The 52,153-nt window shown below is 44.5% G+C and carries 46 protein-coding genes, 2 pseudogenes and 1 riboswitch; of the genes and pseudogenes, 41 read left to right on the top strand and 7 right to left on the bottom strand.

Annotation, left to right across the window (positions count from 1 at the left end; all coding sequences use genetic code 11):
- Window positions 1-143: 143 nt before the first annotated feature.
- From DXC01_RS14695 to DXC01_RS14675, 5 genes are all read left to right on the top strand, one after another.
- Window positions 144-644, top strand: a complete 501-nt coding sequence (locus DXC01_RS14695; RefSeq protein WP_022214191.1) for a nitroreductase family protein — start codon at window positions 144-146, stop codon at window positions 642-644.
- Window positions 645-678: 34 nt separating this feature from the next.
- Window positions 679-1,200 (top strand): cysteine hydrolase family protein, encoded by a 522-nt coding sequence (locus tag DXC01_RS14690; protein WP_118699176.1) that lies wholly within the window; start codon window positions 679-681, stop codon window positions 1,198-1,200.
- A 55-nt stretch (window positions 1,201-1,255) separates the two neighbouring features.
- On the top strand, window positions 1,256-1,987 hold the full coding sequence (locus tag DXC01_RS14685) for a class I SAM-dependent methyltransferase (protein WP_118699175.1): 732 nt from the start codon (window positions 1,256-1,258) through the stop codon (window positions 1,985-1,987).
- A gap of 109 nt (window positions 1,988-2,096) precedes the next feature.
- Window positions 2,097-2,903, top strand: a complete 807-nt coding sequence (locus tag DXC01_RS14680) for an alpha/beta hydrolase (protein WP_118253560.1) — start codon at window positions 2,097-2,099, stop codon at window positions 2,901-2,903.
- Window positions 2,904-3,024: 121 nt separating this feature from the next.
- Window positions 3,025-3,816: an Ig-like domain-containing protein gene (locus DXC01_RS14675; RefSeq protein WP_118699174.1), complete on the top strand. Its 792-nt coding sequence runs from the start codon at window positions 3,025-3,027 to the stop codon at window positions 3,814-3,816.
- A 137-nt stretch (window positions 3,817-3,953) separates the two neighbouring features.
- Here DXC01_RS14675 and DXC01_RS14670 read toward each other — a convergent pair whose 3' ends face one another.
- Entirely contained in the window at window positions 3,954-4,955 is a 1,002-nt protein-coding gene (locus tag DXC01_RS14670; RefSeq protein ID WP_243111631.1) for a transposase, read from the bottom strand.
- A 143-nt stretch (window positions 4,956-5,098) separates the two neighbouring features.
- Between DXC01_RS14670 and DXC01_RS14665 the strand changes: the two genes are divergently transcribed.
- From DXC01_RS14665 to phnX, 3 genes and pseudogenes are all read left to right on the top strand, one after another.
- Window positions 5,099-5,965: an SIR2 family NAD-dependent protein deacylase gene (locus tag DXC01_RS14665; protein WP_022213844.1), complete on the top strand. Its 867-nt coding sequence runs from the start codon at window positions 5,099-5,101 to the stop codon at window positions 5,963-5,965.
- Between the two features lie 28 nt (window positions 5,966-5,993).
- Window positions 5,994-7,083, top strand: a pseudogene (locus tag DXC01_RS14660) (2-aminoethylphosphonate--pyruvate transaminase).
- Window positions 7,084-7,104: 21 nt separating this feature from the next.
- Window positions 7,105-7,707, top strand: coding sequence for a phosphonoacetaldehyde hydrolase (gene phnX, locus DXC01_RS14655; RefSeq protein WP_118699173.1), 603 nt, complete (start codon window positions 7,105-7,107; stop codon window positions 7,705-7,707).
- Window positions 7,708-8,330: 623 nt separating this feature from the next.
- Here phnX and DXC01_RS14650 read toward each other — a convergent pair.
- Window positions 8,331-10,121 carry a flavin reductase gene (locus DXC01_RS14650; RefSeq protein WP_022213847.1) on the bottom strand — a complete coding sequence of 597 codons (1,791 nt, stop codon included), beginning with the start codon at window positions 10,119-10,121 and terminating at the stop codon, window positions 8,331-8,333.
- A 179-nt stretch (window positions 10,122-10,300) separates the two neighbouring features.
- Here DXC01_RS14650 and DXC01_RS14645 point away from each other — a divergent pair, with 179 nt between their 5' ends.
- The gene (locus DXC01_RS14645) at window positions 10,301-10,936 is read left to right on the top strand and encodes a Crp/Fnr family transcriptional regulator (RefSeq protein ID WP_118699172.1); all 636 of its coding nucleotides are present in this window, start codon (window positions 10,301-10,303) and stop codon (window positions 10,934-10,936) included.
- Between the two features lie 57 nt (window positions 10,937-10,993).
- Complete coding sequence (locus DXC01_RS14640; RefSeq protein WP_243111630.1) at window positions 10,994-11,278, top strand: transporter substrate-binding domain-containing protein; 285 nt, start codon at window positions 10,994-10,996, stop codon at window positions 11,276-11,278.
- 62 nt (window positions 11,279-11,340) lie between these two features.
- Here the strand turns inward: DXC01_RS14640 and DXC01_RS14635 are convergent, their stop codons facing one another.
- On the bottom strand, window positions 11,341-12,528 hold the full coding sequence (locus tag DXC01_RS14635) for a M20 family metallopeptidase (protein WP_118699170.1): 1,188 nt from the start codon (window positions 12,526-12,528) through the stop codon (window positions 11,341-11,343).
- A gap of 2 nt (window positions 12,529-12,530) precedes the next feature.
- Window positions 12,531-13,205, bottom strand: a complete 675-nt coding sequence (locus DXC01_RS14630) for a Crp/Fnr family transcriptional regulator (RefSeq protein WP_118699169.1) — start codon at window positions 13,203-13,205, stop codon at window positions 12,531-12,533.
- Window positions 13,206-13,442: 237 nt separating this feature from the next.
- Here DXC01_RS14630 and DXC01_RS14625 point away from each other — a divergent pair, with 237 nt between their 5' ends.
- From DXC01_RS14625 to DXC01_RS20335, 4 genes and pseudogenes are all read left to right on the top strand, one after another.
- Window positions 13,443-14,057, top strand: coding sequence for an ATP-binding protein (locus DXC01_RS14625; RefSeq protein WP_022213857.1), 615 nt, complete (start codon window positions 13,443-13,445; stop codon window positions 14,055-14,057).
- Window positions 14,058-14,091: 34 nt separating this feature from the next.
- Window positions 14,092-14,286: pseudogene (locus tag DXC01_RS14620) on the top strand (cupin domain-containing protein); the annotation flags it as partial.
- A 242-nt stretch (window positions 14,287-14,528) separates the two neighbouring features.
- A complete protein-coding gene (locus tag DXC01_RS14615) occupies window positions 14,529-15,320 on the top strand; it encodes a ParA family protein (protein ID WP_118699167.1) in 792 nt (263 codons plus the stop codon).
- Window positions 15,307-15,684, top strand: coding sequence for a hypothetical protein (locus DXC01_RS20335; protein ID WP_022213860.1), 378 nt, complete (start codon window positions 15,307-15,309; stop codon window positions 15,682-15,684). The genes DXC01_RS14615 and DXC01_RS20335 overlap by 14 nt, the downstream gene beginning before the upstream one ends.
- A gap of 107 nt (window positions 15,685-15,791) precedes the next feature.
- Here DXC01_RS20335 and DXC01_RS14605 read toward each other — a convergent pair whose 3' ends face one another.
- Complete coding sequence (locus DXC01_RS14605) at window positions 15,792-16,283, bottom strand: DUF2798 domain-containing protein (RefSeq protein ID WP_022213861.1); 492 nt, start codon at window positions 16,281-16,283, stop codon at window positions 15,792-15,794.
- Window positions 16,284-16,610: 327 nt separating this feature from the next.
- Between DXC01_RS14605 and DXC01_RS14600 the strand changes: the two genes are divergently transcribed.
- On the top strand, window positions 16,611-18,083 hold the full coding sequence (locus DXC01_RS14600; protein ID WP_022213862.1) for an Ig-like domain-containing protein: 1,473 nt from the start codon (window positions 16,611-16,613) through the stop codon (window positions 18,081-18,083).
- Between the two features lie 246 nt (window positions 18,084-18,329).
- Here the strand turns inward: DXC01_RS14600 and DXC01_RS14595 are convergent, their stop codons facing one another.
- On the bottom strand, window positions 18,330-19,793 hold the full coding sequence (locus DXC01_RS14595; RefSeq protein WP_118699165.1) for a helix-turn-helix domain-containing protein: 1,464 nt from the start codon (window positions 19,791-19,793) through the stop codon (window positions 18,330-18,332).
- 53 nt (window positions 19,794-19,846) lie between these two features.
- Entirely contained in the window at window positions 19,847-20,125 is a 279-nt protein-coding gene (locus tag DXC01_RS14590; RefSeq protein WP_022213864.1) for a type II toxin-antitoxin system HicB family antitoxin, read from the bottom strand.
- A gap of 125 nt (window positions 20,126-20,250) precedes the next feature.
- On the opposite strand from DXC01_RS14590, the gene DXC01_RS14585 reads away from it, so the two are divergent.
- The 26 genes from DXC01_RS14585 (at window position 20,251) to DXC01_RS14455 (ending at window position 52,018) form a co-directional block, all read left to right on the top strand.
- Window positions 20,251-21,081, top strand: a complete 831-nt coding sequence (locus DXC01_RS14585; RefSeq protein WP_022213865.1) for a Cof-type HAD-IIB family hydrolase — start codon at window positions 20,251-20,253, stop codon at window positions 21,079-21,081.
- A gap of 384 nt (window positions 21,082-21,465) precedes the next feature.
- Complete coding sequence (gene trpE, locus DXC01_RS14575; RefSeq protein WP_118699162.1) at window positions 21,466-22,950, top strand: anthranilate synthase component I; 1,485 nt, start codon at window positions 21,466-21,468, stop codon at window positions 22,948-22,950.
- Window positions 22,947-23,522 (top strand): anthranilate synthase component II, encoded by a 576-nt coding sequence (locus tag DXC01_RS14570; protein ID WP_118699161.1) that lies wholly within the window; start codon window positions 22,947-22,949, stop codon window positions 23,520-23,522. Before trpE ends, DXC01_RS14570 begins: the two co-directional genes overlap by 4 nt.
- Window positions 23,523-23,539: 17 nt before the next feature.
- Complete coding sequence (gene trpD, locus DXC01_RS14565) at window positions 23,540-24,550, top strand: anthranilate phosphoribosyltransferase (protein ID WP_118699160.1); 1,011 nt, start codon at window positions 23,540-23,542, stop codon at window positions 24,548-24,550.
- 30 nt (window positions 24,551-24,580) lie between these two features.
- Window positions 24,581-25,417: an indole-3-glycerol phosphate synthase TrpC gene (gene trpC / locus DXC01_RS14560; RefSeq protein WP_118253607.1), complete on the top strand. Its 837-nt coding sequence runs from the start codon at window positions 24,581-24,583 to the stop codon at window positions 25,415-25,417.
- Window positions 25,418-25,437: 20 nt separating this feature from the next.
- The gene (locus DXC01_RS14555; RefSeq protein WP_118253619.1) at window positions 25,438-26,076 is read left to right on the top strand and encodes a phosphoribosylanthranilate isomerase; all 639 of its coding nucleotides are present in this window, start codon (window positions 25,438-25,440) and stop codon (window positions 26,074-26,076) included.
- 47 nt (window positions 26,077-26,123) lie between these two features.
- Window positions 26,124-27,308 (top strand): tryptophan synthase subunit beta, encoded by a 1,185-nt coding sequence (trpB, locus tag DXC01_RS14550; RefSeq protein WP_118253610.1) that lies wholly within the window; start codon window positions 26,124-26,126, stop codon window positions 27,306-27,308.
- Window positions 27,301-28,074: a tryptophan synthase subunit alpha gene (gene trpA, locus DXC01_RS14545; RefSeq protein ID WP_118699159.1), complete on the top strand. Its 774-nt coding sequence runs from the start codon at window positions 27,301-27,303 to the stop codon at window positions 28,072-28,074. Before trpB ends, trpA begins: the two co-directional genes overlap by 8 nt.
- Before the next feature lie 253 nt (window positions 28,075-28,327).
- Window positions 28,328-30,010 carry an AAA family ATPase gene (locus tag DXC01_RS14540; protein ID WP_118699158.1) on the top strand — a complete coding sequence of 561 codons (1,683 nt, stop codon included), beginning with the start codon at window positions 28,328-28,330 and terminating at the stop codon, window positions 30,008-30,010.
- Window positions 30,011-30,037: 27 nt separating this feature from the next.
- Window positions 30,038-30,856 (top strand): AraC family transcriptional regulator, encoded by an 819-nt coding sequence (locus DXC01_RS14535; protein WP_022213875.1) that lies wholly within the window; start codon window positions 30,038-30,040, stop codon window positions 30,854-30,856.
- Window positions 30,857-31,046: 190 nt separating this feature from the next.
- Window positions 31,047-31,664, top strand: a complete 618-nt coding sequence (locus DXC01_RS14530) for a DUF4867 family protein (RefSeq protein ID WP_022213876.1) — start codon at window positions 31,047-31,049, stop codon at window positions 31,662-31,664.
- Between the two features lie 64 nt (window positions 31,665-31,728).
- Window positions 31,729-33,210, top strand: coding sequence for an L-fucose/L-arabinose isomerase family protein (locus DXC01_RS14525; protein ID WP_022213877.1), 1,482 nt, complete (start codon window positions 31,729-31,731; stop codon window positions 33,208-33,210).
- A 160-nt stretch (window positions 33,211-33,370) separates the two neighbouring features.
- Entirely contained in the window at window positions 33,371-34,828 is a 1,458-nt protein-coding gene (gene xylB, locus DXC01_RS14520; RefSeq protein WP_022213878.1) for a xylulokinase, read from the top strand.
- A 267-nt stretch (window positions 34,829-35,095) separates the two neighbouring features.
- Window positions 35,096-35,177: riboswitch (ZMP/ZTP riboswitch) on the top strand.
- Window positions 35,178-35,298: 121 nt separating this feature from the next.
- Window positions 35,299-36,984, top strand: coding sequence for a formate--tetrahydrofolate ligase (locus tag DXC01_RS14515; protein ID WP_118699157.1), 1,686 nt, complete (start codon window positions 35,299-35,301; stop codon window positions 36,982-36,984).
- A gap of 1,069 nt (window positions 36,985-38,053) precedes the next feature.
- Window positions 38,054-39,844, top strand: a complete 1,791-nt coding sequence (locus tag DXC01_RS14510; protein ID WP_118699156.1) for an aminopeptidase P family protein — start codon at window positions 38,054-38,056, stop codon at window positions 39,842-39,844.
- Window positions 39,814-40,401: a TetR/AcrR family transcriptional regulator C-terminal domain-containing protein gene (locus tag DXC01_RS14505; RefSeq protein ID WP_022213895.1), complete on the top strand. Its 588-nt coding sequence runs from the start codon at window positions 39,814-39,816 to the stop codon at window positions 40,399-40,401. The genes DXC01_RS14510 and DXC01_RS14505 overlap by 31 nt, the downstream gene beginning before the upstream one ends.
- A gap of 227 nt (window positions 40,402-40,628) precedes the next feature.
- On the top strand, window positions 40,629-41,774 hold the full coding sequence (gene fucO / locus DXC01_RS14500; protein ID WP_022213896.1) for a lactaldehyde reductase: 1,146 nt from the start codon (window positions 40,629-40,631) through the stop codon (window positions 41,772-41,774).
- Window positions 41,775-42,164: 390 nt separating this feature from the next.
- On the top strand, window positions 42,165-42,683 hold the full coding sequence (locus DXC01_RS14495) for an RNA polymerase sigma factor (RefSeq protein WP_118699177.1): 519 nt from the start codon (window positions 42,165-42,167) through the stop codon (window positions 42,681-42,683).
- A complete protein-coding gene (locus DXC01_RS14490; protein WP_118699155.1) occupies window positions 42,683-44,191 on the top strand; it encodes a DUF4179 domain-containing protein in 1,509 nt (502 codons plus the stop codon). The genes DXC01_RS14495 and DXC01_RS14490 overlap by 1 nt, the downstream gene beginning before the upstream one ends.
- A gap of 346 nt (window positions 44,192-44,537) precedes the next feature.
- Window positions 44,538-44,966 (top strand): hypothetical protein, encoded by a 429-nt coding sequence (locus DXC01_RS14485; RefSeq protein ID WP_147399636.1) that lies wholly within the window; start codon window positions 44,538-44,540, stop codon window positions 44,964-44,966.
- Window positions 44,864-46,450 (top strand): AAA family ATPase, encoded by a 1,587-nt coding sequence (locus tag DXC01_RS14480; protein WP_118699153.1) that lies wholly within the window; start codon window positions 44,864-44,866, stop codon window positions 46,448-46,450. Before DXC01_RS14485 ends, DXC01_RS14480 begins: the two co-directional genes overlap by 103 nt.
- Before the next feature lie 118 nt (window positions 46,451-46,568).
- Window positions 46,569-47,363: a pyrroline-5-carboxylate reductase gene (gene proC, locus DXC01_RS14475; RefSeq protein WP_118699152.1), complete on the top strand. Its 795-nt coding sequence runs from the start codon at window positions 46,569-46,571 to the stop codon at window positions 47,361-47,363.
- Between the two features lie 254 nt (window positions 47,364-47,617).
- Complete coding sequence (locus tag DXC01_RS14470) at window positions 47,618-48,535, top strand: hypothetical protein (RefSeq protein WP_118699151.1); 918 nt, start codon at window positions 47,618-47,620, stop codon at window positions 48,533-48,535.
- Between the two features lie 80 nt (window positions 48,536-48,615).
- Window positions 48,616-49,005, top strand: a complete 390-nt coding sequence (locus DXC01_RS14465) for a BlaI/MecI/CopY family transcriptional regulator (protein ID WP_118699150.1) — start codon at window positions 48,616-48,618, stop codon at window positions 49,003-49,005.
- A gap of 6 nt (window positions 49,006-49,011) precedes the next feature.
- A complete protein-coding gene (locus DXC01_RS14460; RefSeq protein ID WP_118699149.1) occupies window positions 49,012-50,811 on the top strand; it encodes a M56 family metallopeptidase in 1,800 nt (599 codons plus the stop codon).
- Between the two features lie 7 nt (window positions 50,812-50,818).
- Window positions 50,819-52,018, top strand: a complete 1,200-nt coding sequence (locus DXC01_RS14455) for an SPOR domain-containing protein (RefSeq protein ID WP_118699148.1) — start codon at window positions 50,819-50,821, stop codon at window positions 52,016-52,018.
- Window positions 52,019-52,153 lie beyond the last annotated feature (135 nt).

Here is a 52,153-nt window from a genome sequence, read left to right as displayed (position 1 = left end):
GTTTTAAAAGAAAAATGGTGCTGGGCATAACACCCAACACCAAGTTTGTCTACAGTCTGAGACACAGCATTAAGCTGTGTCTTATTTTTTTGCCCTGTGGTATAATGAGTCTATCTTAAATAATGAGCAAGGGAGCGTAAATTATGAACAGTATTTTTCACAGGATCAGTGTAAGAAAATATGAAGACAGACCAGTAGAAAAGGAAAAGATCATGGAGATTCTGAGAGCGGGAATGCAGGCACCGAGTGCTTGTAATCAGCAGCCATGGGAATTTTATGTGGTTACGGATAAAGAAAAGATCCAGAAACTGTCTAAAGTAACACCATATACCGGCTGTGCAGCAGGAGCGCCTGTAGTTATCGTCCCTGTGTATCATACAGAAGGGCTTATAGCACCATCTTTTGTACAGATCGACATGGCGATCGCGCAGCAGAATATCTGGCTGGAAACAGATGCCCAGGGGCTTGGAGGCGTATGGTTTGGCATTGCACCGGTGGAAGACCGCATGGAAGAAGTACACAGACTGCTGGATCTTCCAGAAAATGTAAAAGTATTTTCCATGTTTGCACTGGGCTATCCGGCAGAAACAAGACCTCAGCAGAATCGATTTGCGCCGGAAAGAATACACTTCATCGAACAATAAAAAATAGCACGGATAAAAGAGAAGGAGGAAATTCATGCAGGATATTTTAGTTGTAGTAGACATGCAGAATGATTTTATCGATGGCGCTCTTGGAACAAAAGAGGCTGTCACAATCGTTCCCAAAGTAGAAGAGAAGATTCGAAATTTCAAAGGAACAGTTCTTTTTACACGAGATACCCATGAAACATGGTACCTGGATACCCAGGAAGGAAAGAAGCTTCCGATACCACACTGCATCCGGGATACAGAAGGCTGGCAGATCAGAAGAGAATTGGACGATTTGCGAAAAACAGAACCGATTGATAAGGAAACCTTTGGCTCTACAGATCTGGCAGCTGATCTGGTGGCAATGAACATTGATGATGAGATAGGAAGTATTACATTTGTTGGTCTCTGCACAGATATCTGCGTGATCTCCAATGCACTTCTGGCGAAAGCAGCTCTTCCGGAAGTGCCGATCACAGTAGATGCTTCATGCTGTGCAGGAGTGACCCCGGAAAGCCACGAGAATGCACTGAAGGCTATGGAAATATGCCAGATAGATATTGTCAGATAAAACTACCAGATTAGAATTATGAGTTTTCATAACAGATAGAAAGAGAACAACCAACATGAACGACAAAATAGTAATATGTATACAAAAAGGCGGGCAGAGGGATCAGGCGGAGTCTTTTGCTCGGCGGACGGGGAGTGTGATCGCGGATAAGCCGGGGAAGGAACTGACAGTACTGTTTGATTCGAAGGGTGTTTCCCTGACAGGATATGGACTGACTTATCAGGGGGATTTTGAGAATATGCTCCACCGCGTCACGAATGGACGGCTTCAGCACGAAATGCTGGTCCGCGCCGCCAAATCGGAGAAAGAAGGGCGCAGGGCTATCGATGCAACTGCCGGTATGGGAGAGGATGCTTTTCTTCTGGCAGCGCAGGGATATGAAGTGACTTTGTATGAGCAGAATCCTGTAGTTGCCATACTTCTGAAGGACGCACTGCGTCGTGCGAAGAAACATCCAGTGTTAAAGGATATCGCCGCCCGGATGAAACTTGTCGAGGGCGACAGCGTAGAATGCATGTCCAAACTGTTGGACCCGGTAGACGTGATCTATCTCGATCCCATGTTCCCGGCAAGACAGAAATCCAGCCTTATCAACAAGAAACTCCAGCTTATCCAGAAACTGGAACCGCCGTGCTCCGAAGAAACAGACCTCTTCGATGCCGCAATCAAAGCCGCCCCGGACAAGATCATCGTCAAACGCCCTCTGAAGAGTGAATTCCTCGCCGGAAGGAAACCTTCCTATACCCTCAACGGCAAAGCCATCCGCTACGACTGCTATACCCTGTAAACGGTGACGTAAAGCTACAAAAATTATTACCAAACTTCCAATAACCAGTAGCTTTTATCAGACAAAACCGCTATACTGGATTTATAAAAAAAACAGGGAGGTTTTTGCTATGCAGGAAGTATTTGTTGAATCTTTTGACGCAACAAAATTATTCTTCAACAGGGAACTGGTCGAGGATGCCAGAGCTGCGATCGTCATTGTTCACGGTCTTTGCGAGCACCAGGGACGTTATGATTACTTTGCGGAGAAACTTCATCAGGCAGGGATCAGCACGTATCGCTTCGACCACAGAGGCCATGGCAGATCCGAGGGCGAGAGAACCTATTACAGCGATTTTAACGAAATCCTCGACGACACCAATGTATTCGTAGACCTTGCCATCAAAGAAAATCCGGATATCCCGGTATTTCTCCTCGGTCACAGCATGGGCGGCTACACCGTTTCTCTCTACGGAGCCAAATATCCGGACAAAAAACTCCGCGGTATCATCACCAGCGGTGCACTGGTTAAGGACAACGGCAAACTGATCACATCCGTAGACCGAAATCTGGATCCACATACGAAACTGCCGAATGAACTGGGCTCAGGGGTGTGCTCAGTCAGGGAAGTCGTAGACTGGTACGGCAAAGATCCATACAACACCAGCACTTTTACAACAGGACTCTGCTACAGCATCTGCGACGGTCTGGACTGGTTTGCTGACAAGATGAAAGACTTTGCATATCCGGTTCTTATGATGCACGGCGAAAAAGACGGCCTGGTAAGTGTTCAGGATACCATGGATTTCTTCGCAACAGCAGCATCCAAAGACCGCCAGATGAAGATCTACGGAGGACTTTTCCACGAGATCCTCAACGAATACTGCCGTGACGAAGTCATTGCAGATGTAATCGCATGGATGGATCACAGGATCTGAACAGATAAAAGAGAATTCTCGTTACAGAGAGAACAGTAATGAATTCTCTTCCTGAACATAAAGTAATTTTACAGCTTTGTGTATCATATAATGAAGGTATCATATTAAGAGGAGGGTACGCATGAAAAAGACCTTAAAAAGAATATTGGTATGTCTGATGTGCATAGTGATGTTCCAGACTGCGTTTATACCGACAAAAATTCAGGCAGCAGCAGTGAAACTGAACAAGACATCAGTTACCCTTGCTACAGGAAAGAACTACACATTAAAGTTACAGGGAACAAAGCAGAAACCAACATGGAAGAGCAGCAACACTCGCATTGCATCTGTGTCTTCAGGTGGAAAAGTTACCGCACGGAGGACAGGAGAGGCAACGATCACAGCGAAAGTTGGAAAGAAAAATTATAAATGCAACGTAACAGTCACTCCAGATTACAATCAGATCTATTACAAATATCTGGCATCTCATCATAAAGATATCAGATGGTATTATATTCTGAATGTGGATAAGACAGGTGCACCGGAGATGATTACCACTTCTTCAGGAGGTGGAACAACAAGCTACAATGTTTATACAATTTCCGGCAGCAAGGTAGTTCTGGCTGGAAGCTATGGTGCGAAAGGAATCAGTATGTCTCCACCTACAATTTCCTACGTATCCAAATATAAATGTCTGTATGCAGATGGCTGGACAAACTTCATAGGTGGAACATGGGCAAATATGTATGGAATGTCCGCTAAGAAGCTGGTATTAAAATATCATGCAAGAGAAGCGCACAGCAGAGGAGATTCCTATTACTATGGCAGGACAGACAGCAGTGCAAAGAGAGTATCCAAAGCTGCATATATAAGATACTATAATACGTATTTTAAAAACCACAAAACCTATAAAATGAAGGCAAATAATAAGTAACCACAAAACAAAATACAAATTTCATTTATACTTCAGGTATTCCGATCTGCCAAAGCAGAAGAATACCTGAAGTATTTTTTGTAAAAATTTAAATTTTTTGTAAATGATTTCACATCCTGTTTCATAAACCATTTCACTTAAGCAACTGCTAAAAATCGACAATTCCAATAAGAGAGAGTTATACTTATTCTTAGGATTTCCTGTGTAGATAAATCTACATTTGTACTGATGAATGCACGTAGTGCTTTGGGATTGCCAAATGCTTTTTCAGGATAACTTAAAAGAACTACCGCATTTTCTATGCCGTTGAGGTTTCCCTTATATCGGTACACATAATATTTTCGTTTATTGACTGTCACAAGGTCAAATCCATTATGTGTGGTGGACAATTCGGCAGCCAGTTCACTGAGTTTCTTTTTCATTTCTGATGGATACAGCAGACGGTTTGTTTTCAAAGCACCAATGGTATGGAACCCTTTTTGTGCAAAGGTATTGATTATTTTTTCAGAAACATACCAGCAGTCACAAAGGAAATAAGACATTACTGGTGGAACAGGCAGTTCCTTTGCGATGTTTTGGACAATGTCAATTTTAGAAATTGATTTATTGTACATTACAAAAGCATAATTCAGGACAATGCCATTGCAGGAAAGCATGACAGCAACTGCCTGATGTCCATAATCCTGTTTTTTCTTTAAATGGGACTGGTGAAAGTACGCATCTTCAATTGGATGTAATGCCCGTGACAAAGGCTTAGTCTTTGAAGCTATCGTATCATCCACAATGCAGAAAACAGGATTTCCGGTACGTGCAGCTTCTGAATAAATAATCTCAATGACAGGCTGTTTTAATGCATCTGAAAGTAATGAATCATCCCATTTCCCGGAATTAAGGAAATGAGCAATCGTAGTTCTGTGGCAGAAGCTGTTTTTAGCAAAATCCGTGGTTTTTCCATGGTATCCTGAGATAAAAATGCTGATCAGGATACTCATAAGATGATTTATGACCCGGTTCGAATAGAATTTGCATAAATTTAATTTCTTAAACTGGTTGTATATGAATGACGAATGATGTATAGTATTTGCGAGAGGCACCTTCTTTCTTGTGAATGTTGCAAATGTTTGTTTCGTCACTTTCATTATACAACATAATTAGATTTAAGGTGTCTTTCTTTTATGCAAAATCACGAACTTGCTCATTTATAGAATATAGAAAAAATAAAAACAGTCTGATGATACAGGCTGTTTTTTTACGAAATAAATAGATAAGAGAGGTGTCTGCGATGTTTTCAAAGACCAGGAACAGAATGACAGAGGAACATTATGAGAAGGAGATCGGGCGACTTCGGACAGCGCTTGAGGAGGCTGATGCAGTTGTGATCGGTGCCGGTGCGGGACTATCGACATCGGCAGGATTTACGTATGCAGGAGAAAGATTCCGGGCACATTTCTCAGATTTTGCGGCGAAATATGATTTCTCGGATATGTATTCCGGCGGTTTTTATCCGTATGAGACGCTGGAAGAATACTGGGCGTACTGGAGCCGTTATATCTATATCAACCGTTACATGGATGCACCGAAACCGGTGTATGAGAAGCTGCTGGAACTGGTGCGGGACAAGGACTATTTTGTGCTGACAACGAATGTAGATCACTGTTTCCAGAAGGCAGGATTTGATAAGAAACGACTGTTTTATACACAGGGGGACTATGGACTTTTTCAGTGCAGCGAGCCGTGCTGTCAGGAAACTTATGATAATGAAGAGCTCGTCTGTGAGATGGTACAGCAGCAGAAAGATATGAGGGTTCCAACAGAACTCGTCCCACACTGCCCGTACTGTGGAAAGCCGATGACGATGAATCTTCGGGCTGACAATACCTTTGTGCAGGACGAAGGCTGGCATCAGGCAGCAGAGCGGTACTCCAATTTCCTTCGTACACGCGACGGATTAAAGACACTTTATCTGGAATTAGGGGTCGGGTATAACACACCAGGGATCATCAAGTATAGTTTCTGGCAGATGACGCTTAAGAACCATCAGAACACCTACGCCTGCCTGAACTACGGCCAGGCCGAATGCCCAAACGAGATCCGAAGCCAGGCGATCTGCATCAATTCTGATATAGGAGAAGTGCTGGAGAGGATTTAAAAATAACTGAAAAGAGGAAAAAACCATCATGAAAAATTATAAATTACTGACACCTGGACCACTGACAACTACCGATACGGTAAAGAAATGCTGTTTGACCACTGCACCTGGGATGATGATTACAAAGTATCACTCAGGAGATCAGAAAAAAACTGCTGGAACTTGCATATGTATCTGAGGATGAATACACTGCCATTCTGATGCAGGGAAGTGGTACTTTTGGTGTGGAATCTGTACTTACCAGCGTGATCGGAGCAGACGAGAAACTCCTGATCTGTGCAAAGGGAGCATACGGAGAACGTATGGAGGATATCGTAAAACATGCCGGGATCGACTATACGATCTACCATGAAAAATACGACAGAGTGCCGGATGCAGGCAAGGTAAATGAGATCCTGAAGAACGATCCTGCCATCACACATGTATCCATGGTCCACAGTGAGACAACCTCTGGAATCCTGAATGATATTGAGTCTGTCGCAAAAGTAGTCAAAGAAAATGGACGTACTATGATCGTAGATGCAATGAGCAGTTTCGGTGGTGTGGATATCCCGGTCGGAGAATGGGGAATCGACTTTATCATCAGCAGTGCAAACAAATGCATCCAGGGCGTACCGGGATTTTCCTTCATCATTGCAAACAAACAGAAACTGATCGAATCCAAAGGCAAAGCAAGAAGCCTTTCTCTTGACCTCTATGACCAGTGGGAGACTATGAACAAGGATGGCAAATGGAGATTTACTTCTCCGACACATGTAGTTCTTGCATTTTATCAGGCATTAAAGGAGATGGAAGCAGAGGGAGGAATCCCTGCAAGACATCAGAGATATGTGGAAAATAACCGTCTTCTGATCGAGAAAATGAAGGAACTTGGCATCCGTCCATACATCGACGAGGAGCATCAGGGACCGATCATCACAACCTTCTTTTATCCGGAAAATGCAAGCTTTTCCTTTGCAGATATGTATCAGTATATCAAAGAACGCGGCTATGCGATCTACTCTGGAAAAGTAACAGAGGCAGACACTTTCCGGATCGGAAACATCGGAGAAATCTACAAAGAAGACATCCTGAAAGTTTCAGAACTTATCAAAGAGTTTCTGGAACAGAACAGATAAAAATAAGTGAGGAAAAGCAAAATGAGTACATATAAAGCAGTAATTTTTGACTGGGCAGGCACAACTGTAGACTATGGATGCTTTGCACCGGTGCAGGCATTTGTAGAAGTGTTCTGTCATTTCGGAATCGAGCCGACCATGGAAGAAGTAAGAAAACCGATGGGAATGCTGAAGCGTGACCATATCCGCACCATGCTCCAGATGAAGAGGATTTTCGGTCTTTGGAAAGAAAAATACGGAGCTGACTGGACAGAAGATGACGTAGAAAAACTTTACTCTCTGTTTGAGGAGAAACTTCTGGGAATCCTCGATCAGTTTGCAGAAGTAAAGCCATATGTTCTGGAAACGATAGAGGAACTGAGAAAGAAAGATATCAAGATCGGTTCCACAACCGGTTATACCGACAAGATGATGGCGATCGTGACCGCCAAAGCAAAGGAAAACGGATACGAGCCGGATGCATGGTTCAGCCCGGATTCCACAGGAAATGTGGGACGTCCGTACTCATATATGATCTTCAAAAATATGGAAGCATTAAAGATCCAGTCCGTGAAAGAAAAATTCATCGATGCAGGCGCGGATGAAGTGATCCTGAATATGAAGGAACTGACGAAATTATTGTGAGATTTTCCTATCCTATAAAACATCTTCCGGGATATTGTCAGCGGAACTCCATTCCGGAAGCAGTTTCTGTCAGTACATGGTGGCGAATGGAATGTTTGGCCTGACAGAAATGAAAGATCAGCTGAAATGCAAAACGGCTGTTTCCATGGTTATGGCAGGAGTGGGAGTCATAGAATTGATGATCATAAATCTATTTTTATAATAATGCCTTCATACTTATTTTCGAATATTCATTCACATAAAGGGGTTGTTGCTGCAAAGATGAGAGATCATTTTTGCGGCAGCAGCCCCGATTTCAAGAGTTTTATTGGCTTGATATGAACTTACTATAATTTGAACCAACCAGTTTAGAGTAATTTTATTGACTTGTTATGTATTTGCTATAGTTTAAGCCAATTAATTCCGAGATTTTGGTGGACTTTATTTGTACTTATCTGTTTGCTAGTCATTTATAGCCTGAAATTTGGATGGTCTAATTTGCCATTACTTTTTCCAAGGTCATTAAAGGATAGCAAAATAAAGCAAAACCGCCGCCAGGCAGATGTTCCTATCTGTTTCTGGCAGCGGTTTTATTTATGGATTGAATGGTTTAGCAGATCACAATGATCTGAATTGGAGGTTTTTTACTGGATCGGCTCGAAATCTACAGCGCCGTGTTTGCACAGCGGGCAGATGATGTCTTCCGGGAGTTCGTCGCCTTCGTAGATGTAGCCGCAGACTTTGCAGACAAAGCCTTTCTTTCCTTCGGTCTGCGGTTTTGGTTTGACGTTGTTCTGGTAGTAGGTGTAGGTCATAGTCTCCTGGTCGCTCATGACACGGGCTTCGGTGACACTGCAGATGAACATGCCATGGGTTCCGAGGTCAACATATTGCTCTACCTTGAGGGACATGAATGCGTTGATGTATTTGTCCAGGAATACAAGTCCGTTGCCGGAACGGTTGACTTTCTGGCCTGCGAATTTGTCAGCAGTTCTGCCGGACTGGAAACCGAATCTTTCAAAAACAGAGAACGGTGCTTCGACGGACAGACAGTTTACATTCAGGACACCAGTCTGCTGGATCACATGGTGAGAGTAGTTGGCTTTGTTGATGTTGACTGCTACACGGTACGGGTTATCGGTCAGCTGGGTAACAGTGTTTACGATCAGTCCGTTGTCACGTTTTCCATCGTTGGAAGTCACAACATAGAGACCGTATCCGATACGGAAAAGTGCAGACATATCATTTTTGTTTGCGAGAGTATCGTTCTTGGCGATATATTCTTTGCAGAGTTCATCGGTCATTGCCTCGATCTCTTTTCTGTTTTCTTCTTTTACAGCGGACCAGATGTGGACGTTGTTCTTTAACCAGTCGATCTTTTTGCACGGAGCCATCATTTCTTTCATGACTTTGGCTGCCAGAGGAGCCCAGGAGCCGTTTTCGATGATTCCTACCGTGCGGTTCTGGAAATTATGCTCTACCAGTCTGGTGATAAAGTCATTCATGAACGGATAGATGCTCGCATTGTAAGTGGTGGTTGCAAGGACCAGTTTGGAATAACGGAAAGCGTCGCTGAGAGCCTGGGACATATCGTCTCTTGCAAGGTCATAGACGAGAACCCGCGGACATCCTTTGGATTTGAGTTTTTCTGCAAGGAGATATACAGCGTCTCTGGTGTGACCATATACGGAAGTATAGGCGATCACGATTCCGTCTGTCTCCGGTGTGTAGGAGGACCAGGTGTCATAGAGTCCGATATAATGGCCAAGATCTTCAGTGAGTACAGGACCATGAAGCGGACAGATCTTCTGGATATCAAGTGTTGCGGCAACTTTGAGAAGCGCCTGAACCTGTTTTCCGTATTTTCCTACGATACCGATGAAGTAACGTCTTGCTTCGTCATCCCATGGCTCCTCTACATCGAGCGCACCGAATTTGCCGAAACCGTCTGCGGAAAACAGAACTTTTTCTGTGCTGTCATAAGTCACCATAACTTCCGGCCAGTGTACCATCGGAGCAAAGACAAAAGTAAGCTGATGGAATCCAAGAGAAAGTGTACCGCCGTTTTCTACTTCGATCTTGCGTCCCTCGAGGTCGAGATCAAAGAAGTTCTGGATCATGTTGAATGCTTTTTTGTTGGAAACAACTGTGGTGTCCGGATAAACTTTGAGGAAGTTTGCCACGTTTGCTGCATGGTCCGGTTCCATATGCTGAACGATCAGGTAATCCGGTCTGCGTCCGTCGAGGATCTGCTGGATATTGTCGAGCCATTCATGTGTGAAGTTGGCATCTACGGTATCCATAACCGCGATCTTGTCATCCAGGATCACGTAAGAGTTGTAGGACATTCCGTTCGGAACCTTATACTGTCCTTCAAAAAGGTCAACCTGATGGTCATTTACACCTGCGTATCTGATAGTATCTGTGATCTTCATATTTCGTACCCTCCAATTTGTTATGAGTTTTATGTAAAACGTTTTTTGTATCCTTGACTTTGTTAAAAGTATAACAGAATACAGAAGAGAATTCTGTTGCAAAAGTCACAAAAATGCTCTTAATTGAGAAAAATTATGTTATAATAATGGAAAAACAATGGAAAGAGATGAGGGGAAAAATGGAGCACATCACACTTTTTACAGATATTCTGCCCGAAGAACAGGAAAGAATGCGTGTCTGTTTTCATGCAAGGGAAATGACGTTCCGAAACGGAGAAACCATCATGGAATATTCAAACTCCATGAAAAAGATCGGTCTGATCCTCTATGGCAGGGCGATACTTTACTGCTGTGACACCGAGGGAAATGAGTACATGATCGATGAACTCAATAAAGATGCCGTTTTTGGTGAGCCGTTTCTGCTTCCGACGGATTCACAGCATTATTATGTCCGTGCGGCGCAGGAGACCAGGATCATGTTTATCGACTACGAGCATGTGATCAGACGCTGCGACCAGGCATGCCACCATCACAGCCAGATGGTCAGCAATCTGTTGCAGCTTACTGCAATCCAGTCCCGACAGCAGAATGAGCGGATCTACATGCTTTCCAGATCCAGTACACGTAAGAAACTGATAACCTATCTCAATACACTTTCCGCAGAAAAACACAGCAAAGACCTCACACTTCCTATGTCCTATACCGCACTGGCACAGTATTTAAGTGTCGACCGCAGTGCCATGACGAGAGAACTTAAGAACCTCGAAGCCGAGGGGATCATAGAGAAAAACGGAAAGCAGATCCATATGATTTGACACAGGCAGAAGAGGAAGAGTATACTGAAAACAGTATATTAAATGAGTAGGAAAGAAATGAAAAAATTTATTAAAAAACTGTGCCCGCTGTTTCTTGGACCTGTCCTGCTGACCGGGATTGCACAGAGTATTCTGGCGTCGGATGAGCGTACAGATCTCATGATAGGCTGTGATGAATATAAGCCATATAATTACTTTGATGAAAATGGCAATCTGGTAGGAATTGATGCGGATCTTGCACAGGAAGCTTGTCATCGGATGGGGTATGAGCCCGTTTATGAATATAACCTATTTCCGATGCCAGAGTCATCGATTATTTTAGATTCTGGGCATCGGATCTAGCACGCAGCATATTTTCCGATGCGAAAAAGATAGTCTGGCATGTCTGCGGATCATGTAGACACTTATTTTGATTTTTCTTCCAGAAAATCATACGCGAACTGTGCGTACATTGCGGCTCCGCGTTTGAGGACGGATTCATCCACAGTGTAGTGGTCGTTGTGGTTTTTTGCGGTGAAACCAAGTTCTTTATTCTGGCTTCCGACGAGACCGAAAACGGCGGGAACTTTCTCCATAAAGTAGGCGAAATCTTCGCTGATCATCATCTTCGGAAAGGGTTTCAGAGCGTCCGGACCGTACATTTTGGTGGCGGCGTTTCTTGCGATCTGGACGAGATCTTCGTGTTCATTGATGAGCGGAGCTGGAAAATATTCAAAGGTAAGAGTGGCCTTTGCTCCCATAGAATCGGCTGTGTTTTCGACGATCTTGCGGAGCAGAGGCTCTGTTTTTTTACGCATTTCCGGGGAGTGGGTGCGGGTGGTTCCCTCCATAATAACTTTGTCAGCGAGGATGTTAAAACGCTGGCCGCCGGTGATCTTGCCGACGGTGACGACAAGCGGATTCAGTGGGTCGTTCATGCGGGAGACGATAGCCTGGATCTCTGTGATGATATGAGCCGCAGTCAGGATCGCATCAACCCCCTGATGTGGAGTAGAGCCGTGAGCAGAAATCCCTTCTACTTCAATGCGGAAATTATCGCAGCTTGCCATGCGCGGACCAGTCTCAAAATTCATATAAGGCGCATCGAGATCGCCCCAGATATGTGTCCCGTAAATGGCATCTACATCGTCCAGAAAACCGTGTTTTACATAGTATTCTGCACCGTGACAGGACTCTTCAGCAGCCTGAAAAATGATCTTTACATTGCCTTTTAAGTGCTTTTTCCGGGACGTCAGCATGCGGATTCCGCCAAGGAGCATTGCGATATGGCAGTCATGTCCGCAGGCATGCATGACACCTGGATTCTGGCTGCAGAAAGACAGGCCTGTGTGTTCTTCGATGGGAAGGGCATCGATATCTGCACGGAGCGCGACCGTCTTACTGTCAGGTGTACTTTTTCCACCCTCGATCATTGCCCAGAGACCGTTGTAATCCGGGTAAAAATGTGGTATAAGACCCATTTCTTCCAGGCGTTTTCCAATCGCCTGAGTCGTATTTTTTTCTTCAAAAGAAAGCTCTGGATGTGCATGAAAATAGCGGCGCTGTTCAATGATCCAGGTCTCATTTTGTTCTGCCATATCTTTAAAATTCATAGTCAAAATCCTTTCGTAAAAGTATGATGCAAGGTAAAAATATTCTTATGATAATCAATCAGGCCATCGCTTTTCATCCTGCTAAGTTCCTTGGAAAGAGCACTCCGGTCGAGGCTCAGATAGTCGGCAAGCTGCTGACGATTGAGTGGGATTTCGATGCGGTTACTGCCCTGAAGTTCTGCCTGATAGGAGAGATAAGAGAGCAGTCTTCCACGGATCTTTTTGGATGAGGTGTGCAGGATACGGCGGGAGAGAGTGAGGTTTTTGCGGGCACTGATGATGACAAGATTCTGGATCAGGCGTGTGTAATTTCCCTTTCCGCTGGAGGCAAGACGGAAGATTTCCGGGACATTTACAAACAAAATTTCCGTATCTTCCGTGGCGATCACGTCCACCATCATCGGCTCTCCAGGCACACAGGCATAAGCCTCGGCAAAAACTTCTCCGGGTTTGACCAGCCCCAGGATACTGGTATTTCCCCAGATATCATTATTCTCGATCTGGGCAGTACCAGACAGCACGATCCCAATATTCGACACCGGTTTCCCGGCAGTATAAACCGCCGAATCCCGAACAAACCTCCGGGTAGAAGCCCGAAGCCTACGTAAGAGCTCCTCTGTTTCGGAAGGCGTATATCCGCGAAATAAAGAAGTCTGGGAGATGAGAGAGAAATCCATAAACAGTCACTCCTGAAATTTATTTGTTTTAATTGTAAGCATATTCTGGCAACAGGTCAAGGAATGATTCTGCAAAACATTTTAATCCATGAGTTCAGCAGAAAAGTTGTAGATATTTTTAATTCCGTTGTCATAACCACGGAATTTTCCTCCTCATTCCAGTATCCTGTACTCAACAGGTGAGAACACCTGCGATACCGAGTCAGAGATACAGACAAAATGAGGAGGAATTTTTTTATGATCAGAAGGATCATTCAGATAGATGAAGAAAAATGCAACGGATGCGGAGCGTGTGCGGCGGCTTGCCATGAGAGCGCGATTGGCATGGTTGACGGAAAGGCGAAGCTCCTTCGCGATGACTACTGTGACGGCTTGGGCGACTGCCTCCCGGCATGTCCGACCGGCGCGATCACATTTGTGGAGAGAGAAGCAGCGGCGTATGACGAAGCAGCCGTTCTCGCGAACCAGAAAAAAGCTACAAAATCACAATCCCAGCTCCAGCAGTGGCCGGTACAGATCAAACTTGTTCCGACAAATGCACCGTATTTCGACGGCGCGAAACTCCTGATCGCGGCAGACTGCACCGCTTACGCCTACGCAAACTTCCACGAAGATTTTATCAAAGGCAGGATCGTCCTGGTAGGCTGTCCGAAGCTGGATGCCGCAGACTACAGTGAAAAACTTGAAGAGATCATCCGAAACAACAATATCGCCAGCGTAACCATTGTCCGCATGGAAGTTCCATGCTGCGGTGGTCTGGAAATGGCAGCCAAAAAAGCCCTCCAGAACAGTGGCAAATTCATCCCATGGCAGGTAACCACCATCTCCGTGGATGGAAAGATCCTCGACTGATTTTTTATTCATAAAAATAAGAAGGAACATTGGACAAATCGGCACACACGATTCCACAGGTGATGCCATGGTAACTGTCCTCGAAGGAGTCGGCGAATTCACCGTAGACGGTGTAAAATACCAGTGCAAAGCAGGCGAAGCAATCGTAATGCCAGCCAAGATCCCACACGCAGTATATGCAGTAGAGGCATTCAAAATGCTCCTGACCGTAGTTTTTCCACAGAAATAAGATTCACAACTTACCGGCAGACCGCAAATCTGCCGGCTTTTTTTCTGCAAAGGCTTGTTCATGAGAGCTGATAGAACATTATCCCGACTACCGCGTGACAAAAACGGTCTGACATGCACAAATGTTGGATAAAAGGTATAAATAGTGACAAACTCATTGAAAATTTTGAAGAAATTTCGTATAATATGACATAGATAAATTTACAAAAATACCCAAAACGATAAACAGGGGAGGAAAATCCCATGGCAAAGACAATAACTATCTGTTTTACCAACAACAAAGGCGGCAGCGGCAAATCCACGACCTGCTCAAACCTCGGCGCAGCCATGTCACGCGCCGGAAAGAAAGTTCTGCTGGTTGACGGTGACATGCAGCTGAATCTTTCACTGGCAGTTTTTCCAGAGGACTGGGTTCTGGAGCACGCCCAGGGAGAGAAGAATCTCTACCATGCAATTGGTAAACAGGAAGACCTGACAGACTACATCGTACACACACCGTACGAAAGTCTTGATCTGATTCCGTCATCTACGCTGATGAGTTCCATCGAGTACGAACTTTTTACCAAATGGCAGCGAGAATTTATCCTGAAGAAATGTATCCAGAAAATCAAGGATTCAGGCGTTTACGATTATATTCTCATCGATGCACCGCCAACCCTCGGCGGATGGGTCATGAACATTCTGTGTGCATCTGATAAGGTAATCATTCCTGTAGAGGCAAGCCCATGGGGAATGTTCGGACTTGCAAATATGTTTGAATTTCTGGGCGAAGTTAAGCAGATCGCACCAGATCTCGAAGTTGCGGGTATCGTAGTGACCAAAGTCGACACTCGCAAGAATTATTTTAAACAAACCATGGAAACTTTGCATCAGCTGGACAATATTCATGTATTTGACAACCTGATCCGCGTTGACAGTACCATTGAATGGTCTCAGGACAACAGCATTCCGGTTGTAGAATACAAGAAATCCAGCAGAAGCGCGAAGGAATATACAGAATTAGCCAGGGAGGTAATGGATTATGTCAGTAGGTAAGGACAGCATTCTGCGCGCTGCAAACGCAGAAGCCAAAAACACAGAAACAAAAGCAGAACCAGTAAAACCAGCAGAAGAAGCAAAAGCTCCGGCAGAAGTCAAAGAAGCACCAAAGGCAGAAGCTAAAGAACCGGCAGCCAAAAAAACTCCTGCCAGAAAACCGAGAGCAACAAAGGCAAAAGCCACAACAGCCAAGAAAGCAGCACCAAAGAAAACCACAACCCGCAAAAAATCCGTAAAAACTTCCGTTCTCACACCAGAGAATTCAGAAGAACTTCAGAAAGCTTTTGTCAAGGACAAAACACCGGAAGAAGTACAGGGTTCTGTTCAGGTAAATGAAGAACTTCCGGTTTATCTTCTGTAATCTCATGTGAAGATATCGAAAAGGGCTAAATAGCTAAATAAAACGAAATCAGGTTTCCACACGACAGATAACATCGTGCGAAAACCTGATTTTTTATTGGAATTTTATTACATTTCAGATGCAGTCTGGTGCGCACCTTCTTTCTCAGGGAAAATATGTCTGAAGATGAAGCGTACAAGCGGCCCTACATAAATGAGCTGCAGGAAAAATGCTGCCGGGAAATTCATGGCAGTAGTTTCAATCCATACAGCGATGAACTGACTTCCGGCATTTTTGAAAAGAAGTGTTGCGGCAAAACTCATCAGTGGGCACATCAGAGCGATAGATGCAACAGAGATCGCAAGGATCATGCTGAACGGATGACAGTTTCTGAAATCGACCATACGTGATGCACAGGCAAAAGCCAGCTTGGACACGATAAAGAAATCAAGAACAAACGCGATCGGTCCCATGATGATCAGTTCATGAAATGCGGAAAGAAATATAGAATTTGTCATCTCACCTACATTGAGTCTGATATTATAACAGATCATGCTGTAGACCATAAAAAATACCATAATAACTGTAAAAACTACTTCCTGAAACTTGTTTTTAGGCATAAAAAAATCCTCCTTGAATAAATAAATTAAGATACAAGAGCATGTGTTGTTCGTTAATCATTCAGGGAGAATGTGCGTTTCCAATTAGACCATATTCAATTGACAGTTGCGAATTATACTATATACGAAGAAGAAATGCAAGAGAAAAATTGAATTTTTCAAAGTTAATTTAAAATCTGCACTTAGAAAATAAGCAAAAATTAATATTCACGAAACTTTACAGAGAAAGAAGCATGTGATAAAATGACCTCAATAGTGGAGGATTTTACCATACGATAAAGTAGAAACTATTTACAGATGTTTTTAATAAGAAGAAGAGGGATAAAAATGAGTGCAGGGTTACATTCAAAATGGAATCGTACTTTAACCTGGATGTTGTCGGCGGCTCTTATAGCTCAGGGAGGCACAGTAGTATACGCCGGTGATCTGGGGGATGAAGCGGCAGTCGAGGCTTTTTCTGAGGATAATTACGAAGCTGATGATGCAGCCAGTGATCTGGAGTTCTCAGGCGATGAGGAAACTGTAATTGAGGACAGCACAGATGAAAGCACAGAGAATATTGATGCAGAGACCAGCGAAGGAGACGAACAGACAGATGCAGATGCTGATTTCCAGTCTGAGGCAGATTTCACTTCTGAAGTTCAGGTGGAAGAGGAGACTTCAATCGCAGATGGGCTTTATCTTGGCGATATACCTGCTGATAATTCTATCGGTCAGATCATAGACGGTAATGTTGTATTTAATGGAGTTTCTGAGGAAACCAGTCTCTTTGTACCGGTTTATGGTGAGAAGGGCGGCAGCAAAATTGCAGTCAGAGATATGACATGGGAATCCAGTGATGAATCTGTTGTGAGTATTTTTGATACAGATTCCGACGATCAGTTACAGTTAAGAAGCCATAAGGCAGGTGGTGCTGTTGTAACAGGAACTTACCAGCCAACAGATGAGAATGGAGCTGTATCCGGCGAGCCAATGACCATCAGCATTCGTGTTTTTGTTAAGGGAATTGTGCTTGCAGCAGGCTCTGACAGCATTCAGTTATCTTTAAATGAGGATCTGTCTGTACAGGCAATTGGCTATAAACTGATTGATGGAACAGGTGAGGATGGAACAGCGGCAGATGGACAGGATGTTATCTGGAATGTGGATGATCCGCAGATTGCAGAAGTGGATGACAATGGAAATCTGATCGCGAAAGCCCCTGGTGAGACAACTGTAACTCTTACATGGGGTGCATTTACAGCAACAAGCAAAGTAAGTGTTACCGGTACTGGAATAAAGCTGACACCAGCCAGCCGTAGTATTAAGCAGACTGGTGCAACTATCATTTTTGCAGAGACATGGGATGGCACAGAGAAGAATGACAGTCCGTCAGTTACATGGACCAGTTCTGATCCGTCTGTCGCAACAGTTGATGATAAGGGAATTGTTACCGGCATCGGTACGGGTACAACCGATATCGTTGCAGCCTGGAATGGTGTTCAGTCCGAACCGCTCCAGATCAAAGTCACACCGGCAACGGATGTATCTGTAACGACACAATGGGAAGACAGCGGCGCACTGACCGTTCGTCCGGATCAGGTTGATATTCAGCTGCTTTCCAATGGATTTGAATATGACAGCATTACACTTGGCACAGATACCGAGTGGAGACATGTGTGGGTACTCCTGGATTCTCAGGATGAGGATGGTCTTCCGATTACCTATGATGTTGTAGCTGCGGCTCCGATTGGTTATACCGCAGAAGTACAGGGCAGTGCTTCAGAAGGATTTACTGTGGTATATCGTCCAGCGAAATAACGGAAGCAATTTTATAGCATAAGCCCTTGGTGTTACAGCACTGAGGGCTTATTTTATTGTATAATTGCAATAAATTCTCATTAACGGGCAAAAAGTGTTCTGAATTTCAAAAAACTCTGCCCACAAATAATGTCACATCTTGAAATATGAAAAATAATACGTATAATTTTAACTATCGAATCGGCGAGTATGAAAGAGAAAAACCGTATATTCAGGAGTTTACCTGAGTATACGGCTTTTTTATTGTTAAGAAAGTTCTCCATTTTCCAATTGGTATATAATACTTTCTACGTATGCGGCAGCTTCTTCTGAAGTGTAGAAACTGCTTTCCAGCATATTCTGGAGATAATCAAGAAATGTTTCAAGAAGTCCATACTCCTGGATCGTAAACAGCATGACTTCTCCATTATATTTCTGAAAAATCAATGTTCCGACATTTCCACGAATACAAAGATGCAGGTTGGATGGAAGATGGTTTAATGGCTTTTGCAGAATTCTGTAAGAACCCTTGCGGCAGCTTTCGGCAACTCCATGTAGCATCTCGATTCGGTGCTCAACAGTAAATTTATGATAAAAAACTTCTGGAATCTCGGCAGTCCGTCCGGATGCAGCAAACTGAAGAAGTCCGTCAGCTGTAAAATATACATAAGTCTGGCTGTCTGTGAGTCTTTTCATATTTCCTCTAAAAGCAAGGGCAGCCTGTTTGATAATTTCCTCACTGTGCGGAATATCATAATTAAATGCCTGTTTCAGAATCTTTTCGCTGATAAATGGTGTAATACAGACTTCCGGTTGAAGGGCAAAAGTAGGTGCCTCTTCAGAAACTTCAAAAATTGTATTGAAAACATTCGAAAAATTATCCGGCAGAAAAGCAGTTGGCAGAAATAACTGTGAACATTGTTCCAGATAAGTATTGTACATTTCCTGAAGCATATGTATTACATCAGAATTGCGGTAAAAGATTCCTGACTGTCCGTCAGCAGTACACATCAGCGCTGCATCGGAAGTCAGAATCATACATGGAAAAATATTCATATTCTGGTAATGAGATGAAATATTATCATAATAATACCATAATGTATAATTCAATCCAGACATGTAGATTGGGAAAATCGCATCCAGATACTTCAGGTTTACAAGCTCATGCTGTTCTGTAAAGGTGTCTTCACTGTTCAGACAGAGGATATGCTGAACTTCCAGGGTATCAGACGGAGCCAGCGTGGAGAGCAGATGAAAAACAAATTCATGATCTGGCTGTAGAAACAGTGATATCTTGCCGGAAGACCTGGATGCTTCGGCAAGGAACATTTTGTGGATGAAATAGTTGACGTTCTGAAGACTGGTCAGGACTGTGCAGTCCGATTCCTGATTATTCTGGATAAGTTTTGAGGAAAAAATAAATTCATCCGGTGATACAGAGAAATGACTTGGAAAGTGCCGGATAAAATTTTCTACACTTTTGCGCTTGTAGTAGACTTCCGGACCGATCACAGTCACTTCCCAGGCTTCCTCGAAACGCTGTGTTTCTGCTGGCGTCAGGTGCATGAACTGGGCCATTTTTTCAAAAATATCTTTGGACGGCGGATTGCGTTTACCACTGATCAGCTTGTACATGGTAGAGCGGTCAATTCCGCAATATTTGGTCATAGGTGCAACTTTGACGTGCCTGGCTTTGATATATTCGGTAAGAACCTCCGAAAATGTTGACATGTTAAAAACTCCTTCCGGGTTGATTTGATATGATGAAATCCGGAAAAGGAATTTTATTCATCCCATCCCTCATAAAAACGGATATTTACAGAAATATTCCGGACGATATCGCCTTCTTCAAGTTCCAGGTCGTCTGCATCAGAAACAGGCGGGAGCTGGCAGTCATCCTCATCAAGTTCCAGAGAGATCCAGTTGTAAGCAGCGGCATTTGCCTCCTCAATTGCTTCATCCAGAGTCTCGCCCTCTCCGAAACAATCCTCAAGATCCGGGAAAAATCCCTTATAAGTACCTTTATCAGTTTTGCGGAATACCGCAGGATAAATAAATTTCATGATACACATCTCCTTTTTACTCAATGTTAATAGTATATCATATCAGGTGGAAAAAAAGCAGAAGATTTTGTATAATGGTGGAAAATGAATGGATAGTTTGCAAAAAAATACAAAGGAGATGTGAAATGGCAGTCAAACTTATCGCCAGCGACCTGGACGGGACCCTGCTGACAAACAAAAAAGAACTTTCTCCACGTACAAGAGAAGCCCTTGATCTGGCGGCAGCACAGGGAATCCACCTTGTGCCGGCAACGGGCAGATCCTTTGGTTCTGTACCTGAGATGATCCGTGAGTACCCGGGAGTGGAATATCTGATCACAGCCAATGGCGGCGCTGTTTATTCTGTCAGCGAAAAGAAGCGCATTTACCAGTGCCTTATGACACCGGAATCCGTAGAAGTCGCGATCGCTGTAAGAAAAAGAGAAAAAATGGTCATGGAGGTCGTCGTCGACGGTGTTCCCTACGCAGAGGAAGCGTATGTCAGAGATCCCATCCGCTATCTGGCGACAGAGTACGGGGCAAGATATATCAAGGCAACGAGGACTCCTGTGAAGGATATCATTGAGTTTGCAGCGCAGCATGCGAAAGAACTGGACAGCATCTCCTTCGTATGCAGCCATGAGGACAGGAACCGCCTGTATACATCCCTGGAGAAAGAGATTCCGGATATCTACGTGACTTCCTCTGTGTCAAATCTTCTCGAAATGGGGCACAAAGATGCAGGGAAAGGCAAAACTCTATTGTGGCTTCTGGATAAACTCGGGATCTCCCCGGAAGAAGCGATGGCATTTGGTGACGCAGACAACGACAGCAGTATGCTGGAAGCAGTAAAATACGGCATCGCAATGGGAAATGCCACCGAAAACTGCAAGAAATCCGCCGCCTGCGTGACCGGAACAAACGAAGAAGACGGTGTGGCCGAGGCTATTTTATCGCACATAAAATGTGAAATTTAACTAACCCTATTGACAATGGAAAAAAATTGTGATATTTTATAGAAAATTTGATTTAGTTAATTAAACCGTTGAAGCGGAGATAAAAACTATCATGCGCGCACAGAGAGTCCGGGAGGGTGAGAGCCGGGTGGAAATGCAGATTGTTAAATGGACCGCTGAGGGCACAGGGAAAGGCGATCGCTTAGTATTCTGTGACGTGAGGCATACGTCAGTTGCCGGGAATATGCAGGTATTCCGCAAAGCGCACGGGTCATTCCGTGAATCAAGGTGGCACCGCGGGTGAATTTTAACGCTCGTCCTTGACAGAGAGCAGATTCTGTCATGGGCGGGCTTTCTTTTTTGCTCTGACAGGAACAAACAGTAATACACAGGGAGGTATGATCCATGTATCCTACGATAGAAACCATCAGAGAGATCGCAGCAAAAGGTCAGTACAAAAGAGTTCCGGTCTGCCGGGAAGTATACGCAGACAGATATACACCGGTAGAAGTTATGAGGACTTTAAGGAAGGCGAGCAGGCATTGTTATCTGCTTGAAAGTGCCAGCCAGACAGAGGTGTGGGGACGCTATTCTTTCCTCGGATATGAGCCGGCCATGGAGATTACCTGCACGGACGGAGCAATGAAGATCCGCCGCACGGAAGGCGAAGATCAGGGTGAGATCACAAAGCAGGTTGCACATCCGGGAGACACTTTAAGAGAGATCCTGAAAGAATACAAGAGCCCGGTGATTGAAGATATGCCACCGTTTACCGGCGGTTTGGTCGGATATTTTTCCTATGATTACATCAAATACAGCGAGCCGAAATTAAAGCTTGGCGAACACGAAGATCCGGATTTCAGAGACATGGATCTGATGCTTTTTGACCAGGTGATCGCCTTTGACCATTACAGACAGAAAGTACTTCTGATCACAGGAGTCATGCTGGACGACCTGGAAAATTCTTACCAGAAAGCAGAGAAAAAACTTCAGGAAATGGCAGATCTGATCCGAAACGCACAGAAGGCTGAGTTCCTGCCATTACAGCTTGATTCTGAGATCAAACCGCAGTTCCCGAAAGAAAAATACTGCCAGATGGTAGAAAAAGCAAAACATTATATCCATGAGGGAGACATCTTCCAGGTGGTGCTTTCCAACCCGATGAGAGCAAAAGCAGAGGGAAGTTTATTTGATACTTACAGAGTCTTGAGAGCAACAAATCCGTCACCGTATATGTTTTATTTTTCCAGTGATGACATCGAACTTGCAGGTGCTTCACCGGAAACCCTGGTAAAACTGGAGGACAAAAAACTTACCACTTTCCCACTGGCAGGAACCAGACCGAGAGGCAAGACAAAGCAGGAAGACAGGGAACTGGAAGAGGGACTTCTGAAAGATGAGAAGGAACTTGCAGAGCACAACATGCTGGTCGATCTGGGACGAAATGACATCGGAAGGATCAGCAAGATCGGAACGGTAGAAGTGGAAAAATACATGAGTGTGGAGCATTTTTCACAGGTTATGCACATCGGTTCCACAGTCGCAGGAGAGCTTCGAGAAGACAAAGATGCGATAGATGCAGTCGACTCCATCCTCCCGGCAGGAACACTTTCCGGGGCACCGAAGTTCCGTGCCTGCCAGATCATCGAAGAACTGGAACAGAGCAAACGAGGCATTTACGGCGGCGCGATCGGATATCTGGATTTTGCAGGAAACCTTGATAGCTGCATTGCGATCCGTCTTGTATACAAGAAAAAAGGTGAGATCTGCATCCGCTCCGGAGCAGGGATCGTAGCAGACAGCGTTCCGGAAAAAGAATTCGAAGAGTGCTGCAACAAGGCAAGAGCCGTAGTTCTGGCAATCCAAAAAGCACAGGAGGGATTGGAATGATCGTACTGATTGATAATTATGACAGCTTTTCCTACAACGTATATCAGCTGATCGGTTCCGTAGAACCGGACATCAAAGTTGTTCGAAATGATGAATATACAGTAGAAGAAATCGAGGCAATGAAACCGGAAGCACTGATCCTTTCACCGGGACCGGGCAAGCCGTCAGACGCAGGAATCTGCATCGAAGCAATTAAATATTTTGCAGGAAAACTTCCAATCTTCGGCATCTGTCTTGGACATCAGGCAATCTGTGAAGCCTTCGGCGGCAGAGTTTCCTACGCAAAAGAACTGATGCACGGCAAGAAAAAAACAATCTATACCGTCGGAGAAAGCAAACTTTTTGAAGGACTGGGAGACAGCTTCCAGGCAGCCAGATACCATTCACTGGCAGCAGTAAGAGATAAACTTCCGGAGGTTTTAAGAGTCACAGCAGAGGCAGAAGACGGCGAGATCATGGCAGTGGAACACACAGAATATCCAATCTATGGAGTACAGTTCCATCCCGAATCCGTTATGACACCGGATGGAAAAGTGATGATCCAGAACTTTATAAATGTTGTAAAGAAGTAGTTAAGGAGGACATGAAAATGATCAAAGAAGCAATCGTAAAACTTTCAAAAAAAGAAGACTTAACATATCAGGAAGCAGAGACAGTCATGGATGAGATCATGAGCGGACAGGCGACACCGGTACAGATGTCTTCCTATCTGACAGCACTTTCCATGAAGGGTGAGACCATTGATGAGATCACCGCTTCCGCGGCAGGAATGCGCGCGCACTGCATCAAATTACTGCATGATCTGGACGTTCTGGAAATCGTAGGAACCGGTGGTGACGGAGCAAACTCCTTCAACATTTCCACCACTTCTTCACTGGTGATCGCAGCAGGCGGCGTGCCGGTTGCAAAACACGGAAACCGTGCAGCATCCTCCAAGAGTGGTGCAGCAGATGTTCTTGAAGCACTTGGAGTAAACATCACGATCTCCCCGGAAAAAAGTGCAGAACTTCTCAAAAAGATCAACATCTGTTTCCTGTTTGCACAGAATTATCATATCGCAATGAAGTACGTAGCACCGATCCGTAAGGAACTTGGAATCCGTACCGTATTCAATATCCTCGGACCTTTGAGCAACCCGGCAGGAGCAAATATGGAGCTGATGGGTGTGTTTGATCAGAGTCTTGTAGAGCCATTGGCACAGGTTATGGCGAAGCTTGGTGTGACAAAAGGAATGGTAGTTTTTGGACAGGACAAACTGGATGAGATCTCGATGAGCGCACCGACTTCTGTCTGCGAGATCAAGGACGGATGGTTTCAGTCTTACGAGATCACACCGGAGCAGTTCGGTTATACAAGATGCTCCAAAGATGATCTGGTTGGCGGAACTCCGGCAGAAAATGCAGAGATCACGAAAGCAATCCTGAAAGGCGAAGAGAAGGGACCGAAGCGTCAGGCAGTATGCCTCAACGCCGGAGCTGCACTCTATATCGCAGGCAAAGCAGAAACCATGGAAGCAGGTGTACGCATGGCAGAAGAACTGATCGACAGCGGTGCAGCACTGAAGAAATTAGAGGAATTCATTCAGGAATCTAACGCTTGAATGACCGATTAGAAAAGGAAATTTTTTACTATGAACATATTAAATGAGATCGCTGAGAAGACGAGAGAGCGCATCGAAAAAGACAAAAAAGAGATGCCGAGAGAGGATCTGATCCGTGAGATCCAGCAGAAAAAAGTGCAGATGCTTCTCAATCCGCTGATCCAGTCTGAGACAGCAAAAACGCCGCATAGTTTTTATCAGGCACTAAAAAAACCGGGAATGTCCTATATCTGTGAAGTCAAAAAAGCATCCCCGTCCAAGGGGCTGATCGCACCGGATTTTCCGTATCTGGACATCGCAAAAGAGTATAAAGCAGCCGGTGCATCCGCGATTTCCTGCCTGACGGAACCGTTTTATTTCCAGGGTTCTGACCAGTATTTATGGGAGATTGCATCAGAAGTTGATATCCCGGTACTGCGAAAAGATTTCGTCATTGACGACTACATGATCCTGCAGGCGGCAGCTTATGGTGCAGCCGCAGTGCTCCTGATCTGTGCATTACTTGACGATAAACAGCTTCGGGAATACCGCGAAATGGCAGAAGATCTGGGAATGGATGCCCTGGTGGAAGCACACGATGCAGAGGAAGTTGCGAGAGCTTTAAAGAGCGGAGCAAGGATCATCGGAGTCAACAACCGTGACCTCAGAACCTTCGAGGTGGATATGGCGAACAGCATCAACCTTCGCGAACTTGCACCGGAGAATGTGATCTTTGTTTCCGAGAGCGGCATCCGCACATCGGAGGACATCAAGCGTCTGCATGATAACCAGATCGAGGCTGTGCTGATCGGAGAAACCCTGATGCGAAGTCCGGACAAAAAAGCAGCACTCGAAGAACTGAATGGAGCACCGTTGACTGAGGATTGAGAAACAGAGAGATGCAGGAAATGACAGCTCAGGATCATAGCAAAGCTAAGATAAAAATATGTGGGCTCAGGCGCAGAGAAGACATCCTCGCCGTCAATGAGGCGAAGCCGGATTACTGTGGATTTATCATAGAATTTCCCAAAAGTTTCCGGAGTGTAACGGCAGATGAAGTGAGAGATCTGGTGAAAGATCTGATCCAGGAGATCCAGCCAGTTGGAGTGTTTGTCGATGCACCGATGGAGCTGGTAAGATCACTTCTGGATGACGGAACGCTTGCACTTGCACAGCTTCACGGACAGGAAAATGAGTCCTATATCAGAGAATTAAAAACATACACAGACAAGCCGATCATCAAAGCGTTTTCCATAAAAACAGCTGAAGATATCGAGAAAGCATTGCAAAGCCCGGCAGATTACATCCTGCTGGATCAGGGCGGCGGAGGAACCGGAAAGACTTTTGACTGGTCTTTGATCCCGGAGATCCAGAGACCGTTTTTTCTCGCAGGAGGCATCGGAGCCGCCAATCTGGAACAGGCGATCCGGGAAATCCATCCATATGCGGTGGATCTAAGCAGCAGTGTGGAGACAGAAAAGTGGAAAGATCCGACGAAGATCCGGCAGGTTGTGGATATCGTCAGGAAAATGAAAGAAACAAAGTAATTATATAAAGAAACAAGGTGTTTGGAAGAATATAGAGGAGGACACAAATGTCAAAAGGAAGATTTGGAATACATGGAGGGCAGTACATTCCAGAGACACTGATGAATGCGGTTCTGGAGCTGGAAGAGGCCTATAACCGTTACAAAGATGACCCGGAATTCAACCGTGAACTGACCGATCTGCTGAACAATTATGCAGGCCGTCCGTCACGTCTGTACTATGCAGCACATATGACAGAAGACCTCGGCGGAGCCAAAGTTTATCTGAAACGTGAGGACTTGAACCATACAGGAGCACACAAGATCAACAATGTTCTGGGACAGGTTTTACTTGCCAAAAAGATGGGAAAAACACGTGTCATCGCAGAGACAGGAGCCGGACAGCACGGTGTTGCAACCGCAACAGCAGCAGCTCTTATGGGTATGGAATGTGAAGTATTCATGGGTAAGGAAGACACAGAACGTCAGGCACTGAACGTATACAGAATGCGTCTTCTGGGAGCTAAAGTACATGCCGTTACATCAGGAACTGCAACCCTGAAAGATGCCGTTTCCGAGACAATGAGAGAGTGGACAAACCGTATTTCCGATACACATTATGTCCTCGGATCTGTCATGGGACCGCACCCGTTCCCGACGATCGTCCGTGATTTCCAGGCAGTCATTTCCAAGGAGATCAAAGAGCAGATCCTCGAAAAAGAAGGCAAACTTCCAGATGTTGTGCTTGCCTGTGTGGGCGGCGGTTCCAATGCGATCGGAACTTTCTATAACTTTATTGAGGATGAGGGAGTCCGCCTGATCGGCTGTGAGGCAGCAGGACGCGGTGTCAATACTGCAGAGACGGCAGCGACGATCGCAACCGGAAAACTTGGTATTTTCCATGGCATGAAGTCCTATTTCTGCCAGGATGAGTATGGTCAGATCGCACCGGTTTATTCCATTTCAGCGGGATTAGATTACCCTGGTGTCGGACCGGAACATGCACATCTTTATGACAGCGGACGTGCGGAATATGTGCCGGTAACAGACGATGAAGCGGTAGATGCATTCGAATATCTGTCAAGAACAGAAGGCATCATTCCGGCGATCGAGAGTGCTCATGCCGTGGCTTACGCGAGAAAGATCGTGCCACAGATGCGTAAAGACCAGATCGTAGTTATCACTATTTCCGGACGAGGAGACAAGGACTGTGCAGCGATCGCACGTTACAGAGGGGAGGATATCCATGAATAAGAGAATTACAGAAGCATTTGCGAAGGGAAAAGCATTTATCCCGTTTGTTACCTGCGGGGATCCGTCCCTTGATGTTACCGAAAAAATCGTTTATGCCATGGAAGAAGCAGGTGCAGATCTGATCGAGCTTGGTATTCCATTTTCTGATCCGACCGCAGAAGGCCCTGTCATCCAGGGCGCAAACCTGCGTGCTTTATCCGGTGGAGTTACCACAGATAAAGTTTTTGATATGGTAGAAAAGATCCGCAAAAACAGTTCTATCCCAATGGTATTTATGACCTATGCGAACGTTGTTTTTTCCTATGGGATTGAGCGTTTCTGCAAGAGAGCAGCAGAAGTTGGAATGGACGGAATGATCCTTCCGGATGTCCCATTTGAAGAAAAAGAAGAGTTCGCATCCGTTGCAGAGAAGTATGGTCTGGATCTGATCTCTCTGATCGCACCGACCTCCCACGAGAGAATCTCCATGATCGCAAAAGAGGCAGAAGGATTTGTCTACTGCGTATCCTCCCTCGGAGTTACCGGCATGCGAAGCCAGATCACCACAGACATCGGAGCCATGGTGGAACTCGTCAAAGCCCAGAAAGACATCCCATGTGCCGTAGGTTTCGGAATCTCCACTCCGGAGCAGGCCAAAAAGATGGCCTCCCAGGCCGACGGCGTCATCGTGGGTTCTGCCATTGTCAAACTCTGTGAAACCCACGGAGCCGACTGCGTACCGTATATCAAAGAGTATGTGAAGTCCATGAAGGATGCGATAAGATAAAAGCATATATCATGTATAGAAAGCTTTTTTCTTGAATAATTACCCGGTATCTAATCACCAGGCATCGGAGGGAATGCCAGATGTATTTTCCGATGCAGGAAGCTATTATGAACACTGTTTTTCTGATATATTCAGCTTATCAGGAAGACGGTGTTTTTTATGATGATAAAAAATCAGATGGATTTTCACTTGCTTGTAAAAGGAATGCCTTCATGTTATGATATAGACATTAGTTGGGAAAGGAGTGGCAGACATGGCGAGATTAGGCATTCCGGTTGGTATTTCAGATTTTGAGAAAATCCGGAAGAATGGATATTACTACGTTGATAAAAGTGGACTGATCGCAGAATTATTAGAAGAAAAATCCATAGAAGTTACTCTGATCACCAGACCAAGGCGTTTTGGGAAGACTCTTGGTATGAGCATGCTGGCGAATTTTTTTGATATTCGAAAAGAAAGTACAGAGTTGTTCAAGGGGCTGGAAATTACGGAACAAAGAGACGTGTGCAGTGAGTGGATGAACCAGTTTCCAACGCTGTTTGTGACCTTCAAGGATGTTGACGGATTAGATTTTTCCAGTGCTTATGGTATGCTTTCTTCAACGATCACAGAACTTTACAAAGAGCACCTGTATTTAATGGAAAGTTCCCGGATAAGTCCATATGATAAAGAAATCATGCAGCGCATTATTACAGAAGAAGCAACTGTTACAGATATCAAAAAGAGCCTGTCGTTGCTGATAAAGCTGATGCAGCAACATTATCAGAAAAATGTAATCCTTTTGATCGATGAATACGATGTCCCGATTGCAAAAGCCAGCAGCCATCAATATTATCCACAGATGCTTGAAATCCTTAAAGTGATGATGAGCACTGCGTTAAAGGACAATCCGGGGCTTTGCTTTGCAGTAGTCACAGGCTGCCTGCAGATTGCGAAAGAGAGTATTTTTACAGGAACCAATAATTTTGTTTCCGATACAATAAGCGATTCAAACTTAAATGAATATTTTGGTTTTACACAAAAAGATGTAGATAAGATCCTGAGCGAAGCAGATGTCGAGGAATTTGGAGACGAGATGAAGAAATGGTATGATGGGTATCATTTTGGAGAGGTTGATGTTTACTGCCCCTGGGATGTGATGAATTATATTCGTGATATCCAGCGGAATCCGAAGGCAAGACCGGCAAGTTACTGGAAGAATACCAGTGATAATGAGATCATCCGTTCTTTTATTGATTACGCAGGAAGTAACATTACAAAGAAAATGGAAGCCTTACTTTCAGGAGGTTATATCATACAACGTATAGATGAAAATCTCACTTACGATTATCTGCATTCTTCAGAAGAAAATCTCTGGAGCATTCTTTATCTGACAGGCTATCTGACGCAGGCAAGAGAAAATGAAATAACAGATCCGTTGCCAGACAATATGTCAGCGTTAAAAATTCCAAATGCTGAGATCAGAGAAATTTTTGAGACTACCGTTGTGAAATGGTTTTCTGAGAGTGTCAAAACATGGAATCGAAAGGCTTTGTTCGATGCTGCATGGAGTGGTCAGAGCGAGATCCTTACACAGGAAATGAGCAAACTTTTGCGAAAAACCATCAGCTATCATGATTACAGGGAAGATTTTTATCATGCTTTTCTTGCAGGGATTTTTACAGGAGCAGGATATGTTGTAGAGTCAAACAAAGAACATGGAGAGGGACGCAGCGATATTGTTGTGTATGACTCTGTAAATGGACAGGTGGCGATTTTTGAGGCAAAATATTCCAGAACATTGTCTGCTATGGAGGGCGACTGTGAAGCAGCCCTGCGCCAAATTGACAGGCGTATGTATGCAAAAGAGTATGAAGATGAATATGACCATATTTATTGCTATGGTGTAGCTTTTTATAAGAAGCGTTGTCTTGTAAAACAAAAGAAAGAAAACTGATTTATTATTGGAGAAGAGGGGTATAGCATGGAATTCCAGCATGAACTGGTGATCCCGGATGAGGGACTGCCGTTTAAATTTTTTCTGTTTGAGGGAAGTCAGGGAAATTATGTGAGGGAGAAACACTGGCATACGTCTGTGGAGATCTTTGCGGTGATGGAAGGTTCGCTGACTTTTTATCTGAATGATGAGAAACATCCGCTCAAGGCGGGGGAGCTGATGATTATCAATTCCAATGAAGTGCATTCGATCGATTCGCCGGAAGAGAATCATACGGCAGTACTTCAGATTCCGCTGAAGCAGTTTGAGGACTATTTTACCGCACACCGATTTGTACGCTTTGCGGGAAGTGTTCCGGAGATGGATGCGACACTCTGGAGACTGGTGCGTGAAATGTATAAATTATACGGGAAACGTGGAGTCGGATATGAATTCAAGATCCGTTCCTTCTATTATGATGTGCTTTATTTTCTGGTCAATCACTACCGGTTGGACGAGGCGGGCGAGCAGGAAGTACGCCACAGCCGCCGCCTGGATGCTCTTGCGAGAATTACTTCCTATATGAGAGAGCATTATCAGGAAGAACTCAAACTGACCGAAGTAGCGAACATGTTCGGTTACTCCGATGCATATTTATCCAGAATGTTCCAGAAATATGCAAATGTCAATTTTAAGACGTACTTACAGGACATCCGAATGACCTATGCATACAGGGAATTACTGAACACAGACAAGACGATCAGCCAGATCGCCCTGGACAACGGATTTAGCAGCAGCCGCGCTTTTACGCGGGAATTCCAGAAACGATACAGCATTCTGCCAAGCGAACTTGGACGAGAAAAATAAAGAATAAAAATGCAAAAACAGGCGGATCAGAAACGCCTGTTTTTTTTCTTAATAGTTATAAATGTTTGTACAAAATAAAAAACTAAAAGGTCAAAAAAGTGCACTAAAGAGGACAAAAAATCTGGCGAAATAAAACACACCTCATGATATGATATCTCCAACATGAAAAATATAAAGGAGGTAACTTCAGGTGAAGATTCAGAATGTAGCAGATGACGCATTTCGCAGATATGGTAAAGTACTGGAGGGGTATGACTTTACAGAACTCCTGAAGGAAATGAAACACACACCGGTACCGGAGGACGTGATCTATGTGCCATCCGTAGAAGAGATGGAGGCATTGCCGGTAGCGAAGGAACTTCAGAACAAAGGATACGGTGGACTGCCGATCGAGATCGGATACTGCAATGGTCATAATAAGAAATTAAACGGACTGGAATATCACCGCAATTCCGAGATCAACGTAGCGGTTACAGATCTTGTCCTTCTGATCGGACATCAGCAGGATATCGAAAAAGATTTTACATATGACACATCCAAAGTAGAAGCATTCCTTGTTCCGGCAGGAACCGGAATCGAAGTATATGCAACAACTCTTCACTATGCACCATGCCATGTAAACGAAGCAGGTTTCCAGTGCGTTGTTGTTTTACCAAAAGGAACAAACACGGAGCTGACTTTTGACACAGCCGCTGAAGGCGAGGACAAGCTTCTTACAGCTAAGAATAAATGGCTGATCGCACACGAAGAAGCAGCTATCGAAGGTGCGTTTAACGGACTCAAAGGTGAGAATGTCGGAATCGACTGATTTTTTATACTGAAAAGCAAATAACTGTAAATACAAACTTATATAATATGGAGGAATTTTTATCATGAACAATATCCCAGTAGTAAAACTTGGAATCATCGCAGTAAGCCGTGACTGTTTCCCGATCCAGCTCTCTGAGAAGAGACGCGCAGCTATCAAAGCAGCCTACACAGGAGAGCTTTACGAATGTCCAGTAACTGTTGAGAACGAGAAAGACATGGAAAAAGCACTCGAAGATGTAAACAAAGCAGAGTGTAACGCCCTGGTTGTTTTCCTTGGAAACTTCGGACCGGAAACACCGGAGACACTGATCGCAGAAAGATTCGACGGACCGTGCATGTACGTTGCAGCAGCGGAAGGCGACGGCGACATGATCAACGGCAGAGGTGATGCTTACTGTGGTATGCTGAACTGCTCCTACAACTTAAAGATGCGTCATCTTGAAGCATACATTCCGGAATATCCAGTTGGAACAGCTGATGACATCGCCAAGATGATCGGTGATTTCGTACCGGTTGCACGTGCCGTTATCGGTGTTCGTAACCTCAAGATCATTACATTCGGACCACGTCCGCAGGATTTCTTCGCTTGTAACGCACCGATCAAAGGCCTCTATGAACTGGGTGTTGAGATCGAAGAAAACTCCGAACTTGACCTTCTCGTTGCTTTCAAAGAGCATGAAAACGATCCTCGTATCCCGGAAGTTTGCGCAGATATGGCAAAAGAAATGGGCGAAGGCAAATACTACGAAGACCTCAATGCAAGAATGGCACAGTTCGAGCTTACTCTTCTTGACTGGGCAGAAGCTCACAAAGGAGCAAGAAAATACGTTGCATTTGCTGACAAATGCTGGCCGGCATTCCCGTCACAGTTCGGATTTGAGCCTTGCTATGTAAACAGCCGTCTTGGTTCCAGAGGAATCCCGGTATCCTGCGAAGTTGATATCTATGGAGCACTCAGCGAGTACATCGGACTCTGCATCTCCAACGACGCAGTTACACTGCTTGACATCAACAACTCTGTTCCGCAGTATATCTATGACGAAGATATCAAAGGAAAATATGATTACAAACTTACAGATACATTCATGGGATTCCATTGTGGAAATACTCCGGAATGCAAGATGTGCGAATCCAGAGCCGTTAAATATCAGCTCATCCAGCACAGACTTCTTGAGCCAGCAGGATCTGAGCCAGACTTTACAAGAGGAACTCTTGAAGGTGACATTGCTGCTTCTGACATCACATTCTATCGTCTGCAGTGCAACTCAGAAGGTGAACTGGTAGCATACGTTGCAGAAGGTGAAGTTCTTGATGTACCGACAAGATCCTTCGGTGGTATCGGTATCTTCGCTATCAACGAAATGGGAAGATTCTACCGTCACGTACTGATCGAAGGTAACTATCCGCATCACGGAGCAGTTATGTTCGGACATTACGGAAAACAGTTCTTCGAAGTAGTGAAATTCCTTGGACTGGATGTAAAGAAGATCGGTTACAACCAGCCAGCAGGAGTAAGATACCCAACAGAAAATCCGTGGGGATAATCTTCTGATTTTGAAAAAAATAAAATAAAATCAATACAGACATCCCGGGAGTTTTCCTGGGATGTCGTGGTAAAGAGCAAAATATCAGTAAAAAATATCAATAACAGACAGAATGTGCATCTGCGGGGTATGTATGCAAAATGCACAGTTAGGAGGAAATATGTACTATATTGGTGTGGATTTAGGAACTTCTGCCGTAAAACTTCTTCTGATGGAAGAATCAGGCAAGATTTGTAATATCGTATCAAAAGAATATCCACTGTTTTTCCCGCATCCGGGCTGGTCAGAACAGAATCCGGAAGACTGGTTTACCCAGAGTGTTGAGGGAATGAAAGAACTGACCGAAGGAATCGACCGCTCCCAGGTAGCCGGAATCGGCTTCGGCGGACAGATGCACGGACTGGTAACACTGGATGAAAATGACAATGTCATCCGCCCGGCAATCCTCTGGAATGATGGACGTTCCCAGAAAGAAACAGAATATCTCAACAATGAGATCGGCAAAGATAAATTATCACAGTACACAGCAAATATCGCTTTTGCAGGCTTCACAGCACCAAAGATCCTGTGGATGAAGAAAAACGAGCCGGAGAAATTTGCAAAGATCGCAAAGATCATGCTTCCAAAAGACTACCTTGCATACAGACTTTCCGGATCTTTCTGCACAGATGTTTCTGATGCATCCGGTATGCTGCTTCTTGACGTAAAGAACCGCTGCTGGTCCAAAGAAATGATGGAGATCTGCGACGTTAAGGAAGAACAGCTTCCGAAACTGTACGAAAGCTGGGAAGTTGTCGGAACACTGAAACCAGAAGTTGCAAAAGAACTCGGATTCTCTGCAGACGTCAAAGTCGTAGCAGGAGCAGGCGACAATGCGGCAGCAGCAGTCGGAACAGGAACTGTTGGTGATGGACAGTGCAACATCTCCCTTGGAACTTCCGGAACCATCTTCATCTCCAGCAAAAACTTCGGCGTTGACGAAAACAATGCACTGCATTCCTTCTGCCATGCAGACGGAAGCTATCACCTGATGGGCTGCATGCTGAGCGCAGCATCCTGTAACAAATGGTGGGCAGAGGAAATCCTTCAGACCAAGGATTTCGCAGCAGAGCAGGCACCGATCCAGAAACTCGGCGAAAACAATGTATTCTTCCTTCCATACCTGATGGGAGAAAGATCACCACATAACAATCCTGACGCAAGAGGTGTATTCTTCGGAATGTCCATGGACACTACAAGAGCAGATATGACACAGGCTGTTCTCGAAGGCGTAGCCTTCGGACTTCGCGATTCCCTCGAAGTTGCAAGAAAACTTGGTATCAAGATCGAACGAACCAAGATCTGCGGCGGCGGCGCAAAGAGCCCGCTCTGGAAAAAGATTATTGCAAATGTGATGAACCTCAAAGTTGATGTTCTCGACGTAGAAGAAGGACCGTCCATGGGTGGCGCCATGTTGGCTGCTGTAGGATGTGGGGCTTATCCGGATGTTGAGACCATCGGAAAGAAGATGGCTCACGTCGTTGACACCGTTGAGCCGGAGGAAGAACTTGTGGCGAAGTACGAAGAAAAGTATCAGAAGTTTAAGAAACTGTATCCGGCCCTTAAACCACTTTTCTAGGGTACTGCCCCGATTCCCGCAGTTTGGAAACTGCAAAACCTTATGCGAGGGGAGGGCACTCGAAGTTGCGAAGGCCGTTCTCCCCTCGCGCTCCCCACCGGGCCACGCCTGGTGCATCAGGACAGAACGGGCTGACGTTAAATAATAGTATGATAAAATAACAAATTTTATTTAAGTTTTCCTTATGTTTTATAAAAAAACATAATAATCGCGACAATTTATTGACAAATGACAATAAATATGATAATCTTTTCTCACCAAGTAAATAGAGTCTCCGGTGACTGACGGAATTGTGGAGATACCACGAGGGAGCAGGAGATTTGTAACGCCGACCGTCTGGGCAGTATTTGAGGGTAACTCAGATACTGCTTTTTTTAATAAGAAAAGAGGGCTTATTAAAAATCAACGCCATGGTTGCTTGGTGACGGGGCAATCACGACAGGCGTTATCGGCAAAGAAAGGAGAAAATTATGGGATTCAAAAGTGACATCGAAATCGCACAGGAGTGCACAATGGAGCCGATCACCAAGATCGCAGAAAAAGCAGGCATTGACGACAAATATCTGGAGCAGTACGGTAAGTACAAAGCAAAGATCGATTACAATCTCCTGAAAGAAAGCGACAAAAAGGACGGCAAGCTGATTCTTGTAACCGCTATCAACCCGACACCGGCAGGTGAAGGAAAGACAACAACAACAGTAGGTCTTGCAGACGGTATGCAGAGACTCGGCAAGAGCGTTATGGTAGCTCTCCGTGAGCCATCCCTCGGACCGGTATTCGGTGTTAAGGGCGGCGCAGCAGGCGGCGGCTATGCACAGGTAGTTCCGATGGAGGACATCAACCTTCACTTCACAGGTGACTTCCATGCGATCGGAGCAGCAAACAACCTGCTCGCAGCAATGATCGACAATCATATCTTCCAGGGCAACGCTCTGAACATCGATCCAAGAAAGATCACATGGAGAAGATGCGTGGACATGAACGACCGTCAGCTCCGTAACGTAGTAGACGGCCTCGGTGGAAGAACAAACGGAATGCCGCGTGAAGACGGATATGACATCACCGTTGCATCTGAGATCATGGCAGTCCTTTGTCTTGCAAGTGACATCAAAGACCTGAAAGAAAGACTTTCCAGAATTATTATCGGATATACCTACGGTAAAGTATCCGAGCAGAAACCGGTAACAGCAGGTGACCTCCATGCAGAAGGCGCTATGACAGCTCTCCTGAAAGACGCCCTGAAACCGAACCTCGTTCAGACACTGGAACACGTTCCGGCGATCGTACACGGCGGACCATTCGCAAACATCGCTCATGGATGTAACTCCGTAACAGCAACCAAGATGGCAATGAAACTTGCTGATTATGCGATCACAGAAGCAGGATTCGGTGCAGACCTTGGTGCAGAGAAATTCCTCGATATCAAATGCCGTATGGCAGACCTGCATCCAAGTGCAGTTGTTATCGTAGCAACCGTACGTGCTCTGAAATACAACGGCGGCGTAGCCAAAGCTGACCTCAACAACGAAAACCTGGAAGCTCTTGAAAAAGGTATCCCGAACCTTCTGAAACATGTAAGCAACATCAAGAACGTATACAAACTTCCTTGCGTAGTTGCCATCAACGCATTCCCGACCGACACCAAGGCAGAGCTTGACTTCGTAGAAGCTAAGTGCAAAGAACTCGGCGTAAACGTAGCTCTTTCTGAAGTATGGGCAAAAGGCGGAGAAGGCGGAATCAAACTTGCAGAAGAAGTTCTTCGCCTCGTAGAAGAACCAAACGACTTTACTTATGCATATGAACTGGAAGGATCTATCGAAGATAAACTGAACCAGATCGTGCAGAAAGTATATGGCGGTAAGAGAGTAGTTCTTACTGCAAATGCGCAGAAGCAGGCGAAACAGCTGGAAGCTCTTGGATTTGGCAACTGCCCGATCTGTGTGGCTAAGACACAGTACAGCCTGACCGATGACCAGACCAAACTTGGGGCTCCGACAGACTTCGAAGTTACTGTACGTAATCTTAAGATTTCTGCTGGCGCAGGATTTATCGTTGCCCTGACAGGCGAGATCATGACGATGCCAGGTCTTCCGAAAGTACCTGCTGCAGAACGTATTGATGTTGATGAGACCGGAAAGATCACTGGACTTTTCTAAGAATTAAGTCTCATATTAAAAAAGTATAATTTTTGCCTTATAAGGCAGGAAAATTCAGTTTGGAAACTGAGAAAACCCTGAGGGGGAGCATCTCGAAGTTGCGAAGGCCGAAGCTCCCCCTCAGCCCCCCTACTTGGCCACGCCTGGTGCATCAAGACAGAACGGGCTGACGCTAACTGTTAGGGCTGTTTCGCTGGCGCGAAAGGCGCGGGGGTATTGGGATGACTACGTGAGGAGTAAGTCGTCTGGAAACCAACGAAGATTGGGAGTGAGAATGACTACGTGGGAAGTAAGTCGGCTGGAAACCAACGAAAATTGGGTGCTGGAATGACTCTGTAAGAAGTAATTTATTTGAAAGACCACAGAATTTTGGAAAAATGGATGACTGTAGAATGAGCAAGCCAGATTAAAGTCAATAAATGCTCTTGAGATGGTTGGCTTGGAAGATAGTATTTTAGATTCTGACCAATGAAGAGTTTTAAAATGGATGACCTAGTGTACTGTCTCATTGACTTTCAGTTAAATAACGCAGAATGTTTTTTCATCGACAAGGCGACTGAACGAGGCGATGCGGTGGCATCGTTGGGCGAAGTCAACGCAGTTCGATGGGAAAACAGGCAAGTTATTTAGCGAAATGTCAATGATACAGTACACTAGCTTAGAGTTATACTAATACAAATCAACTCACCAATAGTATGATAAAATAACAGGATATCTTCTCCATGCGAAAGAGAAGAATCCTGTTATTTTTATATACTGCGATATCATTTATACAAAGATCTTCCGACCTGATACACCAGGAGAATTTTTCAAAGGGCACTACATAAGACAAAATTTCCGTCAAACACCCAGCCCAGGGGTGGCGAGGGGACTGGCAAGTCCCTTCGAGGTTTTCATATATCCCAATATAAAAACATCCCCCCCAGGGCATCCCGCCCTGACAAGAAAGGTCAATGCAAATTAACGGGTCCAAGGGAAGTACCCTTCCTCTCTTGACAAATATATATATCCTGTTTAAAGTAAATTTATAAAATTTACACCCCATGTTATGAGGGAGGCATAGAAAAAAATGACTATAAAACAAAAATTAAACGCCCTTCGCATTCTTATGAAAGAAAAAAAGATAGACGCCTATCTGGTACCAACAGATGATTTCCATGGATCGGAATACGTAGGTGACTACTTCAAATGCAGGAAATATATCACCGGCTTCACCGGCTCCGCAGGAACTGCCATTATCACACAGGACATGGCAGGCCTGTGGACCGATGGCCGTTATTTTATCCAGGCAGCGGATCAGCTCCGCGATACGACAATAGAACTGTTCAAATCCGGCGAGCCAGGGGTTCCGACCGTGCATCAGTTTCTGAACGATAAATTACAAGAAGGCATGTGTCTTGGCTTCGACGGCCGTACCGTAAGTGCGAGGGAAGCGGAAGAATTGCAGGAACTTCTGCAGGAAAAACATATCACATTTTCTGTAAACGATGACCTGATCGGCGAGATCTGGGAAGACCGTCCGGTTCTTTCCTGTGAGCCGGTCATGGAACTGGATATCCGATGGACCGGCAAGTCCAGAGCAGATAAGATCGCAGAGATCCGTGAGCAGATGAAAGCAAAAGAAGCCGACACTTTTATCCTCACATCCCTCGATGATATCGCCTGGCTTTTGAACATCCGCGGTAACGATATCCATTGCTGTCCGGTGGTTCTTTCTTACCTTGTAATGATGGAGAATGAATTGAGATTATACGCAAATGCAGCAGCTTTTTCAGAAGAGATCCGCAGTAATCTGGAAGCAGATGGGGTAAAAATTTACCCATACGATGATGTCTATTCTTATGTTCAGAGCATCTCTTCAGATAAGAAAGTTCTGCTCTCCAGGGCGAATGTCAACAGCCGTCTCGTAAGTAATATTCCATCTGAAGTGACGATTCTGGATGAGCCAAATCTGACTCTTCTTCCGAAGGCAGTCAAGAACGAAACAGAGATGGAAAACGAGAGAATTGCACATATTAAGGACGGTGTCGCAGTAACTAAATTCATCCATTGGCTCAAGAAAAACGTCACCAGAACTAACATTACAGAACTGAGCACAGCGGAGAAATTATACCAGTTCCGCAGCGAACAGGAGCACTTTCTGGGGGAAAGTTTTGATCCGATCATTGCATATGGAACGCATGCTGCGATCGTACATTACAGCGCGACAGAAGCGACAGACATCCCGCTTGAGGCCAGGGGAATGGTGCTTGCAGATACCGGCGGACATTATCTGGAAGGAACAACAGATATCACAAGAACCATTGTTCTTGGACCTGTCACAGCCAAAGAAAAGAAATTTTTTACCGCAGTTCTGCGTGGAAATCTGAACCTGGCAGCGGCGAAATTCAAGTACGGATGCACAGGTTTAAACCTCGATTATCTTGCCAGAGGACCGCTCTGGGAACTGGGTGAAGATTATAACCACGGCACAGGACACGGGGTAGGCTATCTTCTGAATGTTCACGAAGGACCGAACAGCTTCCGTTGGAAAAACCTTCCGGGAAATCCGGCACCGGTGCTTGAGGAAGGAATGATCACCTCCGACGAACCTGGCTATTATCTGGAAAATGAATTCGGGATCCGCCACGAAAATCTTGTCCTCTGCAAAAAGGCAGAAAAGACATCTTTCGGGCAGTTTATGTGCTTCGAACCACTGACAATGGTCCCATTTGATCTGGAGGGAATCAACCCGGAAGAGATGACAGAACGTGAGCGGAAACTTCTGAATGATTACCATCAGAAAGTATATACGACCATATCACCATACTTAGATGAGGAAGAAAAAGAATGGCTGAAACAGGCAACCAGAGAGATCTGACAAAGGGTGAAAAAACCAAATACCGGCTGGCACGGGCCATGAAAGAATGTATGCAGACAACTCCTGTAGAGAACATCACAGTGAAGCAGATCACAGAGAAATGTGAGCTTACGAGACAGACTTTTTACAGGAATTTTCTGGACAAATACGACCTGATCAACTGGTATTTTGACAAACTTCTTACGAAATCTTTTGAACATATGGGACGTGGAAAGACGGTCTATGATGCTCTGGTCAAGAAGTTTACTTATATTCAGGAAGAGCAGACGTTTTTTGCGGCAGCGTTTCGTTATGACGAACAGAATTCCCTCAGACAGCATGATTTCGAGCTGATCTTACAGTTTTACGAAAATTTAATTCGTGAAAAAACTGGCAAAGTACCGGGCGAAAACGTTCATTATCTGCTGGAAATGTACTGCCAGAGCTCTATTTATATGACTGTCAAATGGGTGACAGGAGGGGTGACATGTACCCCGGAAGAACTGGCATCTATCATTGTAGATGGGATGCCGGAGAAGCTTGCAGAGATTTTTGTGAGGCTTGAGATCCTGAACTGACAACTTCAAAAATGTTGGAAATACAGGCGTTACAGAAATGTTTCCATAAACAGGAAAGATATATCTGGTTATTTTTACTGAATATGAATGCATAAATTTAGAACAAATCACGAAAGTTACAGAAAACGTTACACTTGTTGGATTCTGTAACTTTCTTTTTTATAAAACTATTGTTAAGATAATAACAAAGTTAAGGCGTGAGCGACGCAGAAAGGGATGTGATTATCATGGCAAATAGAATTAACTTAAACGGAACATCTTATCACGGAGCAGGTGCAATTGCAGAGATCGCAAACGAAGCAAAAGCACATGCATTCAAAAAAGCATTTGTATGCTCTGACCCGGATCTGATCAAATTTAACGTAACAAGCAAGGTAACAGATGTCCTTGAAAAAGAGGGTCTGGAATACGAAATTTATTCTGATATCAAAGCAAACCCGACCATCCAGAACGTCCAGAATGGTGTAGCTGCATTTAAAAAATCCGGTGCAGATTATATCATTGCAATCGGTGGTGGTTCTTCCATGGATACTGCAAAAGCAATCGGTATCATCATCGCAAACCCGGAATTTGAGGATGTAAGAAGCCTGGAGGGTACAGCACCGACAAAGAAACCTTGCGTACCGATCATTGCAGTTCCGACAACAGCAGGAACAGCAGCAGAAGTTACCATCAACTACGTTATCACAGATGTAGAAAAGAAACGTAAATTTGTATGTGTTGACCCGCATGACATGCCGATCATCGCAGTTGTTGACCCGGAAATGATGTCTTCAATGCCTAAGGGACTGACCGCTTCTACAGGTATGGATGCCCTGACTCATGCAATCGAAGGATATACCACAAAAGCTGCATGGGAAATGACAGATATGTTCCATCTCAAAGCGATTGAACTGATCTCCAAATCTCTTCGCGGAGCTGTTGAAAATACCAAAGAAGGTCGTGAGGGAATGGCTCTTGGACAGTATATCGCAGGCATGGGATTCTCAAATGTAGGGCTTGGAATCGCACATTCCATGGCGCATACACTGGGTGCTGTTTATGATACTCCGCATGGTGTTGCATGCGCTATGATGCTTCCGATCGTAATGGAATATAACCAGGAATGCACTGGAGAGAAGTATCGTGAGATCGCTCGTGCAATGGGTGTGAAGGATGTGGATTCTATGACTCAGGAGGAATATAGAAAGGCTGCTATTGATGCGGTTAGAAAGCTTTCTGTTGATGTGGGAATTCCGACCAAGCTGGAGGCTATTAAAGAGGAAGATCTGCAGTTCCTCGCTGAATCTGCACATGCGGATGCTTGTGCACCGGGTAACCCGAAGGATGCGAGTGTGGAGGATCTGAAGGATCTGTTTAGAAAGATCATGTGATTTAAAAAGATTGGGTAATCTTTTTGAATCTTGGGATTTAAAACCGCAGAGGGACTTCGCCAGTCCCTCTGCACACCCTGGGCTGGGTGTTTGATGTGAATTTTGTTGTGTGGGGAATCCTTTGAAAATTTCTCCTGGTATTTCAGGTGGGGAAGTTTTCGTGTGAAGGATTCCTCTTTTTTTGTGGGCTCCCTGAGTCTTGATTGTGGAATGGGGATGGATTGTCCTGCTGTATGTCATATTATATGTTTTTTTCAGCAGGAAATTTTTCCAAAAAACCTGCATCCTTTTTAGCAATTTCTGTGTCTAATAAGTAGAAGCACAAAAACAAAAAAGCTTTTACAACGCATTTCCTGATGACCGGTCAGAGACAGGAGAATGGAGAAGATGATGAATGAATTTTTGATAAGAAAGGCCAAAAAAGGCGACAAAGATGCATTCTGCCGGCTTATGGATGAACAGGTGCAGTGCATGTATAAGGTTGCGTTTTCCTATCTCAAAAACGATGAAGATGCTGCCGATGCGATCCAGGATACCATCCTTTCCTGTTATGAAAATCTCAAAAGTCTCAAGCAAAACAAGTATTTCAAGACATGGATGATACGGATTCTGATCAATAAATGCAAAGATATTTTGCAGAGAAAGAAGCAGGTTACATACACCGACCAGATGCCGGAGACGCCTTTTTATGAGGAAGAATATGCAGCGAAGGAATGGGCACAGGTGCTGGAACCGCTGGATAACAAGTACCGTCTGGTGATCCTTCTGTACTACATGGAAGGATTCAATATCCGCGAGATCAGTGACATCCTGGACATGAAGGAAAGCACCGTAAAATCCCGCCTTCAACGTGGCAGAAAACAGATTGCGCAGATGTATGAATATAAGGTCAGGGAGGGACGTGTTTGATGATGACTTTTAATAATAACGAAAAAGATTTTCAGGAAAAACTTCAGAAAGATACAGAAATACCGGTGATCGTACATGAGCGGATCAATCAGGCATATCGTCTGATCGAAAACAATACCGCAGTGCAGAAAAAGGCGCCGAAAGATCCATATCACTGGATGAAAATTGGCGGCAGGATCGCGGGCGGCGCAGCAGCAGTGCTGCTCATTGCTTTTGTATTTTACATGACAGATCCTGTCATGGCAAAAAATATCCCGGTTGTGGGGGGACTTTTTGAAACGCTGCAGAATAATGTAAGTTTCTTTGGAGATTTCGCAGACCACGCGACGACACTGGAGGCTGTTGACGGAGTTGATGCAGAAGGAAATAACATAGCAGAAAACGGAAATGCCGTTTCCGAAACAGAGAAAGGAAAGTGGGCAGAAGATAATACAACAGGACAGGAGGAAATAGGTGCAACTGTAGCAGACACAAATGCCGCGGTCGCAACAGCAAAAGGAGACTCAGCCTACACCAAAACAGCAGACGGCCTGACGATCACCTGCTCCGAAGTATTTGCGAACAGTCAGGCAGTCTATGTGACCATGCAGTTTAAAAGCGACACTCCATTTCCGCAGACGGAAACCCGAGCAGAAAGTGGCACACCAATTATAGATCTGGACATGACCGGCGGCGTAGATTTTAATACGGAGGCCAGTCCGGTAATCGATGGTCAGGTAGAAGGCCAGTTCCTGGATGACAATACTTATGCGTGCATTTTTCGCTATGATCTGGCAGAGGCTGCGAAAGATTATACGGAATACAGTGAGAAATACAACGAAATGACACAGCAGGTACTGGATGAGATGGGAATCACACTGGAAGATCTGGATGATCAGACAGATGAAGGGTATGCTCTGCTGGAAGAGTTTAATAATAAAGTGTCTGAGCGTGGTGGAGAATATCAGAAATATATCAAAGCTATTGATGTTCCGGACACCTTTAACCTGCACCTGGATATCACGAAGGTAAGGGGAATGGAAGCAGACTATCAGTGGTCAGAAGATGATTTTGCAAAGTATGGAACGGATGCCGGCTACTACAAATACGAAGGTGACTGGAGCTTCGACATCCCGGTCACAGTAGACGATTCCCAGACCGAAGTGATGGAACTCAACGACATAAACGATGCAGGCATCGGCCTCAGATCCGTGATTCGCACCCCATACGAACTGACCGTAAATGAACTTTACGAAGAAGGCTCCAACAGCGACTGCTTCATGGTAGCCCTCGATGCCAACGGAAATAAACTTCCATACAACGATTCTGTCGGAAACTGCAACATCTTCGCAATCCAGGACAGAGACATTTCCACCGTCGATATCTACATTCTGGACTATATCCAGTATATGGACGAGCTCAAAGGCGAAGACAACTACAACAACAACGAAACCAAACCAGAAGGCCAGAAATGGAGCGACCTTCTCGACCAATACGCAAAATACCACAAAACATTACACTTCAAATAACCCAAAGAAAAAAAGGCGGCGCGATCCCGATGATCCGTCGCCTTTTTGCTATTCTATCATTTCTAAGTAACTGCCCAAATTGGACTTGCTATATGAAAGTAAGTGGTGTATAGTATAGAACATAAACAGTAATCTAAATATTCTAATAAGTAATTTTTCAGGCAATATCTGCCACTGATTCCAAAGATGAAAATACATTAAGTATTTAATAAAACTTGTCAAAATGCTATAATGAAAATACAAAAGGAGTGTTATATGAATAATACGATTTTTGATGATGTATTCCGTACCGACTATAAAAATGACTGATTATACGAAAGACAGCATCTTTGAGAAGAATCTGCTAATGTTGTTGCCATTTTATATTATGCGATATGAGAAAAAAGGACATGATTTTAATAATAATCCGGAATTATTTCAAACACTCTTAAACGAATATGAAGAAATCCGGGTAAATCTGGAAAAGGAGCTGACAGAAACAGGAAGATCGGAACTGTATACAGATCTGACGGAACTGATTGTAAAGATTGCGGACTATATTTTCCGTGAAGAAGACGAGGTTCGGAAAGGGCTAGGTGATATTATGGGAGGAAAAGTTCTGGAACTGGAATCTGAAAGACTTAAGGCAGAGGAACAGGCAGTTGAATGTGCATCAGAAAGGGCAAAAGCAATATGGGAAGATTTCTTAATCCTGACAACAGTGCGTTTCAGACAGCGGTTGATTCAGAAATTTATGTGGATAAAACAGAACTTCTGGACTATACGAATAGAGTGATCGGTACGAAGCAGGCGTTTATCTGTAACAGCAGACCGAGAAGATTTGGGAAATCTGTTACGGCAGATATGCTTACGGCATATTACAGCAGAGGCTGTGATTCAGAAGAGATGTTTTCTCCTTTACAGATCAGCGGTAAGGATTCTTTCAAAAGATATCTTAACAAATATGATGTACTGCATTTTGACATCCAGTGGTGTCTGGAGCCGGCGGGCGGGCCTGAAAACGTGGTGGCTTTTCTTAGCGCACAGGTGATCCGGGAATTAAAGTCCATTTATCCGGATATTGTGCCTGATGAAATAAAATCTCTTCCGGATGCACTGTCAGCAATCAACACGGCAACAGGAAATAAATTTATTGTGATCATTGATGAATGGGATGTCCTGATCAGAGATGAAGCAGATAATATCGCTGTGCAGGAAGAATACATCAATTTTCTCAGAGGAATGTTCAAGGGAACGGAGCCTACGCGATACATTGCACTTGCATATATGACAGGAATCCTTCCAATAAAAAAATTAAAAACACAGTCTGCACTCAATAATTTTGATGAATTTACAATGCTTGATGCAGGGATACTGGCTCCGTTTGTTGGGTTTACAGAGAAGGAAGTCAGACAGTTATGCACGGAATATCACAGAGATTTTGAAAAAGTCAAAAGTTGGTATGACGGATATCTGTTGGACGACCAGCAGATTTATAATCCGAAGGCTGTAGTAAATGTTATGCAGAGAGGAAATTTCAGAAGTTACTGGTCACAGACAGCGAGTTATGAACTGGTGGTCCCACTGATCAACATGGATTTTGACGGACTGAAAACGGCGATCATTGAAATGATTTCAGGTTCATCTGTGGAGGTTGATACGGGTACATTCCAAAATGATACGGTAAGTTTTGCAGACCGGGATGATGTGATCACATATCTGATCCATCTCGGATATCTTGCATATGATCAGACACGGGGAAGGACTTTTATCCCGAATGAGGAAATCCGTCAGGAGTTTCTTGCAGCAACAAAGCGTAAAAAGTGGAATGAGTTACTGGAGTTTGAGCAGCAGTCAATGGATCTTCTTGAAGCAACACTTGATATGGACGAAGCAGCAGTGGCAGAAGCAATCGAAAAAATCCACATGGGATATGCTTCAGTAATTCAGTATAATAACGAGAATACTTTGAGCAGTGTGCTGAGCATCGCGTATCTGAGTACTTTACAGTATTATTTCAAACCAGTTCGTGAACTTCCGACAGGTAGAGGTTTTGCAGATTTTGTATATCTTCCCAAACCAGAATATCTCACAGATTATCCAGCACTGGTAGTGGAATTGAAATGGAACAAAAAGGCAGAAACTGCACTACAGCAGATCAAAGACAAAAAATATCCTGCATCTATCCGGCAGTATACAGGAAATATTTTGTTGGTGGGAATCAGCTATGACAAGAAAAGCAGGAAATATCAGTGTGTGATTGAGACCGACGAGAAATGAGAGAAATTTAGTATTTTACTTTTGGTGTGAAAACAGGTATGATAAAGAAAATGCCGCTGTAATTTTGTAAAGCGACAGAGCAACTTAACTATGTTTTCACACAAGGAGGAAGATTATCATGAAAATTGGTTTTATCGGCTGTGGAAATATGGCGACAGCCATGTTAAAGGGAATTCTGAAAAGTGGAGAGGTGGAAGCATCAGATATGATCGCTTCTGCGAAGTCAGACAAGACCCGCGAGAAGATCGAGAAGGAACTTGGCATCCGGAAGGCAGATAACAACGCGCAGGTGGTGGATTTTGCGGATGTTGTTTTTCTGGCAGTGAAGCCGCAGTTTCTGGAGGGCGTTCTGGATGAGATCAGGGGCAGTGTAAAGGCTGGACAGATTTTTATTTCTATCGCGCCGGGCAAGACTCTGCAGTGGCTTGGTGAGCGCCTTGGCGAAAATACAAAAGTCATCCGTACCATGCCAAACACTCCGGCGATGGTCGGAGAGGGAATGACAGCCCTCTGTGTCAATGAACTGATCACAGAAGAAGAAACTGCACTTGCTGTAAAACTCTGCGACACCTTCGGCAAGACAGAGGTGATCCCGGAGCATCTGATGGACGCCGTCGTAGGCGTTTCAGGCAGCTCTCCGGCGTATGTGTTCATGTTCCTTGAGGCAATGGCAGATGCAGCAGTTGCAGATGGAATGCCGAGAGCACAGGCATACAAATTCGCCGCACAGTCCGTACTCGGAAGTGCGAAACTGATGCAGGAGACCGGCAAACATCCGGGAGAACTCAAAGATATGGTCTGCTCCCCGGCAGGAACCACGATCCAGGCAGTCCGTGTTCTCGAAGAAAAAGGCTTCCGCAGTGCAGTGATCGAGGCACAGACAGAGTGCGTGAAGAAAGCAAAGGGAATGTGATCTTTCAGAAAAATAAAATATCAGGTGTGTGATTTTTCCACTGTAGCAGAATCCGGCAGTTGTTTTTACTGTGAGCGGAGGATGTTACAGTGGATTTTTTTTACTGTACATAGATGATATATCGCTGCTGCGATGGTTATTGAAAATATTTCTACAATTGTAGAAAAAAGGATTGACACATACATTCTACAGATGTAGAATACAATCAACTTCTACAAAAGTAGAAAATAAACACAGAAAAGGGAGCATCCATTATGAAAACAAGAAAAGCAAAAATCATGGCACTTATGGCAGCAGCAACATTGAGTATTTTTTCAGCAGGAAGCGTTATGGCGGCGGGAAACGGAGATTTTTATCCGCAGCCGGTGAATTCGGACTGGGAGGATGCTCACACGGAAGGAGCATATGCAAGTTTCACGAACGGAAGCGATTATGTGAACATTTACAAATATGCCCTGGACGATGCCAAAATCGGAGTTGCGAAATGTAATGATACCTATGAAGCATGCTATCAGACGATTTTTTCAGAAGGGAACAGCCTGTATATGGCGGTAGGATATGCCAGAGATGCAGATGATATTGGGGAAGTGAGAAAAATGGTGGAATCTATTTCCTATCCGGGAAATCCTACGTTGACAGGGAAGGATGGCAAAGGCGGATCTTCTGATAACGGATCATCGAAAGACAGCAGTTCCACATCTTCTGACAAGAATACGGATGGAAGTTCTTCTTCAACAGATACAACAGGAGGCAATTCCGGTTCCGGCAGTTCTGATTCTTCAGACAGCAGTAAAGATTCTGATATTCTTTCTACAGCTGATCTGACGCTGTATGACAGCGAGGGAAACACCGTTTCTGTAGAGAGAACCATCTATTCAGACTACAGCAGCAAATATGTCGGCGATGACGGCACCGTCTATACGACTGATGATGAGGTTTATTTTACAGATGAAAACGGAAAGACCTGGCAGGCTTTGAATGATGATACACATTACATGGGTGCAGAGCTGGGACAGCATGTTCTGGAAGATGCAGACGGCAACAGTGTGACTGTTACTGAAACTACAAATGGCGATTTTTATTATCGCGATGACAATGGTACAGGATTCACAGACAATGGCGACGGAACCTGGAGTGATGAGAACGGGAACAGCTATAATGAGATGAATTAATGATTGTATTTAAGGGAGGATGTGATACAATAAAGTTATTCCTACGTTTGTAGAAAACTGATAACAGGAGGGGCGAAGAAGTGAAAAAAACATATCAGAGGCTTCCGGAATCAGAACTCGACATTATGCTTGTTCTGTGGAATGGCACTCCGCCAATGACGAGACCGGAGATCGAAAAGGTGATCAACACAAAGAAAAACCTTGCTCCGACAACGATCCTGTCATTGTTGACCAGACTGGAAGCCAAAAATTTCGTAGAAGTGACCAAGCAGGGCAAGATGAACCTGTATACACCGCTGGTTTCTCAGACGGATTATCAGGCACATGAGAGCCGCAGTGTCCTTGAGAAACTTTATGGAAATTCACTTAAGAAATTTGTGACATCACTTTATCAGGGCAAGAAGATCAGTTCTGAAGAAATCCAGGATCTCAGCGATTTTCTTAAGGAGCTGGATGACAGGGAGGAATAACGGACAGTGGAAGTATTGGTTTTGCATATCCTGAAGCTAAATATTATTGCAGCGGTCATTATTTTGCTGGTAAAACTGCTGATGGTTCCACTCAAGGGCAGAGTTTCCGCAAGGTGGAAATATTTCATATGGCTGTTTGTGGCAGTCAGCCTTCTTATTCCGGTGCGGGTTCCGGGCAGCATTTCGCTGGTTGATCTGCAGCTGAAGAAATCCAGTCCGGACAGGATTGCCGTGCAGGAAAAAGATATTTCTGCAGCTGTACCAGAAAACGGACAGTATATTTCACAGCAGGAAACCATGCATTCGGAGAAAAGAAATGTACAGGATCAGGATTTTTCCAGACAGAAGATCCATACCGTATATGAAACTGGTAAATGGATGGAAATGGCAACAGGAATCTTTGTAGCAGTCTGGCTTATCGTGGCGGTGCTGAAACTGGCAGGAGAATTTCTGGCGTATCATCTTTCGATAAGAAATCTGGAAAGAATGAGCCTTCCGGTTACTGATCCGGTAAGTCTTCGGATGTACAGGGAAGTGTGCAGGGACAAACGGATCCGCAGGATGCCGGAACTGAGACAGAATGCAGGTCTTACTACACCGCTTCTTGCGGGGCTTTTTCATACGAAACTGTATCTTCCGGCAACCGGTTATTCTGCGGAAGAGCGAAAACTCGTATTCTATCATGAGCTGACGCATTATGTCCACAGAGACCTCTGGTACAAGATGCTTCTCAGAATCTGTGCGTCGATTTACTGGTTTAATCCATTTCTGCTTATCATGTTGAAAGAGGCAGATAAGGATATTGAAAATCTGTGTGATACTGCGGTGATTCATCGGGTGAACCAGAGCGGCCACAGGCTTTACCGACAGCTGCTCCTTCGGACGGTTGCAATGGAAAACAGGATTCCGTATGTGACGGCAAGTCTCAATGACAGTGGAATGGTGTTCAAAGACAGGATTCTGTATATGATGAGTATCAGGAAGCTGAAGAAAGGAATTTTGCCGGGTGTTTTGCTGGCATTGATGCTTGTTGGCGGGAACCTGGCATTCACGGTTTCAGCGCTTCCAGTGGGGACGGGTACATCGGCTCAGGGTAATTCTGATGGAGCGGCAGATGATGACATACCGTCTCCGGATTTTGCCCCATTTTCAGAACTGGTGGATATGCAGAATGCTCCGGCGATTTCTGATGGACAGGCTGGCGCAGGAAATGCAGAAGACGTTTCTGGCGTGGCAGAGAACTTGCAGGATAATGCCAGTAATCGGATGGAGAGCACTGCCGGGGCTGTGACAGGATCAGAGACAACGACAGATTCTGTAAGTCCTTCAACGGAAGACAGCGTGCAGGACAATACGGATTCCACAGACTCCGGGAACACTGGTGAAAACACCGATAATATCGACCACTACGCACATTTGCCAGCAGGCGTGCCATATACCAGCGGATTCAGCAGTGCTTCCGGTGTGGCATCCATCGTAGCCCCGGGAGAAGATGAGAATGATGCAAGGGTGCTCCAGGACAATGGGGACGGAACCTATTCTGATGAAATTGGATTTATTTACAGTTATCAGGGTGACGGCACCTGGGCAGACGCATACGGCAATTCCTACAGGACCTGGAATGACGAAGACTATAACTTTGGAAATCAGCTGGAACATCATGAACTCCAGAGCAGCAGCGGAAGCGTTGATGTAAAACAGACCACAAACGGTGATTATTATTACTGTGATTCTGATGGCGTGGGCTATACCGACAATGGCGACGGCACCTGGACCGATGAGAATGGGAATACTTATACGGAGTGAGTAAGCGATGAAAACAAAAGAAAAATATTTGCTCATGGCAGCTGTCATGGGAATATGTACAGCGGGCATTTCCTTAAATTGCGTATGGGCAGCAGATGCATCTCAGCAGACAGTAGAAAGTTCAGACAGTGATGAATACCTGGAACTTGGTGATTCAGAAGAGGAGCAGGCATATCGGAAATTTCTGGAAAACGGAGAAAATTTTTCAGATGTAGAAGATCTGGGAACGGTAATGTATGCTGCCTATGATATCAATAATGACAAAACGAAAGAACTGATCGTGCGGGGAATGGACAGCGATAATGCATACAGATACCTGTTTTATAGATATGAAGACGGTGAAGTAAAGTCAGATGGTTCTATGACAAACTGGCAGAATGGTGGAGAAGGTGAGATGTATTATATACCAGATAAAAATGTATTTGTAGTATACATGCGCCTGGCTGACCATAAAGAATATAAAATCTATCAGTTAAAAGATACTGTAGAACAGAGGATATCCATACACAGGCAGAGTCTTGATGTACAGGGAGCCGACGGGAAATATCACCGGGAGTATGCATATAGCGTCGAGAAGCCAGATAAAAACGAAAGTACAAAAACCATCACAGAAAAAGAATGGAATAAATTCGAATCGGCACTTGTAGAAATTCCATTTTATGACTATACAGTAAAGGCAGATACGCAGTTCTCAGAAGAACAGATTGCCGCATTAAAAAAATCTCTGGGAGTTCCAGATGAGATTACCGTAAGCTGCGAAGCCGGAGAGCCTTTTTATTGGGAAGCCGGAGGTCGCTGGCTGGTGAGTATGGGATTATATGATGAGAATGGAATATTCCTTGCAGGAGCAGAGATTGATCCCGATACGCTGGAACTCGAAAGAGAAATTGCACCTTATAATGTGGATGCAATTGCAGGACAAAATGAACCTGCACAGCAGAGTGCCACTACTCCATTTTATGGAATCTGGTGTTATGGAGGCAAAAGCGAAGAGGATGCAGATGCTTATGCGCAAAGCATGAGAAGCAGCGGCTATGATGCACAGGTATTTGTCACAACAGACTGGAGTAACCTCAATCCAGAAAAATTTTATGTAGTCACAGCAGGTATATATCAGTCCGAAAGCGAGGCAAATGCAGCATTGGCTTCCGCGCAGAGTTTTTGTGCAGATGCTTATGTGAAGTATTCCGGAGATTTCCAGGGATGAGATTACAAAGATAAAATAAATGAGCGTTTTTCGAAAATCAGATCGGAAAACGCTCTTATTTTATGGAATAATTCAGGATAAAATAAAATATAAAGAAACTTCAACAAAATGTGCTATCTTATTTGTAGGACATAC

The sequence above is a fragment of the Blautia sp. OM07-19 genome (assembly GCF_003481595.1).
Lineage (GTDB): Bacteria > Bacillota > Clostridia > Lachnospirales > Lachnospiraceae > Blautia_A > Blautia_A intestinihominis.
This window is presented reverse-complemented; position numbering and strand designations above follow the sequence as displayed.

What these genes read in the sequence shown, in the direction of transcription:
- DXC01_RS14695 (WP_022214191.1), top strand. Translation starts at nt 144, where the DNA reads ATGAACAGTATTTTTCACAGGATCAGTGTAAGAAAATATGAAGACAGA.
- DXC01_RS14690 (WP_118699176.1), top strand. Translation starts at nt 679, where the DNA reads ATGCAGGATATTTTAGTTGTAGTAGACATGCAGAATGATTTTATCGAT.
- DXC01_RS14685 (WP_118699175.1), top strand. Translation starts at nt 1,256, where the DNA reads ATGAACGACAAAATAGTAATATGTATACAAAAAGGCGGGCAGAGGGAT.
- DXC01_RS14680 (WP_118253560.1), top strand. Translation starts at nt 2,097, where the DNA reads ATGCAGGAAGTATTTGTTGAATCTTTTGACGCAACAAAATTATTCTTC.
- DXC01_RS14675 (WP_118699174.1), top strand. Translation starts at nt 3,025, where the DNA reads ATGAAAAAGACCTTAAAAAGAATATTGGTATGTCTGATGTGCATAGTG.
- DXC01_RS14670 (WP_243111631.1), bottom strand. Translation starts at nt 4,955, where the DNA reads ATGAAAGTGACGAAACAAACATTTGCAACATTCACAAGAAAGAAGGTG.
- DXC01_RS14665 (WP_022213844.1), top strand. Translation starts at nt 5,099, where the DNA reads ATGTTTTCAAAGACCAGGAACAGAATGACAGAGGAACATTATGAGAAG.
- phnX (WP_118699173.1), top strand. Translation starts at nt 7,105, where the DNA reads ATGAGTACATATAAAGCAGTAATTTTTGACTGGGCAGGCACAACTGTA.
- DXC01_RS14650 (WP_022213847.1), bottom strand. Translation starts at nt 10,121, where the DNA reads ATGAAGATCACAGATACTATCAGATACGCAGGTGTAAATGACCATCAG.
- DXC01_RS14645 (WP_118699172.1), top strand. Translation starts at nt 10,301, where the DNA reads ATGGAGCACATCACACTTTTTACAGATATTCTGCCCGAAGAACAGGAA.
- DXC01_RS14640 (WP_243111630.1), top strand. Translation starts at nt 10,994, where the DNA reads ATGAAAAAATTTATTAAAAAACTGTGCCCGCTGTTTCTTGGACCTGTC.
- DXC01_RS14635 (WP_118699170.1), bottom strand. Translation starts at nt 12,528, where the DNA reads ATGAATTTTAAAGATATGGCAGAACAAAATGAGACCTGGATCATTGAA.
- DXC01_RS14630 (WP_118699169.1), bottom strand. Translation starts at nt 13,205, where the DNA reads ATGGATTTCTCTCTCATCTCCCAGACTTCTTTATTTCGCGGATATACG.
- DXC01_RS14625 (WP_022213857.1), top strand. Translation starts at nt 13,443, where the DNA reads ATGATCAGAAGGATCATTCAGATAGATGAAGAAAAATGCAACGGATGC.
- DXC01_RS14615 (WP_118699167.1), top strand. Translation starts at nt 14,529, where the DNA reads ATGGCAAAGACAATAACTATCTGTTTTACCAACAACAAAGGCGGCAGC.
- DXC01_RS20335 (WP_022213860.1), top strand. Translation starts at nt 15,307, where the DNA reads ATGTCAGTAGGTAAGGACAGCATTCTGCGCGCTGCAAACGCAGAAGCC.
- DXC01_RS14605 (WP_022213861.1), bottom strand. Translation starts at nt 16,283, where the DNA reads ATGCCTAAAAACAAGTTTCAGGAAGTAGTTTTTACAGTTATTATGGTA.
- DXC01_RS14600 (WP_022213862.1), top strand. Translation starts at nt 16,611, where the DNA reads ATGAGTGCAGGGTTACATTCAAAATGGAATCGTACTTTAACCTGGATG.
- DXC01_RS14595 (WP_118699165.1), bottom strand. Translation starts at nt 19,793, where the DNA reads ATGTCAACATTTTCGGAGGTTCTTACCGAATATATCAAAGCCAGGCAC.
- DXC01_RS14590 (WP_022213864.1), bottom strand. Translation starts at nt 20,125, where the DNA reads ATGAAATTTATTTATCCTGCGGTATTCCGCAAAACTGATAAAGGTACT.
- DXC01_RS14585 (WP_022213865.1), top strand. Translation starts at nt 20,251, where the DNA reads ATGGCAGTCAAACTTATCGCCAGCGACCTGGACGGGACCCTGCTGACA.
- trpE (WP_118699162.1), top strand. Translation starts at nt 21,466, where the DNA reads ATGTATCCTACGATAGAAACCATCAGAGAGATCGCAGCAAAAGGTCAG.
- DXC01_RS14570 (WP_118699161.1), top strand. Translation starts at nt 22,947, where the DNA reads ATGATCGTACTGATTGATAATTATGACAGCTTTTCCTACAACGTATAT.
- trpD (WP_118699160.1), top strand. Translation starts at nt 23,540, where the DNA reads ATGATCAAAGAAGCAATCGTAAAACTTTCAAAAAAAGAAGACTTAACA.
- trpC (WP_118253607.1), top strand. Translation starts at nt 24,581, where the DNA reads ATGAACATATTAAATGAGATCGCTGAGAAGACGAGAGAGCGCATCGAA.
- DXC01_RS14555 (WP_118253619.1), top strand. Translation starts at nt 25,438, where the DNA reads ATGACAGCTCAGGATCATAGCAAAGCTAAGATAAAAATATGTGGGCTC.
- trpB (WP_118253610.1), top strand. Translation starts at nt 26,124, where the DNA reads ATGTCAAAAGGAAGATTTGGAATACATGGAGGGCAGTACATTCCAGAG.
- trpA (WP_118699159.1), top strand. Translation starts at nt 27,301, where the DNA reads ATGAATAAGAGAATTACAGAAGCATTTGCGAAGGGAAAAGCATTTATC.
- DXC01_RS14540 (WP_118699158.1), top strand. Translation starts at nt 28,328, where the DNA reads ATGGCGAGATTAGGCATTCCGGTTGGTATTTCAGATTTTGAGAAAATC.
- DXC01_RS14535 (WP_022213875.1), top strand. Translation starts at nt 30,038, where the DNA reads ATGGAATTCCAGCATGAACTGGTGATCCCGGATGAGGGACTGCCGTTT.
- DXC01_RS14525 (WP_022213877.1), top strand. Translation starts at nt 31,729, where the DNA reads ATGAACAATATCCCAGTAGTAAAACTTGGAATCATCGCAGTAAGCCGT.
- xylB (WP_022213878.1), top strand. Translation starts at nt 33,371, where the DNA reads ATGTACTATATTGGTGTGGATTTAGGAACTTCTGCCGTAAAACTTCTT.
- DXC01_RS14515 (WP_118699157.1), top strand. Translation starts at nt 35,299, where the DNA reads ATGGGATTCAAAAGTGACATCGAAATCGCACAGGAGTGCACAATGGAG.
- DXC01_RS14510 (WP_118699156.1), top strand. Translation starts at nt 38,054, where the DNA reads ATGACTATAAAACAAAAATTAAACGCCCTTCGCATTCTTATGAAAGAA.
- DXC01_RS14505 (WP_022213895.1), top strand. Translation starts at nt 39,814, where the DNA reads ATGGCTGAAACAGGCAACCAGAGAGATCTGACAAAGGGTGAAAAAACC.
- fucO (WP_022213896.1), top strand. Translation starts at nt 40,629, where the DNA reads ATGGCAAATAGAATTAACTTAAACGGAACATCTTATCACGGAGCAGGT.
- DXC01_RS14495 (WP_118699177.1), top strand. Translation starts at nt 42,165, where the DNA reads ATGAATGAATTTTTGATAAGAAAGGCCAAAAAAGGCGACAAAGATGCA.
- DXC01_RS14490 (WP_118699155.1), top strand. Translation starts at nt 42,683, where the DNA reads ATGATGACTTTTAATAATAACGAAAAAGATTTTCAGGAAAAACTTCAG.
- DXC01_RS14485 (WP_147399636.1), top strand. Translation starts at nt 44,538, where the DNA reads ATGTTGTTGCCATTTTATATTATGCGATATGAGAAAAAAGGACATGAT.
- DXC01_RS14480 (WP_118699153.1), top strand. Translation starts at nt 44,864, where the DNA reads ATGGGAAGATTTCTTAATCCTGACAACAGTGCGTTTCAGACAGCGGTT.
- proC (WP_118699152.1), top strand. Translation starts at nt 46,569, where the DNA reads ATGAAAATTGGTTTTATCGGCTGTGGAAATATGGCGACAGCCATGTTA.
- DXC01_RS14470 (WP_118699151.1), top strand. Translation starts at nt 47,618, where the DNA reads ATGAAAACAAGAAAAGCAAAAATCATGGCACTTATGGCAGCAGCAACA.
- DXC01_RS14455 (WP_118699148.1), top strand. Translation starts at nt 50,819, where the DNA reads ATGAAAACAAAAGAAAAATATTTGCTCATGGCAGCTGTCATGGGAATA.